Source organism: Kitasatospora sp. NPDC056446, assembly GCF_042796115.1.
Lineage (GTDB): Bacteria > Actinomycetota > Actinomycetes > Streptomycetales > Streptomycetaceae > Kitasatospora.
On record NZ_JBHTRF010000079.1, the window covers coordinates 1 to 40,821 of the forward strand.

A 40,821-nucleotide genomic window follows, 5' to 3' on the forward strand; every position below is an offset into this window, starting at 1 on the left:
GCCCGCACCCGGGCGCCGCCGAGGAGCAGGCGGGTGCCGCCGGGCGCGCGCGGCCGCGCGGCCGCGCGCCGCGTCGCCCCACCGGGCGCGAGCGGCACGACGAGAAGATCACCGTGTACGTGTCCGCCGAGGAGCTCATGGACCTGGAGCACACCCGGCTGGTGCTGCGCGGCGAGCACGGCCTGGCCGTGGACCGCGGGCGGATCGTCCGGGAGGCCATCGCGGTCGTCCTGGCGGACCTGGAGCAGCGCGGCGAGGCCTCCATCCTGGTCCGGCGCCTGCGCGGGCGGTAGGACGGCGGGGCGGTAGGTCGGGTGGGGCGGTCGGTAGGCCGGTAGGGCTGCCGGAGGGCCGGAGGGTTCGGCGGCAGGACCGGCAGGACCGGCAGGACTGGCAGGACAGCAGGGCGGTACGGCGGCAGGACGGCAGGGGCGGGCCCGGACAGGGCCGCCGAGGGCGCAGCGGGGCCGTGGGCCCGGCGTCGGGGGGCCGCCTGCTGGTCGTCGGGTGCCGGTCGTCGGGTGCCGAGTGCCGAGCGCGGAGCGCCGAGGGGCATGAGACGAACTCATGAGGGGCGCCGTCCCGGGTCGGGAGCGCCGTTGGCCGGGGGCCGAGGGTCATGAAGCAGGCTCATGTGCCGGGCATGAGGCGGGCTCATGTGTCGAGGGTCATGAGGCGAACTCATGTGCCGGAGGTCATGAGGCGGGCTCATGCGGCCGGCGCCGTGATGAGGTCCGTTGGCCCGGCCGTCGGACGGCCATGAGGCGGACTCATGGGCTGCGGTCCAGGGGTGAGCCGCGCCGGGGCGCCTGAGGGCCGCTACCGGGGGCTGGGAGCCCGTGGCCGCACCCCGGGCGCCGGGGGCGCGTCGAGGGGTTCTCCGGGGCTCCGTGGGCCCCGGACGGACCTCCTCCGGGCGCCGGCGGGCGGCGTGTCGGGAGGCCGGGGTCGGGGCCGGGGGCGGTGACGGGTGAAAATGGACCGTTATGCCGAGTACCGCCGAACCAGCTGCCACCGCCGCGAGCGCGACCGAAGACGGGTCGCGGGGCGGTTTCCGAGTGCGGCTGGACAACTTCGAGGGTCCCTTCGACCTGCTGCTCAGCCTGATCGCCAAGCACCGGATGGACGTCACCGAAGTGGCGCTGGCCACCGTCACCGACGAGTTCACGGCCTACATCAGGGCGATGGGCCCGGACTGGGACCTGGACGCCGCCACCGAGTTCCTGGTGGTGGCCGCCACCCTGCTCGACCTCAAGGCCGCCCGGCTGCTGCCCGTGGCGGAGGTCGACAGCGAGGAGGACCTGGCCCTGCTGGAGGCCCGTGACCTGCTGTTCGCACGGCTGCTGCAGTACCGGGCGTACAAGCGGGCGGCGGCGGTGTTCGGCGAGCGCTGGGCCGCCGAGCTGCTGCGGCGGCCCCGGGCGGTCGGGCTGGAGCCCCGGCACGCGGAGCTGCTGCCCGAGGTGGTCGTCACCATCGGTCCGCAGCGGCTCGCCGAGCTGGCGGCCAAGGCGATGGAGCCCAAGCCGAAGCCGGTCGTGTACGTGGACCACATCCACACCCCGCCGGTCAGCGTGCGGGAGCAGGCCGGACTGGTGGTCGGGCTGCTGACCGAGCTGGGCGAGGCGTCGTTCCGGCAGCTGGTGGAGGACGCGCCGGACGACCTGGTCGTGGTCGCCCGCTTCCTGGCCCTGCTGGAGCTGTACCGGGAGCGGGTGCTCGCCTTCGAGCAGCCGGAGCCGCTCGGCGAGCTGTGGGTGCGCTGGGTGGCCGGGGAGGACCGGGGAGCGGTCGAGGTGACGGACGAGTTCGACCGGCCGGCGGGAGAGGCCGCGGGCGAGACGGAGGAGGGCGAGCGGCGATGAGCGGCGGGAACGAGGGCGGCCGACCGGTGCGGCGCCCGCTGGGGCTGCCGGGGCGGCCGCGGGCCGAGGAGTGGCTGGAGCCGGCCTTCGAGCTGCTGCCGGACCCGGTGGAGCCCGTGGGGCCCATGGAGCCCGTGGCCACCGTGGCCCCCGCGGTCCCGGTGGTCCCGGTTGGCCCGGTGAAGCCACAGGACCCAGTGGTGCCGGAGGAGCCGACGGAGCCGGTGGCTCGGGTGGTGCACCAGAAGTCGGCCCTGTCGACTTCCGGCGCCGAGGAGCCGGACGGTCACGGGCTTCGGGCCGATCTGGAGGCGGTCCTGATGGTCGTCGACGAGCCGGTGCCGGAGGAGCGGCTGGCCGGGGTGCTGGAGCGGCCCCGGGCGGAGGTGGCCGCGGCGCTGCGCGAGCTCTCCGCCGAGTACACCGCCCAGGGGCGGGGCTTCGACCTGCGGCTGGTGGCCGGCGGCTGGCGGTTCTACAGCCGGGAGAGCTGTTCCGGGGCCGTCGACCGCTTCCTCCTGGACGGCCGGCAGGCCCGGCTTTCCCAGGCCTCACTGGAGACCCTGGCGGTGGTCGCCTACCGGCAGCCGGTGTCCAGATCGCGGGTTTCCGTAGTCCGCGGTGTGAACTGTGACGGCGTGATGCGTACCCTGGTACAGCGAGGACTGGTGGAAGAGGCCGGATCCGAGCCCGAAACAGGTGCGATCCTGTATCGGACGACGAACTACTTCCTGGAACGGATGGGGCTCCGCGGCCTGGACGAGCTGCCGGAGCTTGCTCCCTTCCTGCCCGAGGTCGACGACGTGGAAGCGGAGTCCCTGGAGGGCACGATGATCGCGGAGGCGGTCGCCGACGCTGCCGCGCAGGCTGCGGACGGCAGTGGCGAGGCCGGTCGGGCCGGGCCCGATCGGTAGGGGGCGGTGAGGTCGGCCGAAACGACCGCACATCCCAGACGGAACGACGTACGGACACTTTGATGCGTAGCAGTGGCAACGGCAGGAACAGCAGCGGCGGCGGGAGCAGTCGCGGCGGACAGGGCGGGGGCCGGGGCGGCAGCTCCTTCGGCGGCAGCGGCGGCGGCAGCCGCGGCGGCTCGGGCTCGCGCGGGGGTTCGTACGGCGGCTCCGGTTCGGGCGGTGGCTCGTACGGCGGCGGCTCGCGCGGAGGCTCCGGTTCGGGCGGCGGCTCGTACGGCGGCGGTTCGCGCGGAGGCTCCGGCTCCGGTTCGGGCGGTGGCTCGTACGGCGGCGGCTCGCGCGGTGGCTCGGGTTCCGGCGGCGGCTCCTACGGCCGCGGTGGCTCCGGGTCGGGCGGCGGCTCCTACGGCCGTGGCGGCTCGGGCTCGGGTTCGGGCTCGCGCGGCGGCTCGGGTTCGTACGGGCGGGACGACCGCCGTGACGACCGGCGCGACGACCGCCGGTTCCCGGACCGCCCGCTGCGGCCCGAGGAGCGCAGGTACGACCGCCCCGAGTACGGCGGCGGCCCCAACGCCACCCCCGCCCGCGGCGGCTTCGCCGGCCGTCGCCCCAGCCCGGCCCCCCGGCCGCGCCGCGAGGGCCAGGGCGCCCCGGGCGACCCGCGCCGTCAGCCGCAGCGTTCGCGCGAGCTGCAGGCCAAGATCGAGGACGCCGTCCTCGCCCGGCACGACAAGCCGGCCGTCAAGCTGCCCAAGACCTTCGGCGAGCCCGAGGGCGAGCGCCTGCAGAAGGTGCTGGCCCGGGCCGGCATCGGCAGCCGCCGCGCCTGCGAGGAGCTGATCGAGCAGGGCCGCGTCGAGGTCAACGGCAAGCGCGTCACCGAGCAGGGCAAGCGCGTCGACCCGCAGAACGACGAGATCAAGGTGGACGGCCTGACCGTCGCCACCCAGTCGTACCTGTTCTTCGCGCTGAACAAGCCGGCCGGCGTGGTCTCCACCATGGAGGACCCGGACGGGCGCCAGTGCCTGGGCGACTACGTGACCAACCGGGAGACCCGGCTGTTCCACGTCGGCCGCCTGGACACCGAGACCGAGGGCATCATCCTGCTCACCAACCACGGCGAGCTGGCCCACCGTCTGACCCACCCGCGCTACGGCGTGACCAAGACCTACCTGGCCGCGATCCAGGGCCCGATCCCGCGCGACCTGGGCAAGCAGCTCGCGCAGGGCGTGGAGTTGGAGGACGGCTTCGCCCGTGCCGACAGCTTCAAGGTGATCTCCAACGTCGGCAAGAACTACCTGGTCGAGGTGACCCTGCACGAGGGTCGCAAGCACATCGTCCGCCGGATGCTGGCCGAGGCCGGCTTCCCGGTCGAGAAGCTGGTCCGCACGCACTTCGGTCCGATCGCCCTGGGCGACCAGAAGTCGGGCTGGCTGCGCCGCCTGACCAACCCGGAGGTCGGCCAGCTGATGCGCGAGGTCGGCCTGTAGGCCCTCGCGTCTCGTACGCCGCCCGGAAGGGCCCCCGGTCGCCGTGGTGCGGCCGGGGGCCCTTCGGCTTCTCCGGGCCGGGCGAGGCGGGCTGAGCCGGGCTGAGCCGAGCCGGGCGGGCCGGGCGGGCCGGGTGGCCGCGGACGGGTCGTGTGAGCCGGGACGCAACCGCTGGTCACGGCCTTGTCAGCGTCATGATCCGTGGCAGAGGATGGCCACCGGGCCACCACCCGGCCGTGTGGCGGGACTGTGCCAGTACGGCCGCCGGTGGGGGCGGATCAGGGGCGAACAGGGGGAGACGGCGTCGTGTCCGATGCACCACTGGGGCGGGCCGGCGGACACGCCCTCGGCACGTTGGGACTGGCCGAGCCGGACGGGCAGGTGTACGCGGCCCTGGTGGCCAACCCGCAGTCCACCGCGGAGGAGCTGGCCGGGTCCTGCGGCCTGACGCTCCAGCAGGGCGTACGCGCCCTGGACCGGCTGGCGCAGCAGGGCATGGCCACCCGGGCGCCGGTGGACCGGCAGCGCTACCTGGCGGTCGCCCCGGACGTCGCGATCGGCACCCTGATCGGTCACCGGGAGTCCGAGCTGCGGCAGGCCAGGGCCGAGATGCACCGGCTGATGGACGCCTTCCGGGAGGCCTCGCGCTACACCGACCCGGCGCACTCGGTGGAGGTGCTGACCGGCGGCGAGGCGATCGCCCAGCGGCTGGAGCACATCACCGAGACCAGCCAGTACCAGGTGCGCGGCTTCGACCGTCCGCCGTACATCCAGGACCCGGTGGCGCCGATGCCGCTGCAGCGGCGGCGGCTGCGCGAGGGCCTGAAGTTCCGGACGGTCTACGACCGGGAGGCGGTGGCCTGGCCCGGGCGGCTGGAGCGGAACATCCTGGTCGGTGTCGCGGACGGCGAGGAGGCGCGGGTCCGGCCGACGCTCCCCATGAAGATGATCCTCTCGGACGACCGGATGGCGATCATCCCGATCAGCGTCGGCGACAGCGTCCTGGACGCCGCCTACGTGATCCACCCCTCCGCCCTGCTCCAGGCGCTGGACACGCTGTTCGAGGCGGAGTGGGAGCGCGCCGTCCAGCTCCAGGCGGCGATCGGCACCGGGGACGCCTCGCCGGAGCCGGACGCCGACCACCGCAAGCTGCTCGGCCTGCTCGCGGCCGGACTCACCGACGAGTCGATCGCCCGTTCGCTCGGCTGGAGTGCCCGGACCACCCAGCGGCGGCTGCAGAGCCTGATGCGCTCGCTGGGCGCCACCACCCGCTTCCAGGCCGGCATGGCGGCCCGGGAGCGGGGGTGGCTGTAGCGCGACCGGGGGCGGGTCAGCTCCAGGGGCTGAGGGAGGCCCAGCGGCCGTCCGGGCCGCGTTCGACCTTCTCCAGGCCGAGCACGGCGGAGCGGTTCAGCCGGCCGTAGATGTGCGGGAACAGCACGTCGGGGGTGGCCCCGGGCGGCGGTGCGCCGTCCGGGGCCTCCCACTTGACCATCGGCTCCACCAGCGACTCCTCGATCAGCAGCACCATCAGCGGGTCGGGGGTGTCGGCGAAGAAGGCGTTGGCCACCGCGAGTGCCGTCTGCTCGTCCGCCGAGCAGTGGATGAACCCGTCGGTGAGCAGCGAGGCGGTGGCGTACGGGCGGCCGGGGTCGGCCAGCCAGTCGTCCAGGGGGGCGAGGTGGAGGATCATGGTTCCTTTTCTACCCGTTGTCTCCGGTTTGGTCCTGAGCGGTCGTCATCGGCAGGGCGGGTCCGGGGCTCGGGGCCCGGTTTTCGGGGGCCGGGTTTCGGTTTTCGGGGCCGGGGCCGGGGCCGGGGCCGGGGCCCGGGCCTCATGGCCTCAGGGGCCGGGGTTCGGAGCGCTCAGAGCCCGGCCACCTTGGCGGAGGCGGTGACCTCGTACACCAGGGTGAGGCTGCGGCGGGCGCCCGGGCCGAGCGGGACGTCCCAGCGGACGATGCCCTCGGCGTCGAAGGAGTCCGGTGCCGGGGAGCAGTCCTCCTTGCGCAGCCGGACCTCGACCGCCGACACCTCGGAGACCGGCACCCGTTCGCGCACCGCGACGATCCGCTCGTCCCGTTCCTCCGGGCCGGAGAAGCGGGACAGGTGCAGCCGGACCGTGCGGGTGGTGCTCTGGCGGCCGGTGAGCCCGCCGGTGGCCTGGCGCTCCTCGGTCTCGCGGACCACCCGGTAGCCGTCCGAGCTGCCGAAGGCGAGCTCGGCGTCGGCCCCGGCGGCGGTGAAGCGCAGCTCGCCGCGGCCCGTGAAGCCGCTGCCGCGGACCAGCTCGACCGGGCCGGCCAGCAGCGGGTGCCCGGCCGTGTTGCGGAACCGGACCACCTGGGTGACCAGCGGGGACAGCTCCGGGGCGCAGGCGTACTCGCTGCTCGCAGGCCCGGTGAACGAGCCGAGCGGCACCCGGTGCGCCCGGCCGTCGGAGGGCACGGTCGCCGGGGCCGGCGCGGGCAGCACCCGGACCTCGCCGCCGTCGTCCACGCCCGGGAGCCCGGTGGTCGGGCCGAGCGCGCTGATCGCCTCCTCGCGCAGCTCGACCTCGACCGTGCGGCGCTCCTCGTCGGTGCGCTCGCGCAGCATCAGGATGTCCATGGCCACGGCCGGCGGGTCGGTGGCGAGGGCGGAACGGGCCGTGGAGAAGGTCAGCCGGGCGTTCGTCCAGTCCTCGCCGGTGCGCTGCCAGACCACCGCCTCCGACTCCAGGCGCAGCGCGCCGCCGTCCAGGGTCGCCCGGTAGGACGGGCGCCAGAGCGCGCAGGGCACCAGGTGGGAGACGGTCAGCTCGGCCGGGCCGGACCGCGCCGCCTCGACGGTCAGCTCCAGGTGGGCGGTCAGCTCGGCCGGGTCCTCCTCGGCCTCGTCCAGGGCGGTCAGGGCCTGCGAGCGCTCCTGCTCCAGCCGGCGCAGCCGGGAGTGGGTGGCGCGCAGCTCCTCGCCGTAGCGCTCGCGCTCGGCGTCCACCCGGCCCAGTTCGCGGGACCAGCGGGTGCGTTCGAGCTCACCGGCGCCGGCGCCCTCGCCGACCTCGCGCAGCAGGTCCGCGGAGAGCTGGGCCAGCAGCGCCAGCCGGGCCTCCAGCCGGGTGCGGGCCTGGTCGGCCAGGCGGCTCTCGGCGTCCAGGCGGTGCAGCCGGTGACGCAGGTCGGAGTCGTCCGGGCCGGGCGGCAGCGGGGCGCGCGGCGCCCAGGTGCGGACCAGCCGGGCGTCCAGCACGCGGACGCCGGGGGTGGCGGACTCGGCGCGCAGGGTGCGGTCGACGGCGAGCGCGGTGAGCGGGCCGAAGCGCAGCCGCCGGACCCCCGCGCCGAGTTCGACGGTCGTGGTCCGCTCGACCTGGCTGCGGTCCTCCAGGCAGGTCACGGCGGTGACGGGAAGGGGCCTCGACTCCCCGGACGGGCTCGGGGCCGGGCTCTCGGTCGGGCTTGGGGTCGGGCTTTCGGTCGGGTCTCCGGTCAGGTCTCCGGTCAGGTCTCCGGTCATGGTCAGTTCCTCCGGTTTCCGCCGACGATGGCCTTTCCGGCCGGGATCTTGATCTGGTAGCCGCCGTCCAGCTCGGTCTGTCCGCCGGGCGGCAGGTCGACCCGCCAGAGCCGGGTACTGGGCGGGCACTCCGGCGTGGGGACGGTCGGGGCGTGCCAGTCGGCCCGTTCCTCGATCCGGATCTCGGCGTCGGAGGTGACCGGTACGCGCTCGCGGACCTCCACCGTGACGGCGCGGCCGAGCCGGTTCGCGAGCCGGACGTGCACCCGGTGGTCGAGCACGGTGCTGTTGCCCTTCAGCATGCCCGTCGTCGACTCGCGCAGCTCGGTGCGGCGCGCCACCTCGATGCTCTCGGTGACGCCGGTGCCCAGGCGCTGCACGCCCCCGGGAGCCAGGGTCGGCAGGGCGGCGGTGAGCAGGAACCGGTCGTCCACGGTGACCTCCACCGGGCCGGCCAGGACGGCGCGGTCGGTGCGGTTGGCGAGCACCAGGGTCGCGTACACCTTCTCCTCGACGGCGGGGACGGTGACGTACTCGGGGCGGACGGTGAGCGGGATCTCGTCCACGGTGACGGAGTGCCAGGTGCCGTCGGACGGGATGTCGGCCGGGGCGGCGGCATCGAAACGGTGGTCGAAGGAACCGGCCGACTCCCGTGGCGGGACGGCGTGCCGGGGCAGCGGGAGGCGCCGGATCCGCTCCCCGGGGTTGCCGCCGGGCAGCGTCCAGGCCAGCTCCTCGCGTTCGAGGCGCTCGGGGCGTGCGTGCAGGGTGCCGCGCCGGGCGGCGGGCTCGTCGGGGCCGGCCAGGACCAGGTCGGGGTAGTCGAGCAGGGTGGCGTCCGGGGCGAAGCCGGAGGGCGGGGGCGGGACGGGGAGGCCGCCGGCCTTGCGGGAGCGGCGGGACGCCACGGGCGGGAGGCCGCCCGGGGCCTGCGGGAGCGGGGTGACGGCGGGGGTGACGGCGGGAACGGGGGCGGACAGGGCGGGCTGCGGACCGCCGTAGCCGCCGTAGCCGCCGTAGCCGGCGAAGCCGCCCGGGGCGGGCGGGGGCGGCGCGGGCATCGGCTCGTCGACGCTCAGGGTGCCGCCGCCGTACGGGCCGGAGGGTTCGGGCGGGGTGTCCGCCGCCGGGCTGAAGCCCTCGTGGTGGGGGCCGGACGGGCGGGCGCCGCCGACGCGGGCGCCGCCGAGGTACGGGGACGGGGAGACCGATCCGGGGCCGGTGAGGGCGGCGGGTCGGACGGTGTGGTGACGGCGGTGCGGGGCGGCTGCGCCGGGTGCGTCGTGACCGGCCGCGTCGTGACCGGTCGTGTCGTGACCGGCCGCGTCGTAGCCGGTGAAGAGGTCGGACAGGCCGGCCGGGGGCTCGCGCCAGCCGGAGGGCGGCGGGGCGGGCTGGCTGCGGCCGATCCGCAGCGAGGCGAGCCGGGGTAGGTCGGTGCGGCGGTCGAGGTCGGCGGTGGAGAGGGCGAGGCGCACGCCCGTCCAGTCCTCGCCGGTCTGCTGGGCGACACCGGCGCGCAGGACCAGGTGGGCGGTGTCGGAGCCGGTGCGGTAGGAGAGGCGGTAGGCGGGCACCCAGCGGGCGGCGGGGACGCCGTACTCCAGTTCCAGTTCCAGTTCCAGCTCTTGTTCCGGCTCCGGCTGGTGTTCCTGTTCCGGCCGCTGCTCGTGCTTCTGCTCGTGGGTTGTGGGAGCGGGGGCGGGAGCCGTGAGGGTGAGCAGGACGGTGGCGGCGGTCGAGACCGGTTCGGCCCGGTCGGCGGTGGACGCCCGCTCCAGCCGGTCGGCGGCCAACTCGATTGCGTGGTCGGCGAGTTCGATCTCCCGGTTGAGCTGCTCGACGCGCTCGTGGAGGTGGCTCAGCCGTTCGTCGACGAAGTCGGCGAGCTCCAGCCAGGCATCGGCGGGCGTGCGGCGCAGCGGCTCGTCGGTTCGGTGCCGCGGCGGCGCGGCGCGTAGGGCGAGGGTGTCGGCGATCGCCGCGAGGACCAGTCGGCGGCGCTCGTGGAGCGCGCTCCGGCGCTCGATGGCCTCGTCGGACTCCCTTTGGAGTTGCGGGAGTTCCTCCGGCTCGCGCAGTTCGGCGAGCTGCTCCAGCCGGGCCTCGGTGACCGTCGTGCCGACCGGTCCGGTGAGCACCCGGGCGCGCAGCGAGCGGCCGTCCAGGGCCGTGGGCAGACCGGTCAGCCGCAGCCGGCCGCCGGGCGGGACCGGGACGGTCGCCCGGCGCCGGCACACCGCGCCCTCCGCGTACACCACCACGGAGTCCAGGACCGACGGGTGTTCCGGTACGGCCGGCGGTTTCGTCCGCCCGGTCCGGTCGCTGTGCTGGTCGTCCATGTGCAACCCCTTCGTTCGCGTGTTGCCTGCCGCGTGCCGCTCGTCGTGTCACGCGGATCGGCCGCTTGCCCGCTGTGCCCGCTTGCCGGTTCGTCTGCTCGCCCGGGTGCCCGCTTGCTCGCCTGCCTGCTTGTCCGCTTTTCCCGTACGTCTGCTCGTCCGTACGCCTGCTCGTCCTGCGGTCTTCTCGTCCTTTTGTCCGAGTGTTCCCCGGGGCGGCCAGTCTGCCCGGCTTCGGTACGGGCGTCGTCGGATTTCCCGGGTACGGCGTGTGCACTGGAGGGGACGGGGGCGGGGCCGCCGCGGTTGCCGGTGCCGCGAGCTGCCGGGAAATGCCGTCGTGGTTGCCGGGCTCCGGGTGGGGACTTCGGTGCGGCGGATGAGGGAGGATGGGGCGCGGGTGCTCCCGGACGGTTCCGGCACCTGTCGAGAATCGTGATGAGGAGAGCGACCCGCCATGCGCACTGCCGTCGTCGTCGGCACCGGACTGATCGGCACCTCCGCCGCGCTCGCCCTGACCGCTCGCGGTCTGACCGTCCATCTGGAGGACGCGGACCCGGACGCCGCCCGCACCGCCGAGTCGCTCGGCGCGGGCACCACCGAACCGGTCGACGGCCCGGTGGACCTCGCGATCATCGCCGTCCCGCCCGCGCTGGTCGGCAAGGTGCTCGCCGACTGCCAGCGCCGCAACCTGGCGCACTGGTACACCGATGTCGCCAGCGTGAAGGCCGGCCCCGGTAGCGAGATCGCCGCGCTCGGCTGCGACACCGTCCACTACATCGGCAGCCACCCGATGGCCGGCCGCGAGCGCTCCGGACCGCTGGCCGCCCGCGCCGACATCTTCGAGGGCCGCCCCTGGGTGCTCACCCCCACCGCGGACACCGACACCGAGACGCTCAACGCCGCGCTGGAGCTGGTCGCGCTCTGCGGCGCGATGCCGATCGTGATGGACGCCGCCGAGCACGACCGGGCCGTCGCCCTGGTCTCGCACGCCCCTCAGCTGGTGTCCTCGCTGGTCGCCGCCCGGCTGGAGAACGCCGACGACACCGCCATAAGGCTCTCCGGCCAGGGCGTGCGCGACGTCACGAGGATCGCCGCCTCCAACCCCGGCATGTGGGTCGACATCCTCTCCGCCAACGCCGGCCCGGTCGCCGACGTCCTGGAGGCGGTCGCCGCCGACCTCGGCGAGACCGTCACCGCGCTGCGCGCCATGGAGGCGGCCGAGGAGGGCGAGCGCCGCACCGGCGCGGCCGGGATCACGGCGGTCATGCGACGCGGCAACACCGGCCAGGCCCGGATCCCCGGAAAGCACGGCGCGCCGCCCACCCGGTACGAGACGGTGGCGGTCGTGCTCGGCGACCAGCCGGGCGAGCTGGGCCGGCTGTTCGGGGAGGTCGGCGACGCCGGGGTCAACATCGAGGACGTCGTCATCGAGCACTCGACCGGGCAGCAGGTCGGCTTCGTCCAGCTGTCGGTCGCGCCGACGGCGGTCAAGCGGCTGGTGAAGTCGCTGCGGGCGAGCGGGTGGAGCGTGCGGGACTGAGGCGCGGCGGCTGAGGCGTCGGGCGCTCGTCGCGGCTGGGTGCTCGTTTTCGGCTGGGCGCTCGTCTCGGCTGGGCGCTCGGTTCGGTTGGGTGCTCGGTTCGCCGGGTGCGTGGGTACGCGGTGCTTGCGCAGGCGGGGGCGTAGGTGCTTGCGTGGGGGCGAGCTCGGGCGGGTGTTCGGGTTTGTGCGGTGCGTGCGCGCGCGTGGGTGCGTGGGTTCGCCGGCGCGTGGGTGGGTCGTCCGGTCCGGGGAGGGCGCGGTGTGATCGTCGAGTTGCCGCTGGGGGAGACCCGGCACGGATTCGCCGGAGACCCGGTGGACCTGGGGAACGAGCGGTTCCTGCGGGCCGTGCTGGGCCAGGACCTCCGGATCCACCACCGCAGCGTCACGGCGATGTACGAGCACCCCCGGCCGACGCCGCTGTACCCCGAGTACGCGCCGCCCGAGCCGACCTGCAGCCTGCTGCTGCGGGCGGCCCACACCGCCTTCGCCGAGCACCTGCCGCTGAGCCTGTCCCCGGACGTGCTCTGGTACGCGGTGGTGCACGAGGTCGCCGTGCACGTACGGATGTACCCGCCGCGGTACCGGGCGCTGTTCGGCGCGGCCGACGGGCGGCGGGGCAGGATCCTGGTACGGGACGACTCCCTGGCGGGGCCCGCACCGGACTGGCCGCACTCGATCGGCCTGGTCCGGGAGCCGCTCGCGGCGGCCGTGGGCGGGGACCTGGTGGCACTGTTCCGGCCCGGTTTCTCCACCACGACGCCGGACGACGAGGCCTCGGCGCTGGTGGCGCTGATGGACGTGGTCAGCCCGTACTACGACTACCGCTGGGAGACCCGCTGCGGTATCCCGCGGATCCGGCTGGAGGGCACGGCGGCGGACTGGGCACGGCTGGCGGCCGGAGTCGGCACCCTGGCGGAACGCTTCGCCTGGCTGGCGCCGTGGTTCGCGGAACTGCGGCCCGTGGTCGACGAGATCGCCGCGACCGCGGCCGGCGGACCCCTGGACGAGTGCTTCTGGCGCTCGCTGTACAAGTGGCGGTCGATGTCCGGCGGGCCCCGGGTGACCGGCTGGCTCACCGCCTTCCTCGCCCACACCCAGACCCCGGACGGGCCCCGGCTGCGGCGCTCCTTCGGCTGGCGGGCGGCGGTGGGCAGTGAGTACCACCGGGAGGCGTTCGAGGTGAACGACTTCCCGTCGCACGTGTCGCGGGTGCCCTTCGTGTGGGAGGTGCTCGGCCGGGAACTGCCGATGACCTTCGTCGGCGGGGTGCTCGGGGTCGAGTGGGACGGGGAGTACCTGCGGCCGCGGCTGGGGAACGCGGTGCTGGAGGCGGAGTAGGGAGCCGGAGTAGCCGGAGTGGGCGGCTCGGGCGAAGTGGGCGGCTCGGGCGGCTCAGGCGGCTCGGGTGGCTTGGGCGGAGCAGGCCGTGCGGCAGCGCAGACGGCGGGTGTGGGGGCGGGAAACAGGGGGCCGGACGGGCGGCGGAGCGGGTGACGGCGGCGGTCCATTAACCTTGGGGGAGAGAATCCCCGGCCGTCCGCCTGCGCAGGCTTCGGCTCCCATGCTCAGAGAGAGGTTCGCCCCGTGGACACTGCCGACCGAGCGCACGCCCCGGTCGTCGTCGCCATCGACGGACCCTCCGGCTCCGGCAAGTCGACCGTCTCCCGTGCGGTCGCCGCCCGGCTGGGCCTGAGCTTCCTGGACACCGGCGCCATGTACCGGGCGATGACCTGGTGGATGCTGGCCAACGAGGTCGACGTGGACGACCCGGACGCGGTCGCCGTCGCGTGCGGCAAGCCGGTGATCGTGTCGGGCACGGACGCCGACGGCCCCACCATCACGGTGGACGGCCAGGACGTCTCCGGCCCGATCCGCGGCCCCGAGGTGACGGCGCAGGTCAGCGCAGTCGCTGCGGTGCCGGCGGTGCGGAGCCGACTGGTCGAGCTGCAGCGCGGCTGCGCCGGGGTCGCCGAGCGCGGCATCGTCGCCGAGGGCCGGGACATGGGCAGCGTGGTGTTCCCGGACGCCACCCTCAAGGTCTTCCTGACCGCCTCCGAGGAGGCCCGGGCCGCGCGCCGGGCCACCGAGCTGCGGGCCAAGGGGGTGGACGAGGCGACCATCACCGCGATGGCCGCCGACCTCGCCCGCCGGGACGCCGCCGACTCCTCCCGGAAGACGGCCCCGCTGGCCCAGGCCGCGGACGCGGTCCTGGTGGACACCAGCGACCTCACCCTGGAGCAGGTGATCGACCGGATCGCCGCGCTGGTGGAGGAGCGGGCCGGGCTGTCCTCCGTCTGACGGGTTCCGGGCCTGGTGGGCTGCTGTCGGGCCGACCGTCGCAGGGCCGATCATTGCCGATCATTACTGAGTGAACCGCGGGCCGCCGAGGCGCCGCGGAGACAACCATCGCGCTGCCCCGAGCGGGGCAGGTACGCACGGCACGCCCCTGGGAAGGGCCGGGCCGGGAAACGGAACAGACGAACATGACCGCAGAGCACTCCGACACCGGACACGGTGGGCTGGACGCCGCCGACTACGCCGAGTTCATGGCCCTCGCCGCCGAAGAGGGCCTCGACCTCGACGACTTCGACGCCGTGGACGGCGCCGAGCACGGCCGACTGCCGGTGCTGGCCGTGGTCGGCCGCCCGAACGTCGGCAAGTCGACCCTGGTGAACCGCATCATCGGCCGCCGTGAGGCCGTCGTCGAGGACAAGCCGGGCGTCACCCGCGACCGGGTCTCCTACGAGGCCAGCTGGAACGGCCGCCGCTTCAAGGTGGTCGACACCGGCGGCTGGGAGATCGACGTCCTCGGCATCGACGCCATGGTGGCCGCCCAGGCCGAGCTGGGCATCGAGCAGGCCGACGCGGTGCTGTTCGTGGTGGACGCCACGGTCGGTGCCACCGACACCGACGAAGCCCTGATCAAGATCATCCGTCGGGCGGGCAAGCCCACCGTCCTGTGCGCCAACAAGGTCGACGGCCCGTCCACCGAGGCCGAGGCCGCCTACCTGTGGTCGCTGGGCCTGGGTGAGCCGTTCCCCGTCTCCGCCCTGCACGGCCGCGGCTCGGGCGACCTGCTGGACGCCGTCATGGACGCGCTGCCCGAGGCCCCGCCGCAGACCTTCGGCGACGCCGCCCCCGGCGGCCCGCGCCGTGTCGCGCTGATCGGCCGGCCGAACGTCGGCAAGTCCAGCCTGCTGAACAAGGTCGCCGGCGAGGAGCGGGTGGTCGTCAACGAGCTGGCCGGCACCACCCGCGACCCGGTCGACGAGATGATCGAGCTCGGCGGCAAGACCTGGAAGTTCGTGGACACCGCCGGTATCCGCCGCCGGGTCCACCTGGCCGCCGGCGCCGACTTCTACGCCTCGCTGCGCACCGCCGCCGCGCTGGACAAGGCCGAGGTCGCGGTCATCCTGGTCGACGCCAGCGAGACCCTCGCCGAGCAGGACACCCGGATCATCTCGATGGCCGTCGAGGCCGGGCGCGCCGTCGTCATCGCCTACAACAAGTGGGACCAGCTCGACGAGGAGCGCCGCTTCTACCTGGAGCGCGAGATCGAGCGCGACCTCGTCCAGGTCCAGTGGGCCCCGCGGGTCAACGTGTCGGCCAAGACCGGCCGGCACATGGAGAAGCTCGTCCCCGCGATCGAGACCGCGCTGGCCGGCTGGGAGACCCGCATCACGACCGCGCGCCTGAACGCCTTCCTCGGCGAGCTGGTGGCCGCCCACCCGCACCCGATCCGGGGCGGCAAGCAGCCGCGCATCCTGTTCGGCACCCAGGCGGGCATCCGCCCGCCGCGCTTCGTCCTGTTCGCCTCGGGCTTCCTGGAGGCGGGCTACCGGCGCTTCGTCGAGCGCCGGCTGCGTGAGGAGTTCGGGTTCGTCGGGACGCCGATCTCGATCTCGGTGCGGGTGCGGGAGAAGCGCAAGCGTAAGTAATCGGCGTACGCGTGCAGGTGTGTACGTGTACCCGCGTGCGTTCCGTGCGTTCCGTGTGTGTCGCGCGTTCGTGCGTGTCGGCGGTCGGGTGACCGGCTGACGGTTGGAGGGCCTCGTCGCTTCGGTGGCGGGGCCCTTCGGCGTTTATCCGCGCGGGTGGGGGAGCGGGGGTGTGGTGGACCGGCGGTCTGGTGGTGCGGAGCGGGAGCCTGGGGGCGTCGTGGGTTTCGGGGTGGTGGGTCGGTCGTGTCGGCCGTGTCAGTGGTGGTCGCCGTTGCGGCCCGGGGGGAGGGAGAGCATCTGGCGGTGGCGGCCGCCGGTGGGCCGGGGGGTGGCGAGCCCCGTGGCCGTACCCATTACCGGGGACGGTGCCGGCGGTGCGGGGGGCGCGGGCATGGGCATCGGCATGGGTACGGGCACGGCCGCGGGTGCGGGCGTCGGGTACGGGCCCGAGCCGAGGTAGCCGGCGGCGACCCAGCCCTGGCCGTTGGTGAACTGGGCTGCGCCGCTTGCCGGTTGGGAGTGGCCGCCGACGGTGCCGGTACCGGGGGCAGGGGTCGGGGCCGGTGGGGCGTGGATGAGGCCGACGTCGGTGGGGGCGGCGGGTTCGGGGTGGGCGGCCGCGTGGTGGGCCCCGGTGTGGTGGGCTCCCGTGTGGTGGACGCCGGGGTGGCCGTGATGGCCCGTGTGGCTGTGGTGGTGGCCGTGATGGTCGTGCGCCTGGCCGGCGTGGTGGCCGGAGGCCGCGCCCGCGCCGTGCGGCTGGGACGACATGAACTGGGGGAGGCCCGGAGCCTGGCCCGCGAGGGTGTGGAAGGCCTGGTGCTGGGGCGGGTACGGCCGCTGCTCGCCGAGCACCGGGTAGCCGTCGCGGACCGCGAAGCCGGTGAACACCAGATCCTCCTCGCCCGAGCGGTCGCCGGGGAGGGCGCGGAACAGGCGCCGGTACTCGGAGTACAGCTCGTCGTAGATCGGCGTGGCGGAGTGCGGGTGCTCGGCGTCGTACGACGGGCGCATGCCCGGGATCGAACGGGAGGCGGTGGCAGAGCGGCCGGGGGACGCGGAGACGTCGTAGCTGTACACGTAGGGGCCAACGAGCGAGAGGGGGCGGGGGATGCGGGGCGCTCATAGGGGGTGGCCATGCGTGACGCTCATGTACGGCGGTCGTCATGAGCCGGGTTCATGGGGGCTGTCGATGAGCGGGGCTCATGGACGTCCGGGCCATGAGAGGACTTCATGAGGGTGCCCATGAGAGGAGCTCATGGCGCGGCGGTCATGAGCGGCGCTCATGAGCAGGGTCATGAGCGGCGCTCATGCGAGGTGCCGATGAGCGGGGCTCATCGCCCATGCGGGTCATGCGAGGCGCTCATGTGCTGCCCATGAGCGCCTCGCATGGGCCGGGCATCCGTGCGGGGCGCTCATGCAGGGTGTCCATGCGGGGGCGTCCATGCGGGGCGTTCACACGAGGCGACCATGAGTGACGCTCATCCGGGCAGGCGCCCAGAGACGCGCATGTATAGGGGAGCGGCGCCAGGTGCCAGGTGCCTGGGGCGTCCGGAGGTCGCGCCCGCGCCGGAGGGCGGCCCGAGGTGAAGGGGGAGGCCGCCGTCCGGTGCGTCGGGGGCCGGGCGGATCAGGTCCCCGCGAGCGGCAGGGAGGCGGCGACCACCTGTCCCAGCGCCACCGCCCGCTCCAGTGCCTGGCGCAGCAGGTCCTCGCGCGGTTGGCGGCCGACCATCCCGGCCGGGACGGCGTACATGGTCACCTCGGAGAGCTGGCTCGCCGCCATCCGCCAGGCGTCGGTGACCTGGAGCGGCTGGTGGGCCTGCCACCACCCGGTGCTGCCGCCGGCCGCGGCGGGCTGCAGGATCGCGTGCAGCTTGCCCATCGCGACCAGGACCGACCAGCCGCCCAGCTGGTCGGGGGTCTCGTCCAGGTCGGTGACGGGCTGGAAGCCGGCGTCCTGGAGGAGGTCGAGGAACTCGTCCTCGCCCGAGGTGCTGCCCGGGCGGCCGACGGGGCCGGTGGGCTCGACCACCAGCGAGGCGTGTCCGACCCTGCCGTGCAGCACGAGCCCGCAGGTGATGCCGAGGATGGCGGCCTGGCCGGGGGCGGTCGGCTGCGCCGCGGAGTCGGCGGGCGTGCCCGGTGCCGGTACGGCGGGCAGGGCGGCGCCCGGAACGGCGGCGGCAGGCGCGGGGGAGGGGACGGCGAGGTCGGGGGCGCCGGTCTGGGCCTGGCTGATGCTGCGGACGGCGCCGGCCAGCTGCTCCTCGGAGACCGGCACCACCTGGGAGGGGATGCAGCGGGCGTGGGCGAAGGCGAGTACGGCGGTCTCGTCGCCGACGAAGAGCACGGTGCTGGTGGCTTCCACGTGCGTGTCGCCGGGGGTCCGGCAGGAGGTGCACTCGTAGCTGTCGGGGGCGCGTTCGCCGCCCAGTAGACGGTCGGCTTCGTCGTCGCCGATCTCGGACCGGACCTCGTCGCTGACGTCGAGCAAGCGCGGCACAGGATCTCCTCGGATGGGTGCGGATGGGGCTTCGGGGCTGACACGGAGAGGTCGACATGACCAACGGGCCCTTGTGTCAGGCGTCACGGGTGCCCGTCGAGGCTGACGGGAATTGCCCCGGATCCGACCGCGCCGCGTGTTCTCGTGGTCGCAATCTGTCGATGTCGGTGACGGGACTGCCGGAATGAAACGGTGAGGTGGGTCACGCGGCGGTGATGTTTGATCTAGGAATCAACGGTTAAATCCGACATTTCGGGCATGATTATGAGGGTCTTACCGCCGGTAACCCTTGGCTGAGCTGGGCAGACCGTCGGGGTTTTGGTTTCCCCGCCGACCGGCTCGTAGCTTCTTGGTCGGCGCAACGAGCGCCACCCGGGTTCACCCCCGACGCACGGCCCCCCGGTTCGCCGGGTGTGGCAGGTGCCCGCCGACGAGATCGCTCGAACAGCTCGTCGGCGAGCGGCTGGGTGGCCGGGGCGGCAGAGGCACGTCCGACACGTGCACGGCCGTCCGACGGACGCGGCAAGCGAACGCGGCCCTTCAGGGCCTGGTTCCGCATGTCCGCCCGGGGCTGTCGAGAGGAACCTCATGACTTTCCGTAACGAGACCGCCGCTGCCACCACCTCCACCGCCACCAAGCGCAACCGCGTCCGGATGGCTGTCGTGGCGGGCGCCGCTGTCGCGGCCCTGCCGGTGGCCGGCCTCGTCACGGCCACCTCGGCCTCCGCCGCCTCCGTCTCCACCTGGGACGCCGTCGCCCAGTGCGAGAGCGGTGGCAACTGGGCCATCAACACCGGCAACGGTTTCTACGGCGGTCTGCAGTTCACCTCCAGCACCTGGGCCGCCTTCGGCGGCACCGCCTACGCCGGCCAGGCCAACCAGGCCACCAAGGCGCAGCAGATCGCCGTCGCCGAGAAGGTCCTCGCCTCGCAGGGCCCGGGCGCCTGGCCCGTCTGCTCCGTCAAGGCCGGCCTGACCAAGGGCGGCGCCCCGGCCGCCGTCGACACCTCGGCGGGCACCGCCTCCGGTTCGACCGCCGCCAAGCCGGCCGCCCCGGCTGCCAAGCCCGCCGCCCCGGTTGCCAAGCCGACCCAGGCGCCGAAGGCCGCTGCCGCCCCCAAGGCTGACGTCGCGCCGAAGGCTGACGCCGCGCCGAAGACCGCCGCCCCGAAGTCCGCGCCGAAGGCCGACCAGGGTGCCAAGGCCTGGACCGGCTCGAACGACGCCAAGCCGGCCAAGGGCAACTACACCGTCAAGTCCGGTGACACCCTGAGCTCCATCGCCGCCGCGCAGGGCCTGGACTGGCACGACCTGTACAAGAACAACGCCAAGGTCATCGGTGGCAACCCGGACCTGATCCTCCCGGGCCAGGCCCTCAGCATCTGAGGCTCCTGAGCAGCCTGAGCAGCTGACGGCAGTTCACGGCGACTGAGGACGGCCGCCACGGCCTCCACGGCCGCCGGCTCCCACTGCCTCCGGCTCTCACCGGCCCCGGTTTCCACCGGTTCCGGCTTCCACGGCCGCTCCTCCGCCGCGCGGGTTCTCCGCCGGCGGGGGAGCGGCCGTCGGCGTTCCGTCCGAGGGACCGGCGGCGGGGGCGAGCGGATCCGGGCCCGCCAGGGGAGGGGCTGGGCCCGGGCGCGGGCGGTGCGGGAGGATGGTGGGGTGATCCAGGGCGAGCTGTTCGGTGACCCGCCCGGGGCGGCCGGGTCCCCCGGCTCCTCCGGTACGTCCCGGGCGCGCGGCCGCTCGGAGCCCGCCCCCGGCGCCGTCCTGCTCCCCGGCTGGCTGGACCTCGACGCCCAGTTGCGCCTGATCGCCGCCTGCCGGGAGTGGGCCCGCCCGCCCGCCGGCCTGCACACCGTGCGGATGCCCACCGGCGGGACGATGTCCGTACGCATGGTGAGCCTCGGGTGGCACTGGTACCCGTACGGGTACCGGCGGGTCGCCGAGGACGGCGCGCCGGTCAAGCCGTTCCCGCCCGAGCTGTCCCGGCTGGCCCGCCGGGCCGTCGCGGACGCGTACGGGGACGCGCTGCCGGAGATCGCGGGCGCCGCGTCCTACAGGCCGGACACCGCGATCGTCAACCACTACCCGCACGGCGCGAAGATGGGCCTCCACCAGGACCGTGACGAGCGCACGGACGCGCCGGTGGTCTCGCTCTCGCTCGGCGACCGCTGCGTGTTCCGGCTCGGGAACACCGAGACCAGGACCCGGCCGTGGACCGACCTGGAGCTGCACAGCGGCGACCTGCTGGTGTTCGGCGGCCCGGCCCGGTTCGCGTACCACGGGGTGGTGCGCACCCTGCCGGGGACGGCGGATCCGGAGCTGGGCCTGGTGGGACGGCTCAACATCACGGTGCGGGAGTCGGGGCTGGGGGCCACGGCGCGGGAGCCGGGGCCGGACGGGTAGGTGTGGTGCCCGGGCGGGCCCGCACCGCTTCCGCGCTCCGGTGGTCGAACCTCCTCCCGTACGCTCGCCCACTCGTTCGAGTGAATCGGCGGATCCGGCCCGGAGCGCGGGAATGACCCGGGTCGCCGGAGAATTCGAGTGAACCGGAGAATGCGATCGGAGTCCGGAGGACCGGAGTCCTGAGTCCGGAGAGGAAGCGAACGCATGGGTACCCCCGTCGACGACCTTGTCGAGCTGCTGGACCTTGAGCAGATCGAACTGAACATCTTCCGCGGGCGAAGCCCCGAGGAGGCGCTGCAGCGGACCTTCGGCGGCCAGGTCGCGGGGCAGGCGCTGGTCGCGGCGGGCCGCACGGTGGACGACCAGCGCCCCGTCCACTCGCTGCACGCGTACTTCCTGCGCCCCGGCGTGCCCGGCCTGCCGATCGTCTACCAGGTCGACCGGATCCGCGACGGCCGCTCCTTCACCACCCGCCGGGTGCTCGGCATCCAGGGCGGCCGGTCGATCTTCGCGCTCACCGCCGACTTCCACAGACCCGAGGAGGGCGGCATCGAGCACCAGTACCCGATGCCGTCGGTCGCCGCGCCCGAGGAGCTGCCCAGCGCCCTGGAGGAGGTCGGTTCCCGGCTCGGCGAGCTGCCCCCGTTCATCAGCCGTCGCCAGCCGTTCGACGTCCGCTACGTCGACCGGCTGCGCTGGACCAAGGAGGAGCTGGAGGGCGTCGAGGCGCGCAGCGGCGTCTGGCTGCGCACCGACGGCCCGCTGCCGGACGACCCGCTGATCCACGTCTGCGCCCTCACCTACGCCAGCGACATGACCCTGCTGGACGCGGTCCGCGCCCCCGTCGAGCCGCTGTGGGGCGAGCGGCACTTCGACATGGCCTCGCTCGACCACGCCATGTGGTTCCACCAGCCGTTCCGGACGGACGACTGGCTGCTCTACCAGCAGGAGTCCCCGATCGCGCACGGTGCGCGCGGCCTGGCCCGCGGGCAGATCTTCGACCGCAGCGGGCAACTGGTGGTGTCCGTCGTGCAGGAGGGCCTGTTCCGGCCGCTGAAGCGCCGGGACGGGTAGCGGCCGGGTCGGGTGGCGGGTCCGTGGGATCCATGGCATCTGTGGCAGCTGTGGCATCCATGGGATTCGTGTCGAGCGGTGTTGAGCGGTGTTGAGCGGTGTGTCGGTGCGTTGCCGCCGTGTTGCAGTTTCGGTGGCTTCGGGCCGACGGGAATGATCCGTCCGAGCAGGCGGTGTTGTGGATGACCGAGACGGACGGCCCGAACGGCGGGCCGTCCGCGGACCGACCGGGAGGGTGGACCGATGACGGCGACTGCCGCAGAGGACTGGAAGCACTGGAGTGACGGACGGGCGGCGTCCGTGAGCGCGCCGCACGGCCAGCTCGCACTCACCGGGACGCACTGGCTGGAGCCCGAGCCCGCCGGGATCCCCGGCCTGCCCGGGCTGTGGTGGGCGGACACCGAGGGCGTCCGGGTACGGGCGGCGGCGGGCGACGGCATCACCGTCGCCGGCGCGGCCGGCCCCGTCGACGGCGAGACCCTGCTCCGCCCGGACACCGACCCGGCCGCCGACACCGCCACCCTGGGCGACCTGCTGCTCGTCCCGATCGAGCGCGAGGGCGAACTCGCCCTGCGGGTCTTCGACCCGGCCTCGCCGCGCCGGACGGCCTTCGCCGGCATCGCCGCGCACCCGTACGCGCCGGAGTGGGCCGTGCCCGCGGTCTTCACGCCGTTCGAGGACGAGGCCCGGTCGGTCGTCGTCCCGAACGCCGACGGCAAGGATCGGCCACTGGCCGTCACCGGGCAGATCGCCTTCACCGTCGCCGGCGAGCACCGCACGCTGACGGTCAGCCGCTCGGGCCAGGGCCTCAGCGGCGTCATCGCGGACGCGAGCAGCGGCATCGACACCTACCGCTTCCGGTTCATCACTCTGCCGGAGCCGGACGCCGACGGCCGCACCGTGCTCGACCTCAACCGGGCCTACCTGCCGCCGTGCGCGTTCTCGGACCACTTCATCTGCCCGTTCCCGCCGCCGGGGAACCGGCTGGACTTCGTGGTGGAGGCCGGGGAGAAGCAGGTGCTGAGCCGGTAGCGGCCGGGCCCCGGTGCGGGGGCGGCCGGGGGCGGGGCGGACGATGGGGGGACCATGTCAAACGATCAACATTCCACGGCAGCCGCCGCACCGGCCGCCGCCTCCGACCCCCGCCCCGTCCCCGTCCCCGGCGCCCGCCCTGATCCGGACCCGGACCCGGAAGCCGAACCCGGGCCCGCTTCCGAGCCCGAACCCGACCCCGCAGCCACACCCCTCCCGCCGGACCCCGTGGACACCGCCGGACCCTGGTACCGGCGGGCCTTCGCCGACCTCAGCCCGCTGCGCGACCACGTCGACTACCGCCGGGTCTGGCTCGGCCAGGCCGTCTCCTCCATAGGCCAGCAGATGACGGCCGTCGCCGTCTCCGTCCAGGTCTACGACCTGACCGGCTCCGCCTTCGCGACCGGCCTGGTCGGCATCTTCTCCCTCGTCCCGCTGGTCGTCCTCGGCCTCTACGGCGGCGCGATCGCCGACACCGTCGACCGCCGCCGACTGGGCCTGATCGGCTCCGCCGGACTGGCAGCCGTCTCCGCCGTCCTGGCCGCACAGGCCCTGGCCGGCCTCGGACTGGTCGCCGTCCTGTACGCCGCCGTCGCCGTCCAAGCCGGCTTCTTCGCGCTCGGCTCGCCCGCCCGCTCCGCGATGATCCCCCGACTCGTCCCCGCCCACCAGCTCCCGGCCGCGAACGCCCTCAACACCGTCAGCATGAACCTCGGCCTCACCATCGGCCCCATGCTCGGCGGCGTCCTCATCGGCGCGTACGGCGCCCAGGCCGCCTACCTCCTCGACACCGTCGCCTTCACCGCCACCCTCTACGCCATGTGGCGCCTGCCCGCCATGCGCCCCCTCGGTGACCGCAAGGGCCGCGCCTCCGTCCTCGACGGCCTCCGCTTCCTGTGCGAGCAACCCAACCTGCGCACCAGCTTCCTCGCCGACCTCGCCGCGATGGTCTTCGGCATGCCCCGCGCCCTCTTCCCCGCCATCGCCGTCACCTTCTACGGCGGCGACGCCGGCACCGTCGGCCTGCTCGTCTCCGCCCCGGCCGTCGGCGCCCTGATCGGCGCGCTCTTCTCCGGCTGGGTCGGCCGAGTGCACCGCCAAGGCGCCGCCATCCTCGCCGCCGTCGCCGCCTGGGGCCTCGCCATCGCCGCCTTCGGCGCCCTCCACAACCTCTGGCTCGGCCTCCTGTTCCTCGCCGTCGCGGGCTGGGCCGACACCGTCAGCATGATCTTCCGCAACACGATGATGCAGGTCGCCGCCCCCGACGAGATGCGCGGCCGCCTTCAAGGGATCTTCGTCGTCGTCGTGGCCGGCGGCCCCCGCCTCGGCGACTTCGAGTCCGGCACCGTAGCCGCCCTCACCAACCCCGCCACCTCCGTGATCAGCGGCGGCCTCGCCTGCATCGCCGCCGTCCTCCTCCTCGCCGCCCGCCGACCCGCCTTCCTCCGCTACGACGCCCGCCACCCCACCCCCTGACCCCACCCACCCCCAAACCTGGCAGCGAGCACCCCCCGACGTGCTGTATTGTTTTCCACGTCGCCGGGACAACCGGAGACAAGGTCGAGAAGCCCGCAGCAGAGCCCCCCAGGCCCCGCTGCAGGCACCGAGACCACGGGACGTGGCGCAGCTTGGTAGCGCACTTGACTGGGGGTCAAGGGGTCGCAGGTTCAAATCCTGTCGTCCCGACGTGAGTCGGAAAGGCCGTTGGCCGGGTTAACGCCCAGGTCAACGGCCTTTTGCATGACGGGCCGTCAGGGACCGCGTAAATCGGTTCGTATGCTGTTTGGGACCACTTTGGGACCAGGGCCCCGAGGGCGGGGATCACACCTCCTGAACTAGGCCCGATTTGCCCGATTTCCCAATTACTCTCAGTCGCCGATGCGGAATCGTAACAATCTATTTTCGGCCATGTTCTTGGCAGAAATCCCGCTTGCTTGGCGGAAGTTGGCCACCGATGACGGGCTCTCAGGTGGCGGTGCAGTGTCAGAGAAGAAGCGTTCCGAGTCGCGCCGCCGACCGCCCGGCAGTCCCGGCGGTCGGCGGCATTGCTCTGCGTCACGGCCCGCTGGGCGACCATTCCGCGCGCAGCCCCCACTCCGTGTCGGACTGCCTCGCCGGGAGCGCACTTGACCCGGGGCAAGTGGTCCTCCACCCGGCTACGTGCCGGGGAGGTCGAGCCGGTCGAAGGCGGGGTCGCCGGGGAAGGCGACCGACTCGATGCGCGCCGGCGGGATCGGGGACATGTAGTGGACGGTGGCGTCGGCGGCTTCGCCGAGCGCCTTGCCCAGGAGCACGTGCGCCAGCGACGGGGCGGTGCTGTGCCGACCGCCGTCGGTCAGGTCCAGGAGTGCGGTGACGACGGCCGGGCGGCCGAGCGGCCGGAGCAGGTGCATCATGTCCGGGTCGTTCTCCCAGGGCTGGTAGACCGCCTCCCCGCCCCAGAACTTCTGCAGGCGCCAGCCGAGCGTGTGGTTGGGGGCGAGGGCGTCGCCGGACAGCGTCAGGAACATGAAGCCTTTCCGTCCGCCGCCCTTGCGGGTGATGAGGTTCGCCTCCTTCAATGCCGTGTACTGCGGGGTGGTGAGGTGGCCGAGGTCGGAGGCGCGGGCGAGGCGGTCGGCGACACCCTGGTCGTCGGCGAGCAGTAGTCCGTGCTCCTGGATGCTGTCCGCTTCGTGGTCCAGCAGGCGAGTGCAGTGCCGTGCTCGGACGAAGTGCCCGGCGAGCAGCGGGGCCATCGCGTCCAGGTCGGCGTAGCCGCCGATGTCGGTGTCGGTGAAGCAGTCCCGGGGGAGTGCTGCGGCGGCGTACTGCTGGGTGAACCCGGTGACGAGGTCGGCCAGCTGGGCGGGCCAGGTCGCTGGGTCGTGGGTCGTCCACGTCGATGACGGGGCGTGTGGCAGTCATGCCGGGCAGCCTCCCGTACAGCGGCGGTGCCGTGGCTGTCGTCGCGGTACGGCGTGACGCTGACTGCTCGCTAGAACCGGTCCTCCGCTGTGTCGATGTATCCGAACGCCTGAGCCATCCGAACCAGCGCGCGGCGAAGCAGGAGCCGCCGTTCCTCTTCGGTCAGCTGTGGATCAGCGGTGACGGTCACGCTCATCTCCGTCAGCGGCGCTCGGTCGCTGCTGCCGAACGGGGCGAGGTCGACGAAGCGGTCCAGAGAGGGGGGTGCAGTGCCGTGGGCCGAACCGGTGGCGATCTGGAGCAGTACTGTCGGCGGCTGGGACCACGGTCGAGGTGCGCTTGTGTCGCCGACGGCATCCGGCAGGACCTCGGTGGCGGTACGCCAGGCCGCGAGCAAGGTCTCCTCGACCTCCTCCACCGACAGCGTTCGATCGGACCTGGGGGCACGGGCCTCGGCGGGGGCGGAGGGTGGCGCCGCAGCGTCTTCGAGGCGCACCTCGGCGCAGGAGACGACCGCCGAGTCCATGGCGTTCGGAAGGGCGAGCATCACCGCCGTGGTGAGCTCCGCGCCGTCCCGGCTGTGGCCGGTGCTGGAGTAGCTGACGGCGTCTGCGGCGTTGCGGTGCGGACCCGGCATCCATGTCCCCATCGGCAGGTCGATGCCGTGCCGCAGGGAAAGGGTCCTCGCTGCGACAGCGAGAGGGCAGAACGGCAGTGCCTGCAGCAGGGTGCGTCGGCGTTCCGGCGTGACTTCCAACTCCCTTGCCGCTGCCCAGGGGAGAGTGGCTAGCGCCCGGACGCGAAGTTCCGGAGCGGGGACGTCCGCGGTCCAGTTACGCGCCGCTCTCGGCAGGTCGAAGCCGACCCCGGGAGCCGGCCGCCAGATCGGCTCCCCGTCGGTGGCGACCGTCAGCCGACCCGGGCCCCAGGAGCCCTCGACGAGCTCGATCGCCTCCGCATCCTCCAGCAGCGCCGTCGGGGTGCCGTCGGCAGCCGGAGCAGGAAAGCCGACGGCCGCGAGCGCCTGGCCGCCGGGCGCACCGGAACCGACAGCGAGCAGGTGCTGCCAGAGCGGCTCGGCCACGGCGACCACCGGCCGGCCCGGCAGCGCGCAGAGCACCCAACCCGCTCCGTCCCCCGCGGCGGCGAAGTGCTGCACGAGACCCGGACCGTCCTGGTAGACCGCGCCAGCCGGTTCGCCGAGCACCGCGCTCCCTCCCAGACCGTCGTACGCGCGACGGAACGCCACCTCACGGCCTGGAGCATCCTGGCCGACGCGGTACCGGGGCTCGGTCTTGTCGCCAGCGGTGAGCTTGTCGACCAGGTCGTGAAGGGTGCGGGAGGGGGCGCCGCTCGCGGCCAGGCCCAAGGCGAGAAGCCGCTGGACCTCCGCCCTCGGCAGCCAGTGCGTCCCGTCGGACTCGCGCAGCGGTACCGCGACGGTGAACGGGTTCACCTGCCCGGGCTTGCCGTTGGGCGCGGCCACGACGTGCGGGAGATTCCCCGCGGCCTGCGGCGGCACGTCGATGAACACGATGCCCTGCCCGGGGCCGCCGTGCTCGATCCACTCGATCGAGACGTTGCGCGGCGCGGGAGTGATCCGCTCCCGGAGGAGCTTGCGCATCCGGTCCAGGTCCACGGACGACCGGTCGAACGGCAGCAGCCGGTCGAGGATCTCCTGCCCGGTCTCCAGCCGGGTGCCGATGCCGAGGACGATGACTCCTCCTTCGGTGGAGTTGGCGAAGGCGGCGACGTCCTTGGCCAACTCCTCCACCGCCGAGGGGTTCTTCAGCTCGTACGGGGCGCCCTTGGCGTCCAGCCAGCGGCATTCCAGGAGGTCAAGGAGGGCCGAAGGGTTGTCGGCGTACAGGGCGGTTCGGGCCTGTTCGAGTCCGGTCTCTGGCACCGGACTAGTATCCCGTGCGTGTTGGCGAGGTCTGCCGAAATCCGACTTAGCGCCCGGTAGGTTCGCGGTACCTGATGCCGTGTGAGCACGGGAGATCCGGGAACGTCGCACGTATCGGGCTCCGGGCCGGAGCGTGGGAGCGAAGCGGTTCCATAGCCCAGCGAAAGCTGCGATGTTGCCGCACCGGTGACGTGCGGAGGGCGCCTGGCGCGTCCGGGGCCAGCAGGAAGCCGGGACGCGTGCTGCGATGGAGCTGCACCGGTGAGGCGTGGAAGCACCGGGATGCGCTGGGGCTGAACCGGCATCGTCCCGTTGCTGCGATGGTGCCGCACTAGGACGGTGCGGAGCGACAACCCGCTCGGGCAGATCCCGATCGTCCACATCCGGCTGCAATGGTGCCGCACGGGTGAAGTGCGGAGAAATCCGTCTTCGGTTACCCGTGCGCGGCCACTGCCCGATAGCTGTGATGGTGCCGGACTGGCGAGGGCGGAGGGAACCTGGCGAGGAGGCGGCCTTCGTCGACTACATGACGCTGCGATGGTGCCGCACCGGGATGGTGCGGAGCGGGGGCAGTATAGCCTGCTGCTGGGTCCTCCGGGAACGGCGCTGCGATAGTGCCGCACTGGGATGGTTCGGAGCGAGCCGGTGCACGGAGACGTTGGTCGGGCCGACGGCGGTGCTGCGATGGTGCCGCACCGGGACGGTGCGGAGCGACCTGCTCAGCGGGTCGGCGGCCACCGCTGGAGTCGAGCTGTGATCGTGCCGCACCCGGATGGTGCGGAGCGATTCGGCGGGGATATCGGTGTCGGTGGCGACGCCTTCCTGGCTGCGATGGTGCCGCACCGGGACGGTGCGGAGCGACCGGATGCGCTGCACCGGAAGGGACGTCTCGTACTGGCTGTGATGGTGCCGCATCACGATGGTGCGGGGCAACGACGATGGCGGAGATCAAGACGGCGATCGACCAGTGCCTACGATGGTGCCGCACCGACGTGGCGCGGAGGCGCGCTACGCCGCGCCTTGGGGTCGATCGCGTCCAGCGTGCTGCGATGGTGCCGCACCGACATGGCGCGGAGGCACAGCGCTGCTGAAGGATCAGCCGCTCCTGCCCTACCTGCTGCGATGGTGCCGCACCAGGACGGTGCGGAGGGACGCGCTGTGCCGGGCTGCCGGCGTCGTCGGTGCCCTTGCTGTGATGGTGCCGCACCGGGATGGTACGGAAAGACGATGACGACGAGTTCGACACGCATGTGGCCGCCGAGCTGCGATGGTGCCGCACCGGCGAGATGCGGAGGAGCCAGGTTCCGGGCGGCGAGATTGAGTCCGATGTCGTGGCTGCGATGGTGCCGCACCGGTGAGGTGCGGAGGTGTCAGGACGGGCAGTGGTGGGGCATGGTCAAGACCAAGCTGCAATGGAGCCCCACTGGGGAGGTGCGGAGACGCCAGGCGGTTGTACTCGCCGGACTCCTTACCGTCGAAGCTGGGATGGGGCCGCACTGGCATGGTGCGGAGCGACCTGCGGTCGGAGGCACCAGCACCTGCTTGTCTGAGTGACTGCGATGGTGCCGCACCGGAATGGTGCGGAGCGACAGGTCTGGCCGTGCTGCTGCGTCTCTACATCGTCCCGCTGCGATAGTGCCGCACCAGCATGGTGCGGAGCGAGGCAGTGCGATGGTGAACGTCTACGCGATGCTGCGATGGTGCCGCACCGGTGAGGCCGGACACTCCGCGCCATCCGTCGTTCTGGTCGTGGACGACCCCGTCGCTGCGATGTAGCCGCACTCGTGACGTGCGGAGGCGCCCGGATTGGGCGTCGCCTCTGGGGGAGGACGGTGAAGCTGCGATGGTGCCGCATCGGAAGGGCGCGGAGCGACAGCCACGCGGCCCGGGACTTCGGGTCGTACGCGACGGCGCTTCGATGGTGCCGCACCAGGATGGTGCGGAGCGACCGCCCATCTGCCGGATCGCGCCGCCGACCATCTGTGAGCTGCGATGGTGCCGCACCGGGATAGTGCGGAGTGACTCCACTTCAGGATCAGGCAGACCGCCCAGGCCGCATCGCTGCGATGGTGCCGCACCGAGACGGCGCGGAGCGACGGCGCTAGGTGGCGCCGGCCTCTTCGTCGCGCTGGTAGTTGCGGATGGTGCCGCACCGGCCGGGTACAGAGCGACACCTGACGCACAGACAATCGATCACGGGCTTTCCGCGCTGTGATCGGTGTCGCACCGGGATAGTGCGGAGCGACCTGCTCAGCGGGTCGGCGGCCACCGCTGGAGTCGAGCTGTGATCGTGCCGCACCCGGATGGTGTGGAGCGAGCGCCGCCGGTGATTGCTGAGCGCCTGGGCGGCGAGGCAGCGATGGTGCCGCAACTGGAGGGTGCGGAGCGCCCGCGGGCCTGGGGTACCTGCTAGTCCTGGCCGCGCAGCTGCGATGGTGCCGCACTGGGATGGTGCGGAGCGACCTGCGGTCGGAGGCAGCAGCACCTTCTTGTCTCTGTGGCTGCGATGGTGCCGCACCGGGACGGTGCGGAGCGACCGGTGATGAGGTGCTGGGAGCGGCCGGTGTCGAAATTGCTGTGATGGTGCCGCACCGAGAGGGTGCGGAGCGACGCCGGCCGCAGATGTACGCGGCGACGTCGAGCGCGACGCTGCGATGGTGCCACACCCGAACGGTGCGGAGTAATGCGAGCGCTTCCAGCTCGTCCCGGGCCTGGGCGGTGCTGCGATGGTGCCGCACCGGGACGGTGCCGAGCGAGGAGGAGGTCACCTCGCGGCTCCCCACCGAGCCGGAGCTGTGATGGTGCCGCACCGGGACGGTGCGGAGCGACGAGGACCCGCAGCTCCACGTGCACGTGGCGATCTGGCTGCGATGGTGCCGCACCGACGTGGCGCGGAGGCACAGCACTGCTGAACGATCAGCCGCTCCTGCCCTACCTGCTGCGATGGTGCCGCACCGGGACGGTGCGGAGCGACCCAGACCTCCGCCTGAATCCGGGCCTTGGCCTCGTGGCTGCGATGGTGCCGCGCCGGTGGGGCGCGGAGGAACGCGGTGGTCTGGCTTGTCACCGAGGCGCCGGACGAGCTGCGATGGTGCCCCACCGGGACGGTGCGGAGCGACTGGCGACTCAGTTCCACGGCTGGCCGCTGCACTGGGCGCTGCGATGGTGCCGCACCGGGATGGTGCGGAGCGCACGGTACGCGGGGCGGGCTGGTAGAGGCGGCTCTTGCTGCTGCGATGGTGCCGCACCGGCGAGGTGCGGAGGAACGGTGCCGTCCTGGCGGTCTGCGGGTTCCAGCACTGGATGCTGCGATCGTGCCGCACTGGCGAGGTGCGGAGACGCCCCCAACAGGCGTTTTGCACCGGGCTGGAGCAGTCGCTGTGATGGAGCCGCGCCGGTCAGGCGCGGAGGGACCGCCTGCTGGGAGATCGATCAGCAGATCTTGGTGCCTCACCGGCGTGGTGCGGAGCGGCGATCTGCTCGACCTCGCCCGCCTCGTCGTCGATGAAGCTTCGATGGTGCCGAACCGGGATGGTGCGGAGAGACGATCGGGGGGCAGGGTAGCGGCCGTGCCGATGGCGATGCGGCGATGGTGCCGCACCGGAATGGTGCGGAGCGACGGGGGCGTGCTCCCAGGTCCCGGTCTGCTTGTTCTTGCTGCGACGGTGCCGCACCGGGACGATGCGGAGCGACCCGGCTATCTGGACGACGAGGGCGGCTGGACGGCGCTGCGATGGTGCCGCACCAGGACGGCGCGGAGCGACAGACCGGCAAGGAGGACCGCCACCCGTCCTTCTGGGTGCTGCGACGGTGCCACACCGGAACGGTGCGAAGTACTGCGAGCGCTTCCAGCTCGTCCCGGGCCTGGGTGGTGCTTCGATGGAGCCGCACCGGAATGGTGCGGAGGACCGCCGGCTCGGGCGGCGCGACCGTGGTGACGAACTGCCTGCTGCAATGGTGCCGCACCGGGACGGTGCGGAGCGACGACAGGGAGACCGGGACGGCAGAGAACACGAACAGGCTGCGATGATGCCGGGCGACGCGCCTGTGGCCGGGCCACCAGGTGCACGGCGAACGGGCTGCGATGGTGCCGCACCGGGACGGTGCGGAGCGGCTACCCAGGTCCGGTAAGCCGCGACCTCGCGGTCGTGGCTGCGATGGTGCCGCACCGGGACGATGCAGAGCGACACGGGCCGCTCGCCGTGGGGACGTTGCCGACTGTTGCGATGGTGCCGCGCCGGTGGGGCACGGAGGAACGCGGTGGTCTGGCTGGTCACCGATGCGCCGGACGAGCTTCGATGGTGCCGCACTGGTCAGGTGCGGAGGACCTCCGGCTCGGGCGGAGCGACCGTGGTGACGAACTGGCGGCTGCGATGGTGCCGCACCGGGACGGTGCGGAGCGAGCTGGGGCGCAGCGACGGCGACCCGCTGACCCACCCGCTGCGATGGTGCCGCACCGGGACGATGCGAAGCGACCCGCCGGCCCACCGCGGCCGCATCACCGGCAGCAAGCTGTGATGGTGCCGCACCGGGACGGTGCGGAGCGACCTGGCGGGAGGACTGCCCGGCCTGCGTGGACCACATGCTGCGATGGTGCCGCACCGGGACGATGCGGAGCTACTACTGGCTCCGGGGCCATCTCGGACTCGGGCCACGGGCTGCGATGGTGCCGCACGGGGATGGTGCGGAGCGACCGCCGTTCAAGGCTGAGTCGCTCGACCGCGAGATGCGGCTGCGATGGTGCCGCACCGAGATGGTGCGGGGGGACGCCGGGCGCGGTGCCGAGTTCGGTCTTCTTGACCATGCTGCGACGGTGCCGCACCCGGAGTGGTGCGGAGGGGCCTACCTCGACCGGGCGGCCAGCGCGATCCTCGACACACTGTGATGGTGCCGCACCGGCGAGGTACGAAGCCACGGGACTTCGTGCAGACCGCAGGGGAGGACCTGGGGCTGCGATGGTGTCGTACCGGGATCGGTGCGGAGGAAGGACGTACGGCGCGTTCGCGACGTGGCTGGACGAGGTGCTTCGATGGTGCGGAGCGACGCGGCGCGAAGATCAGCACCGTGTCCTCGCACGCGATGCTGCGATGGTGCCGCACCGGGACGGTGCGGAGCGACCGGGCCGCAGATGTACGCGGCGACGTCGAACGCGATGCTGTGATGGTGCCGCACCGGGACGGTGCGGAGCGACCGGGCATCCCCGGCGACGTCGCCCAAGTGCCCGAGGTGCTGCGATGGTGCCGCACCGGGACGGTGCGGAGCGACCGGCATGGGCAAGGTGCAGCTGCTCATTGAGGAGTGGCTGCGATGGTGCCGCACCGGGACGGTGCGGAGCGACGATGGACCACACCGAGACCGCGTTCGCCGAGTTCTCGCTGCGATGGTGCCGCACCGGGACGGTGCGGAGCGACCTGGACCGCCAGGACCTCACCACCCTGGTGAACATGCTGCGATGGTGCCGCACCGGGACGGTGCGGAGCGACGAGCTGCCAGCGGACCTTCTCCTGCTCAGTGACGGTGCTGCGATGGTGCCGCACCGGGACGATGCGGAGCGACTCGCCGGGGTCGAGCTTGATGAGCGGAACGATGAGGCTGCGATGGTGCCGCACCGGGACGGTGCGGAGCGACATCCGAGCGTCCGTCACCTTGCGTGCCTCGTCAATGGCTGCGATGGTGCCGCACCGGGACGGTGCGGAGCGGCGCCCGCTGCGGCCGCTGGTCGACCCGGACGGGCAGATGCTGCGATGGTGCCGCACCGGGACGGTGCGGAGCGACGGGACGTACTGGTCGAGGTCACCGTCGTCGCGCAGAATGCTGCGATGGTGCCGCACCGGGACGGTGCGGAGCGACGGCGTCTGAGCTGCTGGCTTGATGGTCCGACGAGTCGGCTGCCGCGTCCGCCTGGGTATCTTTTAGGGCGATTCGGACTTGTTGCTTCGGTGCGGTGAGGTGTTTCCGTGTCTGCTTGTGGTTCCGAAGTCGTGTCCGGCCGGGATGCCGTTCTCTGTGTTGGCGCTGTGGAGTTGTCAAGGATCGGGGGTTGGTGGGGTGGCCGGGGGTGGGGTTCAGGGCCAGAGGTAGCGGCTTGCGGCGAGGGGGCCGTTGGACTGCTTGAGGCCGGTTCGGGGTGCAGTGTAGAGGGCGGTGACGCCGAGGTCGGTGAGCATCGCCGTGGTCGGGCTCGTGCCGGGGTCGGTGGCGCGGACGGCGGGGTGTTCGAGGAGGACGGTGACCGCGGTGGAGGTGAGCGGTGGTGTCCAGGCGGGCCATCGTAGGGCGCCGCGGTTGTTGGTGGTGTCCCAGCTGGTGGCGGCCTGGGCGCGGCCGGTGGCGGTCAGGCGGAAGGTGCCGAGGGCGTGGAGGGCGAGCCAGGTGGGGCCCGGCGCTCCGCGCTGGTAGGGCCTGCCTTCGGAGTTGGTATGGGCGTCGCCGAGGGAGCGGTGGTCGAAGTTGGCGGAGGCGTAGTCGGGGACGCGGCGCCACCCGTCCAGGGCCGAGCGGATCTGCCGCGGGTCGTTGTGGCAGCCGAGGACGGCTTTCTGCATCAAGCCGGTGATGGTCATCTGGCCGGCGGCGGCGATCAGCGGCGTGACGGGGGTGCGCCGCACCGTGGTGGGCCTTGAACCCTCGGTGGGCTCCGGGTCGTTCTTGCCGGTCTTGGGCTTGACGTCCTCGAAACACATGACGTTGGTCAGGGCGGCGAACCAGCGAGCCTGGCGGTCGCCCGTCTCGCGTTCGGCCTGGGCGAGTTCGCGCAGCGTGTGGTGCGCGGTGTCGACTCGAAGGCGCAGGGCTTCGTTGGGGGCGGTGGTGTCCTCGCGGGTTCGGGTCAGGAGCCCGGGGACGTGCGGGAAGGAGTCCCAGCCTTCATCCTTCGTGCCGGCCGTATCGGTGTCCTCGTCGTCTCCGTCCTCGGTCTCGGCTGTGTCGTCCAGCTGCCCGGCCGTGGGGGCGGGTTTGGGCGGGAGGTGGGTGGCGAGGAGGTCGGTGAGGGTGTCGAGGGTGAGGGGTTGGGTGGTGGTGAGGACGGCGGGGCCGGCCGGGCCGTTCCAGTGGAGGCGGGGCTTGGCGGTCAGGGCGGTGGTGGTGAGTTCGAGGATGCCGAGGGCGGTGAGGAAGCCGAGCGGGTCGTCGGCGTGCAGGGCAGGGAGTTCGAGTTGGTGCACGGTCAGTTGCCTTCTTCGGAGCAGGCGATGTCGGCGAGGCGCAGGATGGATTCCAGGAGGGCCAGGCCCCAGAAGCCGTAGCGCTGGTTGAGTGCGTCGAAGCGGTCGGGGCCGTTCCAGTCGGTGCCGATCACCGCGCTGGAGACGGTGACCGTGGTGTCGTCAGGCATGGTGCACTCGACGAGGACGGGCTCGGGGTCGGCGACCGCGGGCAGCATCGGGCGGGCGTAGCCGTGGTGCGCGGCGACGAGGTGGATGACGAGGTCGTGATCGAGCCCTTGGGCGGCGGCGGGGCCGGTGGCGAGCCAGGTCTGGACGGCTGCGGCGCTGAGGGCTTCGTGGCGCAGATCCTTGGACCAGTTGGCCAGGCGGGCTGCGCGCCTGCGGGCGACGCGGTCGGCGGGGTCCATGCCGGACTTGGCAAGGGGTTCGGGCAGGGACTCGGCGAGCAGGCGGTCACCCGAGCAGAGCATGCACAGGAACCGCGGGTGGTGTTTCCCGCAGTCGTGGGCCCGGGCCGCCAGCACGACGGCGTCGACCAGGTCGTCGGGCAGTCCGACGGCCCGAGCGAAGTCGCGGGTGCGTTCGCCGACCGTCTGGTGGTGGTGCTTGAGGGTGACGGTGCGGGTGAGGCTGCTGCTGTCCGGATCCTCGTCGTCCACGGAAATCCGGTAGCGGCCGGCGTCGGCGAGCCGCGGCGGGAGGAGGACGATCCGACCCGAGCGACCATGGTCGATCAGCACCACCCCGGCCGCAGCCGACCGTCCGGTGCGCCACTCGGCGACCTCCAACAGGCTCTCCAAGCGCCGGCGCAGCGCCGGGGTGTGCCGGGCGGAGCCATCGGGTGCGGTGTCGGTGGGCAAGTTGGCGAGCAGGCTGGTGATCGCGGCGCGGATGGCGGCGGTCGCGCTCACGGCGCCCGGGTCGTCGGGATCGGTGGTCAGGTCGGTGATGGCCTGTTTGACGATCGGGGCGAACTGCTCGGGGGTGGCGCCGGTGGTGCTGGCCAGGACGGATGGGTCCAGACGTAGCGGGGTGCGGGTGTGGTCGGTGGGGTGGTCGCCGAGGTCGGGGACGGGGGTGTCGGGGCCTGCGGTCCAGCCGTAGGCGTCGTGGCCGCCGGCGGTGGTGGGCACGACGAGGGTGGTGCCGGGTTTCAGATCTCCGGCCACGCGTGGGGCGGTCCAGGAGCCGTCTGCCTCGCGTTGGAGGACGGTGGTGCGCAGGCGGGTGGGTGGGTTGCGGGGTTCGGGTGTGGTGTCGGCGTCGGGGCCTTCGAGGTCGCTGGTGTCGGGGGTGCGGCGTGGTTCGGTGAGGAAGCGGCGCACCGCAGCGAGGGGCAGGGAGAGGGTTTCGGCGGTGTGGACGGGGGTGGTGCGGAGGTGGTCGGCGAGGGCCTCGGGGTCGGTGGTGTCGGTGGGCAGGTCGGCGCGCCAGAGGAGTTGGACTTCGGGCTGGCCGGTGTCGAGGCCGTGGAGGAAGGGGGCGGGGGATTCGTCGGGGACGGGGATGGGGCTGGTGCGGGCGAAGGCGTCTACGCGTACCTGGTGAACAGGTGGGATGTGTTCGCCGGTGCGGGTGAGCGGTGCGGTGTCGGTGTCGTCGAGGAGGCCGGGCAGGGTGGCGGGGTTGAGGACCAGGCCGTCGAGGAGGTGGGGGGTCAGTTCGGCGGGGTCCTGGGTGTCGTGAGTGGGGGCGTGTTGGGTGAGCCACTGCCAGGTGTGGGCTGCGGCCGGGCCGTAGACGGGGATGCGGTCGGGGTCCTCGGGAGTATGGGTGCGTACGAGGATCGCGGGCACGGGGCCGAGTTCGCCGCGGCGGTCGAGGCGTCCGAGGCGCTGCAGGGCGGAGGCCCAGTCGCCGCATTCGCTGACCATCGCTCCGAAGGTGCAGTCGATCCCCACTTCGAGGGTCTGGGTGCTGATCACGACGAGGGGGCGCTCGCGGTCGGGGTCGATGCCGGTGAGGAGTTCGGCCAGCGGGCCGGTGACGAGCAGGTCGCGCTCCGCGGAGCGGCAGCGGCCGGTCAGCAGCAGCACGTCCACGTCGGTGCGCCGGGCGAGCGCTTCGTGGGCGGCGCGGGCGTGGGTGATGGTGTTGGCGATCACCGCGACCGCGGGGAGCTGAAGGAGGGGAAGGACGGCGTCCAGGCCGGTGTCGGCGGCAAGGGCGAACGCCTCGGCGGGCTTCGTCGACCAGCCGCTGGCGTCCAGCAACGTCACGTGGCGCTCGGCCGCGATCCGCCGCCCGGCGATCGGATGGACACGGTCGGCATTACCGACCCCCAGGCGGGGCCGCCCTCCGGTGGCGCTGGTCGCCGACAGGCTCACCACCCGAAGCGCCCGTGCCGCCAACTCCCCGCGCGCCGCCGCCTGCTGGTAGAGCGCGGTGTCGGCGGCAGTCGCCAGCAGGGCCTTCGACAGGTGGGCCTCGTCCAGAGCGAGCAGGGCGTCGCACCCGGTCAGGGCGGCGTCGATCGGAGCCCGCTGCGGTGAGGTGTGGTAGCCACGGAACAGCAGGCGGCTGCCGTACTGGTCCACGGTCGACGTCACCACCAACGGCTGCGCCGGACTGCGCACCCAGTTCGACACCCACCTGGTGCCGCCGCGCATCCGCACCACCTCCAGCGGCGACGCTCCGCCACCGAGGTCGCGCAGCGCGGCGGCGACCTTCGCCCGCACCGAGCCGGCCGGCGCCCCGGCGAGGGCCGCGGCCAGCTCGACGGAGTGCTGGTGTGCCTGGTCGACTACCAGGCGCCGGTCGACGCAGAAGAACAGCCGTAGCGGCACCGTCCGGTGCTCCCGGCCCGGCCCGCGGGCGTGTTCCCAAGCGAGGAGAAAGATCCAGATGTCGATGAACGTCGTCTTGCCCAGCGCGGTGGGCACGTCGAGGTCGGGCCAGTTCGCGCCGTCGGCCACGGCGCTCAGGTAGGCGCTCTGCCAGGGGAACGGTGCCCAGCCCTCGCACCGGGCGCACACCGCGGTCCGTGTCCCGTCCGGGCAGTGGGTGTGGTGGTGGACCTCCCGGAAGAAGTCGGCGAACTCAGCCACCTCGATCGCCGCAGACCGCTCGGTGCCGGTCACTGGTCGTCCTCCTGGAAGTCGGGCTCCGGCCGGCACAGGCCCAGGCCGAAGTTCTTCTTGCTGCCCAGCACCACCGGCCCCGTGACCGGGACCGGGAAGGCCAGGCGCACATGGCAGCTCGGCAGCGGCCGCTCCCTGTCCTTGCGTCGCACCGGGAAGCCGCCCGCGTGGCGCGCGCCGGGGACCATGGCGTGGTGCGGGCTCACCCGCACCCGCTCCGGTTCGGGCAGCCCGGCCGCCACGCAGCTGGCGGTGACCGAGTCCGCCCAGTACGGGTCACCGTTCTTGGGGAAGCGATCGAGGACCATCGGCAGCACCGTGGCCCACACCGTCGAAGGCTCCTGCCAGGCCCACGGCTGAACGGTCAGCGGCCACGAGTCTTGGTCCGCGGGACCGACCCGCTCCAGGTCCAGCGGCTGCCCGTCAGCCAGGCGGATGCGGCGCAGCCCACCGTCGTGGTGGAGCAGCGCGGCGAGCAGTGCCCTGCGGTCCCGCTTGGGCATCTCGCGGGGCAGGGCGATGCCCAGGCCGCGCAGCATCCCGTCTGCGTGGCGGTGGCCGGCGAACGGCAGCGCGAGGTAGGCGACCGGTCGCGGGTCGTCCGGGCTGTTCTTGTGGCCGTGGACCGTAGTCATCGCCTCGACGTCGTGGCCCATCGCCTCCAACGTGCCCATCACCATGCTCCGCAGCTGGCCGGTCAGCTCCAGCGTCCACCGCGGGTCCAGCGCCACCCCCGGGGCGAACGAGAACGTCAGCAGGTCACCGAACGGCCCATCCACGCCGGGCCTTTCGGGCCGGTCCGTGTGGTCGGGGTCGAGGTAGTGGTGGGTGAGCGACTGGCTCCAGGCCGGCCGCTGGTCCTCGAACGCCTCTTCCAGCCAGGCCAAGTACCCGCGGTAGGGGACGCGGATCGGTTGCGAGCCCTTCGGGTACTCGCCGGCGGATGCCGGCAGCCAGCGCTTTCGCCACTCATCGCCGTTGCCGGGCTCGTCGGGGCCGCACCAGGCGTCCAGCAGCCCTGTCCCGGTCGAACGACCGAAGTACGGCACCCGGCGGGCCAGTTCCTTCAGCACGGGGGCGAGTTCCTCCCCCGGCTCCGCGGCCCAGCTGAACACCATCCGCGAACCCGACAGTGTCTTCTGCGCCCAGGTGCGGGGAACACCTCCTGCGGTGCGTCCGGGCAGCAAGGTGTGGGTCGCCTTCGCCGGGTTCACGATGTTGGTCACCACCCATGCCGCGCGCGGGTGTTCCGCCTCAAGGGGCTTGGCCGGGACCGTGACCACCGGTGGCTCCTGCGCCTCCAGCCACGTCAGCGCCGTACGGTGCGCGGCGTCCTCGAGGTCGGCGTGCGCGACCAGCGCGCAGAACAGGCGGGCGGGGTGGGGCGGCCACTCCGCGCGCTCACCGTCCATGCCGGTTGCCTGGTAGAGCGGCTCCAGCAGCTCCACCGAGATGTGGAAAGGCATGACGCTCTACTCGCCTTCCGCCTCGCCGATGCCCTCCAAGCGGAAGGAGCGCTCGATCGCCTCCTGCACCTGCGCGTTCGGCCACAGCAGCACCGGCTCCGTCGACCACTTAAGGCCCGCCTCCTCCGCCCGCGAGCGCGCGAACTCGAACAACTCCAGGGCCTGCGCCGCCGTCTCCAGCTCCAGCGGCTCCGTCACCGCCACACCCTCGCGCCCGCGGCCGACCCACTCGATCCGCTCCGACACCAGCAGCAGGTCGCAGCCCGACCGCAGCCGCACCGCCGGCGCCGCGAACGCCAGTCGGTCCCCCAACAGCGCCAGTGCCGCCAACAGCGCCCTCGCCGCCCGCACGTACTCCTTCGACGCGTCGCCGAAGCGCAGCGCCCTCAGACCGGCCAAGGCCAGTGACGCGTTCCGCTCGATCGCTTGCACCGTCACCCCGCCCATCCCAGCGACCGGCGGAATCATGCCGTGCCCGACCGCCGACGCCTTGAGCGTCTTCCCCTTGCCCTTCTTCCCCGTGCCGTCGACCGGCCTCCACCCGTCGGCGGTCATCTCCACGTTGTCGCCCGGGAAGTTCCACATGTCGAAACGCCCCGCCGCCCTCACCCCGGACAACGGACGCAGTCCCACCATCTCCGAGGTGTAGGCACGCGGCACCTTCAACTGCACCCGGCGCTTGCGGTGCGAATCCCACAGCCCGTACACCAGGTCCGAGGGCGCCGACTCCAGGAAGGCCCGCACATCCCCGGTTCCCGTGTCGCGCAGCGCTCGCCCCACAACCGTGTCGTCGAACTTCGCTCCGGACTTGTCCAGCGCGTCCCGGAAGTAGGCGTCACGGGAACGGTGCGGGGCGTCCAGGTTCGTCATCCGGAGCTCGCGGCCCTCCGCGCTCACGTGCAGGGCCAGATGCGGCAGGAACACATCGGCCTGGTCGACCGCCTCCAACAGAGCAGTCTCACACCGGTTCGCCTGCGACTGCCGCTGGTCCAGCAGCACCACCCCCGCAGACTCCTGCCCGACCCACCGGTCCTCGAACAACTGTCCCGGCCCGTCGACCTCCTTCTCCTTGCCCGTCGCCAGATCTCGGACGGTCCGGGTGACCTTCACGGTCGGTGGCGACACCGGCGCTCCCGCACCCGCCACAGGCTCATACCGGGCCGTCACCCGGATCGCACCGTCCACCGCAAGCCCGCCCGCCGCCTCGGCCAGCCGCTCGTACAACGCCTCCATGGAACCCTCCTTGTGCAGGAATCTCTCGGACAGTTCGCATCGAAGCAGCCCCCACCGACAGCCCTCACTCGTTTGGGTGATGATTTATCAGAAAGCCTTGAGGCAAGGTGAGTTGAGATACAATCGCTCGCTCTCCGCGTCGGTGGGCGTGCTGGCGTGCCGTTGGCGCTCCAAGTCAGTCCCGTGCAGGTCGGGATGGTGTGCAGAGCGATGAGACGGCTCTCGTTGATTCTCGGTTTTCCCCTCCGGGGCGAGAAGGGCGCAGAAGCGCCTTGACCTGGTCCTTCCAGAGGTCCAAGTCTCGGTTGAGACACCTTAAGGTCATCGGCGAGGCGGAAGCGGTGGGGGGGGGGCCGGGGGGGCAACCACGGGGACCCACCCCCCCCCCGGGGCCCCCGCGGGGGGGGGGCCCGACCCGGGGAGGGGGGGGCCCCC

28 protein-coding genes, 1 tRNA gene, 1 pseudogene and 1 CRISPR repeat array are annotated in these 40,821 nt (G+C 73.0%); of the genes and pseudogenes, 18 read left to right on the forward strand and 12 right to left on the reverse strand.

Annotated features, from left to right (window positions below):
• From ACFQ6N_RS33180 to ACFQ6N_RS33200, 5 genes and pseudogenes are all read left to right on the forward strand, one after another.
• Nucleotides 1-293: pseudogene (locus ACFQ6N_RS33180) on the forward strand (hypothetical protein); the annotation flags it as partial.
• A 693-nt stretch (nt 294-986) separates the two neighbouring features.
• A complete protein-coding gene (locus tag ACFQ6N_RS33185; protein ID WP_380657287.1) occupies nt 987-1,865 on the forward strand; it encodes a segregation and condensation protein A in 879 nt (292 codons plus the stop codon).
• Nucleotides 1,866-2,185: 320 nt separating this feature from the next.
• Nucleotides 2,186-2,779 carry an SMC-Scp complex subunit ScpB gene (locus tag ACFQ6N_RS33190; protein ID WP_380657337.1) on the forward strand — a complete coding sequence of 198 codons (594 nt, stop codon included), beginning with the start codon at nt 2,186-2,188 and terminating at the stop codon, nt 2,777-2,779.
• A gap of 62 nt (nt 2,780-2,841) precedes the next feature.
• Nucleotides 2,842-4,272, forward strand: coding sequence for a pseudouridine synthase (locus ACFQ6N_RS33195; RefSeq protein ID WP_380657290.1), 1,431 nt, complete (start codon nt 2,842-2,844; stop codon nt 4,270-4,272).
• A 306-nt stretch (nt 4,273-4,578) separates the two neighbouring features.
• Nucleotides 4,579-5,586, forward strand: a complete 1,008-nt coding sequence (locus ACFQ6N_RS33200) for a helix-turn-helix domain-containing protein (protein WP_380657293.1) — start codon at nt 4,579-4,581, stop codon at nt 5,584-5,586.
• 16 nt (nt 5,587-5,602) lie between these two features.
• Here the strand turns inward: ACFQ6N_RS33200 and ACFQ6N_RS33205 are convergent, their stop codons facing one another.
• The 3 genes from ACFQ6N_RS33205 to ACFQ6N_RS33215 form a co-directional block, all read right to left on the reverse strand.
• Nucleotides 5,603-5,965 (reverse strand): DUF952 domain-containing protein, encoded by a 363-nt coding sequence (locus ACFQ6N_RS33205; protein ID WP_380657295.1) that lies wholly within the window; start codon nt 5,963-5,965, stop codon nt 5,603-5,605.
• A 173-nt stretch (nt 5,966-6,138) separates the two neighbouring features.
• A complete protein-coding gene (locus ACFQ6N_RS33210) occupies nt 6,139-7,770 on the reverse strand; it encodes a mucoidy inhibitor MuiA family protein (protein ID WP_380657298.1) in 1,632 nt (543 codons plus the stop codon).
• Between the two features lie 2 nt (nt 7,771-7,772).
• Nucleotides 7,773-10,112 carry a DUF4139 domain-containing protein gene (locus ACFQ6N_RS33215; protein ID WP_380657301.1) on the reverse strand — a complete coding sequence of 780 codons (2,340 nt, stop codon included), beginning with the start codon at nt 10,110-10,112 and terminating at the stop codon, nt 7,773-7,775.
• A gap of 457 nt (nt 10,113-10,569) precedes the next feature.
• Here ACFQ6N_RS33215 and ACFQ6N_RS33220 point away from each other — a divergent pair, with 457 nt between their 5' ends.
• From ACFQ6N_RS33220 to der, 4 genes are all read left to right on the forward strand, one after another.
• Nucleotides 10,570-11,655: a prephenate dehydrogenase gene (locus ACFQ6N_RS33220; RefSeq protein WP_380657303.1), complete on the forward strand. Its 1,086-nt coding sequence runs from the start codon at nt 10,570-10,572 to the stop codon at nt 11,653-11,655.
• Between the two features lie 263 nt (nt 11,656-11,918).
• Entirely contained in the window at nt 11,919-12,998 is a 1,080-nt protein-coding gene (locus ACFQ6N_RS33225; protein WP_380657306.1) for a DUF4419 domain-containing protein, read from the forward strand.
• 246 nt (nt 12,999-13,244) lie between these two features.
• Nucleotides 13,245-13,958 carry a (d)CMP kinase gene (gene cmk, locus ACFQ6N_RS33230; RefSeq protein WP_380657307.1) on the forward strand — a complete coding sequence of 238 codons (714 nt, stop codon included), beginning with the start codon at nt 13,245-13,247 and terminating at the stop codon, nt 13,956-13,958.
• Between the two features lie 185 nt (nt 13,959-14,143).
• Nucleotides 14,144-15,598: a ribosome biogenesis GTPase Der gene (gene der / locus ACFQ6N_RS33235; protein WP_380657309.1), complete on the forward strand. Its 1,455-nt coding sequence runs from the start codon at nt 14,144-14,146 to the stop codon at nt 15,596-15,598.
• A gap of 258 nt (nt 15,599-15,856) precedes the next feature.
• On the opposite strand, the gene ACFQ6N_RS33240 is transcribed toward der, so the two are convergent.
• A complete protein-coding gene (locus ACFQ6N_RS33240; RefSeq protein ID WP_380657311.1) occupies nt 15,857-16,615 on the reverse strand; it encodes a hypothetical protein in 759 nt (252 codons plus the stop codon).
• Between the two features lie 616 nt (nt 16,616-17,231).
• Entirely contained in the window at nt 17,232-18,107 is an 876-nt protein-coding gene (locus ACFQ6N_RS33245; RefSeq protein WP_380657313.1) for a hypothetical protein, read from the reverse strand.
• Nucleotides 18,108-18,695: 588 nt separating this feature from the next.
• Between ACFQ6N_RS33245 and ACFQ6N_RS33250 the strand changes: the two genes are divergently transcribed.
• The 6 genes from ACFQ6N_RS33250 (at nt 18,696) to ACFQ6N_RS33275 (ending at nt 24,311) form a co-directional block, all read left to right on the forward strand.
• A complete protein-coding gene (locus tag ACFQ6N_RS33250; protein ID WP_380657314.1) occupies nt 18,696-19,493 on the forward strand; it encodes a transglycosylase family protein in 798 nt (265 codons plus the stop codon).
• Between the two features lie 294 nt (nt 19,494-19,787).
• Entirely contained in the window at nt 19,788-20,519 is a 732-nt protein-coding gene (locus tag ACFQ6N_RS33255; RefSeq protein ID WP_380657339.1) for an alpha-ketoglutarate-dependent dioxygenase AlkB family protein, read from the forward strand.
• A 204-nt stretch (nt 20,520-20,723) separates the two neighbouring features.
• Nucleotides 20,724-21,593, forward strand: a complete 870-nt coding sequence (locus ACFQ6N_RS33260) for an acyl-CoA thioesterase (protein ID WP_380657316.1) — start codon at nt 20,724-20,726, stop codon at nt 21,591-21,593.
• A gap of 243 nt (nt 21,594-21,836) precedes the next feature.
• Nucleotides 21,837-22,625 (forward strand): DUF1684 domain-containing protein, encoded by a 789-nt coding sequence (locus tag ACFQ6N_RS33265; protein ID WP_380657317.1) that lies wholly within the window; start codon nt 21,837-21,839, stop codon nt 22,623-22,625.
• Between the two features lie 228 nt (nt 22,626-22,853).
• A complete protein-coding gene (locus ACFQ6N_RS33270) occupies nt 22,854-24,101 on the forward strand; it encodes an MFS transporter (protein WP_380657319.1) in 1,248 nt (415 codons plus the stop codon).
• A 136-nt stretch (nt 24,102-24,237) separates the two neighbouring features.
• A tRNA-Pro gene (locus ACFQ6N_RS33275) sits at nt 24,238-24,311 on the forward strand.
• Nucleotides 24,312-24,781: 470 nt separating this feature from the next.
• Here ACFQ6N_RS33275 and ACFQ6N_RS33280 read toward each other — a convergent pair.
• The 3 genes from ACFQ6N_RS33280 to ACFQ6N_RS33290 all read right to left on the reverse strand — a co-directional run bounded on the left by ACFQ6N_RS33280 (nt 24,782) and on the right by ACFQ6N_RS33290 (nt 28,371).
• A complete protein-coding gene (locus ACFQ6N_RS33280; protein WP_380657320.1) occupies nt 24,782-25,363 on the reverse strand; it encodes a hypothetical protein in 582 nt (193 codons plus the stop codon).
• A gap of 239 nt (nt 25,364-25,602) precedes the next feature.
• The gene (locus ACFQ6N_RS33285) at nt 25,603-27,438 is read right to left on the reverse strand and encodes an RNA-binding domain-containing protein (RefSeq protein WP_380657322.1); all 1,836 of its coding nucleotides are present in this window, start codon (nt 27,436-27,438) and stop codon (nt 25,603-25,605) included.
• Between the two features lie 522 nt (nt 27,439-27,960).
• Nucleotides 27,961-28,371: a hypothetical protein gene (locus tag ACFQ6N_RS33290; RefSeq protein WP_380657323.1), complete on the reverse strand. Its 411-nt coding sequence runs from the start codon at nt 28,369-28,371 to the stop codon at nt 27,961-27,963.
• A gap of 1,740 nt (nt 28,372-30,111) precedes the next feature.
• On the opposite strand from ACFQ6N_RS33290, the gene ACFQ6N_RS33295 reads away from it, so the two are divergent.
• From ACFQ6N_RS33295 to ACFQ6N_RS33305, 3 genes are all read left to right on the forward strand, one after another.
• The gene (locus ACFQ6N_RS33295; RefSeq protein WP_380657325.1) at nt 30,112-30,237 is read left to right on the forward strand and encodes a hypothetical protein; all 126 of its coding nucleotides are present in this window, start codon (nt 30,112-30,114) and stop codon (nt 30,235-30,237) included.
• Between the two features lie 1,551 nt (nt 30,238-31,788).
• Nucleotides 31,789-31,956, forward strand: a complete 168-nt coding sequence (locus ACFQ6N_RS33300; protein ID WP_380657327.1) for a hypothetical protein — start codon at nt 31,789-31,791, stop codon at nt 31,954-31,956.
• Between the two features lie 55 nt (nt 31,957-32,011).
• Nucleotides 32,012-32,323, forward strand: coding sequence for a hypothetical protein (locus ACFQ6N_RS33305; RefSeq protein ID WP_380657329.1), 312 nt, complete (start codon nt 32,012-32,014; stop codon nt 32,321-32,323).
• A gap of 196 nt (nt 32,324-32,519) precedes the next feature.
• Nucleotides 32,520-33,288: a CRISPR direct-repeat array (repeat unit 37 nt; unit sequence GCTGCGATGGTGCCGCACCGGGACGGTGCGGAGCGAC).
• Nucleotides 33,289-33,503: 215 nt separating this feature from the next.
• Here the strand turns inward: ACFQ6N_RS33305 and ACFQ6N_RS33310 are convergent.
• From ACFQ6N_RS33310 to cas7u, 4 genes are read right to left on the reverse strand one after another with little or no spacing between them, the layout of a single operon-like run.
• Nucleotides 33,504-34,604: a hypothetical protein gene (locus ACFQ6N_RS33310; RefSeq protein ID WP_380657331.1), complete on the reverse strand. Its 1,101-nt coding sequence runs from the start codon at nt 34,602-34,604 to the stop codon at nt 33,504-33,506.
• Nucleotides 34,605-34,606: 2 nt separating this feature from the next.
• Complete coding sequence (gene cas3u / locus ACFQ6N_RS33315; protein WP_380657332.1) at nt 34,607-37,687, reverse strand: type I-U CRISPR-associated helicase/endonuclease Cas3; 3,081 nt, start codon at nt 37,685-37,687, stop codon at nt 34,607-34,609.
• Nucleotides 37,684-39,153: a type I-U CRISPR-associated protein Csb2 gene (gene csb2, locus ACFQ6N_RS33320; protein WP_380657334.1), complete on the reverse strand. Its 1,470-nt coding sequence runs from the start codon at nt 39,151-39,153 to the stop codon at nt 37,684-37,686. Before csb2 ends, cas3u begins: the two co-directional genes overlap by 4 nt.
• A 6-nt stretch (nt 39,154-39,159) precedes the next feature.
• Nucleotides 39,160-40,386: a type I-U CRISPR-associated RAMP protein Csb1/Cas7u gene (gene cas7u, locus ACFQ6N_RS33325; protein ID WP_380657335.1), complete on the reverse strand. Its 1,227-nt coding sequence runs from the start codon at nt 40,384-40,386 to the stop codon at nt 39,160-39,162.
• Nucleotides 40,387-40,821 lie beyond the last annotated feature (435 nt).

What these genes read in the sequence shown, in the direction of transcription:
- ACFQ6N_RS33210 (WP_380657298.1), bottom strand. Translation starts at nt 7,770, where the DNA reads ATGACCGGAGACCTGACCGGAGACCTGACCGGAGACCCGACCGAAAGC.
- ACFQ6N_RS33260 (WP_380657316.1), top strand. Translation starts at nt 20,724, where the DNA reads ATGGGTACCCCCGTCGACGACCTTGTCGAGCTGCTGGACCTTGAGCAG.
- ACFQ6N_RS33280 (WP_380657320.1), bottom strand. Translation starts at nt 25,363, where the DNA reads ATGGCCCCGCTGCTCGCCGGGCACTTCGTCCGAGCACGGCACTGCACT.
- csb2 (WP_380657334.1), bottom strand. Translation starts at nt 39,153, where the DNA reads ATGCCTTTCCACATCTCGGTGGAGCTGCTGGAGCCGCTCTACCAGGCA.
- ACFQ6N_RS33195 (WP_380657290.1), top strand. Translation starts at nt 2,842, where the DNA reads ATGCGTAGCAGTGGCAACGGCAGGAACAGCAGCGGCGGCGGGAGCAGT.
- ACFQ6N_RS33185 (WP_380657287.1), top strand. Translation starts at nt 987, where the DNA reads ATGCCGAGTACCGCCGAACCAGCTGCCACCGCCGCGAGCGCGACCGAA.
- ACFQ6N_RS33215 (WP_380657301.1), bottom strand. Translation starts at nt 10,112, where the DNA reads ATGGACGACCAGCACAGCGACCGGACCGGGCGGACGAAACCGCCGGCC.
- ACFQ6N_RS33265 (WP_380657317.1), top strand. Translation starts at nt 21,837, where the DNA reads ATGACGGCGACTGCCGCAGAGGACTGGAAGCACTGGAGTGACGGACGG.
- ACFQ6N_RS33190 (WP_380657337.1), top strand. Translation starts at nt 2,186, where the DNA reads ATGGTCGTCGACGAGCCGGTGCCGGAGGAGCGGCTGGCCGGGGTGCTG.
- ACFQ6N_RS33240 (WP_380657311.1), bottom strand. Translation starts at nt 16,615, where the DNA reads ATGCGCCCGTCGTACGACGCCGAGCACCCGCACTCCGCCACGCCGATC.
- ACFQ6N_RS33205 (WP_380657295.1), bottom strand. Translation starts at nt 5,965, where the DNA reads ATGATCCTCCACCTCGCCCCCCTGGACGACTGGCTGGCCGACCCCGGC.
- ACFQ6N_RS33250 (WP_380657314.1), top strand. Translation starts at nt 18,696, where the DNA reads ATGACTTTCCGTAACGAGACCGCCGCTGCCACCACCTCCACCGCCACC.
- ACFQ6N_RS33220 (WP_380657303.1), top strand. Translation starts at nt 10,570, where the DNA reads ATGCGCACTGCCGTCGTCGTCGGCACCGGACTGATCGGCACCTCCGCC.
- cas7u (WP_380657335.1), bottom strand. Translation starts at nt 40,386, where the DNA reads ATGGAGGCGTTGTACGAGCGGCTGGCCGAGGCGGCGGGCGGGCTTGCG.
- der (WP_380657309.1), top strand. Translation starts at nt 14,144, where the DNA reads ATGACCGCAGAGCACTCCGACACCGGACACGGTGGGCTGGACGCCGCC.